The sequence below is a fragment of the Embleya sp. NPDC020630 genome (assembly GCF_044334985.1).
Lineage (GTDB): Bacteria > Actinomycetota > Actinomycetes > Streptomycetales > Streptomycetaceae > Embleya.
The window spans coordinates 228,903-285,446 of record NZ_JBIRUB010000011.1; the positions used below are offsets into that span (position 1 = coordinate 228,903).

General features: G+C 70.7%; 52 protein-coding genes, 1 tRNA gene and 1 pseudogene (1 of these 54 cut by a window edge). 25 read left to right on the forward strand and 29 right to left on the reverse strand.

The genetic code is table 11. The features are described 5' to 3' along the window. From cydD to hisC, 4 genes are all read right to left on the reverse strand, one after another. A protein-coding gene (gene cydD / locus ACH4XV_RS32175) for a thiol reductant ABC exporter subunit CydD (protein ID WP_395795836.1) crosses the window boundary here: on the reverse strand, positions 1–1,326 show its start. The gene continues 2,346 nt to the left of window position 1, outside the view; the window shows 1,326 of its 3,672 coding nt (coding positions 1–1,326); its start codon is at positions 1,324–1,326; its stop codon lies off the left edge, out of view. An 82-nt stretch (positions 1,327–1,408) separates the two neighbouring features. Beyond that, positions 1,409–2,446: a cytochrome d ubiquinol oxidase subunit II gene (cydB, locus tag ACH4XV_RS32180; protein ID WP_395795837.1), complete on the reverse strand. Its 1,038-nt coding sequence runs from the start codon at positions 2,444–2,446 to the stop codon at positions 1,409–1,411. 17 nt (positions 2,447–2,463) lie between these two features. Continuing rightward, positions 2,464–3,900, reverse strand: coding sequence for a cytochrome ubiquinol oxidase subunit I (locus tag ACH4XV_RS32185; protein ID WP_395795838.1), 1,437 nt, complete (start codon positions 3,898–3,900; stop codon positions 2,464–2,466). 274 nt (positions 3,901–4,174) lie between these two features. Beyond that, entirely contained in the window at positions 4,175–5,281 is a 1,107-nt protein-coding gene (hisC, locus tag ACH4XV_RS32190) for a histidinol-phosphate transaminase (RefSeq protein ID WP_395795839.1), read from the reverse strand. Between the two features lie 203 nt (positions 5,282–5,484). On the opposite strand from hisC, the gene ACH4XV_RS32195 reads away from it, so the two are divergent. The 5 genes from ACH4XV_RS32195 to ACH4XV_RS32215 all read left to right on the forward strand — a co-directional run bounded on the left by ACH4XV_RS32195 (position 5,485) and on the right by ACH4XV_RS32215 (position 10,346). Then, positions 5,485–6,504, forward strand: a complete 1,020-nt coding sequence (locus tag ACH4XV_RS32195) for a LacI family DNA-binding transcriptional regulator (protein WP_395795840.1) — start codon at positions 5,485–5,487, stop codon at positions 6,502–6,504. Positions 6,505–6,761: 257 nt separating this feature from the next. Further along, on the forward strand, positions 6,762–7,694 hold the full coding sequence (locus ACH4XV_RS32200) for a metallophosphoesterase family protein (protein WP_395795841.1): 933 nt from the start codon (positions 6,762–6,764) through the stop codon (positions 7,692–7,694). Between the two features lie 176 nt (positions 7,695–7,870). Continuing rightward, positions 7,871–8,494 carry a hypothetical protein gene (locus ACH4XV_RS32205; protein ID WP_126640304.1) on the forward strand — a complete coding sequence of 208 codons (624 nt, stop codon included), beginning with the start codon at positions 7,871–7,873 and terminating at the stop codon, positions 8,492–8,494. Between the two features lie 90 nt (positions 8,495–8,584). Beyond that, entirely contained in the window at positions 8,585–8,794 is a 210-nt protein-coding gene (locus ACH4XV_RS32210) for a hypothetical protein (protein ID WP_126640305.1), read from the forward strand. 181 nt (positions 8,795–8,975) lie between these two features. Continuing rightward, the gene (locus ACH4XV_RS32215) at positions 8,976–10,346 is read left to right on the forward strand and encodes a flotillin family protein (protein WP_395795886.1); all 1,371 of its coding nucleotides are present in this window, start codon (positions 8,976–8,978) and stop codon (positions 10,344–10,346) included. Between the two features lie 88 nt (positions 10,347–10,434). Here ACH4XV_RS32215 and ACH4XV_RS32220 read toward each other — a convergent pair whose 3' ends face one another. Continuing rightward, positions 10,435–11,091, reverse strand: coding sequence for a response regulator (locus ACH4XV_RS32220; protein WP_395795842.1), 657 nt, complete (start codon positions 11,089–11,091; stop codon positions 10,435–10,437). Positions 11,092–11,454: 363 nt separating this feature from the next. On the opposite strand from ACH4XV_RS32220, the gene pdhA reads away from it, so the two are divergent. The 4 genes from pdhA to ACH4XV_RS32240 all read left to right on the forward strand — a co-directional run bounded on the left by pdhA (position 11,455) and on the right by ACH4XV_RS32240 (position 16,414). Continuing rightward, the gene (gene pdhA / locus ACH4XV_RS32225) at positions 11,455–12,582 is read left to right on the forward strand and encodes a pyruvate dehydrogenase (acetyl-transferring) E1 component subunit alpha (protein WP_395795843.1); all 1,128 of its coding nucleotides are present in this window, start codon (positions 11,455–11,457) and stop codon (positions 12,580–12,582) included. Further along, a complete protein-coding gene (locus ACH4XV_RS32230) occupies positions 12,582–13,583 on the forward strand; it encodes an alpha-ketoacid dehydrogenase subunit beta (RefSeq protein ID WP_395795844.1) in 1,002 nt (333 codons plus the stop codon). Before pdhA ends, ACH4XV_RS32230 begins: the two co-directional genes overlap by 1 nt. Before the next feature lie 8 nt (positions 13,584–13,591). Continuing rightward, on the forward strand, positions 13,592–14,992 hold the full coding sequence (locus ACH4XV_RS32235) for a dihydrolipoamide acetyltransferase family protein (protein ID WP_395795845.1): 1,401 nt from the start codon (positions 13,592–13,594) through the stop codon (positions 14,990–14,992). Between the two features lie 87 nt (positions 14,993–15,079). Beyond that, a complete protein-coding gene (locus ACH4XV_RS32240) occupies positions 15,080–16,414 on the forward strand; it encodes an MFS transporter (protein ID WP_395795846.1) in 1,335 nt (444 codons plus the stop codon). Between the two features lie 54 nt (positions 16,415–16,468). Here the strand turns inward: ACH4XV_RS32240 and ACH4XV_RS32245 are convergent, their stop codons facing one another. Then, positions 16,469–17,281: a maleylpyruvate isomerase family mycothiol-dependent enzyme gene (locus ACH4XV_RS32245; protein ID WP_395795847.1), complete on the reverse strand. Its 813-nt coding sequence runs from the start codon at positions 17,279–17,281 to the stop codon at positions 16,469–16,471. A 149-nt stretch (positions 17,282–17,430) separates the two neighbouring features. On the opposite strand from ACH4XV_RS32245, the gene ACH4XV_RS32250 reads away from it, so the two are divergent. After that, a complete protein-coding gene (locus ACH4XV_RS32250) occupies positions 17,431–18,204 on the forward strand; it encodes a carbon-nitrogen family hydrolase (RefSeq protein ID WP_380030549.1) in 774 nt (257 codons plus the stop codon). 51 nt (positions 18,205–18,255) lie between these two features. On the opposite strand, the gene ACH4XV_RS32255 is transcribed toward ACH4XV_RS32250, so the two are convergent. From ACH4XV_RS32255 to ACH4XV_RS32265, 3 genes are all read right to left on the reverse strand, one after another. After that, positions 18,256–18,924 carry a hypothetical protein gene (locus ACH4XV_RS32255; RefSeq protein WP_395795848.1) on the reverse strand — a complete coding sequence of 223 codons (669 nt, stop codon included), beginning with the start codon at positions 18,922–18,924 and terminating at the stop codon, positions 18,256–18,258. Between the two features lie 11 nt (positions 18,925–18,935). Beyond that, positions 18,936–19,505 carry a SigE family RNA polymerase sigma factor gene (locus ACH4XV_RS32260; protein WP_395795849.1) on the reverse strand — a complete coding sequence of 190 codons (570 nt, stop codon included), beginning with the start codon at positions 19,503–19,505 and terminating at the stop codon, positions 18,936–18,938. Between the two features lie 101 nt (positions 19,506–19,606). After that, positions 19,607–20,158 (reverse strand): LURP-one-related/scramblase family protein, encoded by a 552-nt coding sequence (locus ACH4XV_RS32265; RefSeq protein ID WP_395795850.1) that lies wholly within the window; start codon positions 20,156–20,158, stop codon positions 19,607–19,609. Between the two features lie 160 nt (positions 20,159–20,318). Here ACH4XV_RS32265 and ACH4XV_RS32270 point away from each other — a divergent pair. Then, positions 20,319–21,767: pseudogene (locus tag ACH4XV_RS32270) on the forward strand (thioredoxin-like domain-containing protein); the annotation flags it as partial. A gap of 65 nt (positions 21,768–21,832) precedes the next feature. Here the strand turns inward: ACH4XV_RS32270 and ACH4XV_RS32275 are convergent. The 3 genes from ACH4XV_RS32275 to ACH4XV_RS32285 all read right to left on the reverse strand — a co-directional run bounded on the left by ACH4XV_RS32275 (position 21,833) and on the right by ACH4XV_RS32285 (position 25,981). Beyond that, the gene (locus tag ACH4XV_RS32275; protein ID WP_395795851.1) at positions 21,833–23,119 is read right to left on the reverse strand and encodes a M18 family aminopeptidase; all 1,287 of its coding nucleotides are present in this window, start codon (positions 23,117–23,119) and stop codon (positions 21,833–21,835) included. A 113-nt stretch (positions 23,120–23,232) separates the two neighbouring features. Further along, positions 23,233–24,015, reverse strand: a complete 783-nt coding sequence (locus tag ACH4XV_RS32280; protein ID WP_395795852.1) for a maleylpyruvate isomerase family mycothiol-dependent enzyme — start codon at positions 24,013–24,015, stop codon at positions 23,233–23,235. 139 nt (positions 24,016–24,154) lie between these two features. After that, a complete protein-coding gene (locus ACH4XV_RS32285) occupies positions 24,155–25,981 on the reverse strand; it encodes an acyl-CoA dehydrogenase (protein ID WP_395795853.1) in 1,827 nt (608 codons plus the stop codon). Positions 25,982–26,236: 255 nt separating this feature from the next. Here ACH4XV_RS32285 and ACH4XV_RS32290 point away from each other — a divergent pair, with 255 nt between their 5' ends. Then, positions 26,237–26,635, forward strand: a complete 399-nt coding sequence (locus tag ACH4XV_RS32290) for an SseB family protein (protein WP_078976240.1) — start codon at positions 26,237–26,239, stop codon at positions 26,633–26,635. A 238-nt stretch (positions 26,636–26,873) separates the two neighbouring features. Here the strand turns inward: ACH4XV_RS32290 and ACH4XV_RS32295 are convergent, their stop codons facing one another. Further along, positions 26,874–28,577 carry an amidohydrolase family protein gene (locus ACH4XV_RS32295; protein WP_395795854.1) on the reverse strand — a complete coding sequence of 568 codons (1,704 nt, stop codon included), beginning with the start codon at positions 28,575–28,577 and terminating at the stop codon, positions 26,874–26,876. 108 nt (positions 28,578–28,685) lie between these two features. Next, the gene (locus ACH4XV_RS32300; protein ID WP_395795855.1) at positions 28,686–29,312 is read right to left on the reverse strand and encodes a TetR/AcrR family transcriptional regulator; all 627 of its coding nucleotides are present in this window, start codon (positions 29,310–29,312) and stop codon (positions 28,686–28,688) included. A 238-nt stretch (positions 29,313–29,550) separates the two neighbouring features. On the opposite strand from ACH4XV_RS32300, the gene ACH4XV_RS32305 reads away from it, so the two are divergent. Next, positions 29,551–30,624, forward strand: a complete 1,074-nt coding sequence (locus tag ACH4XV_RS32305) for a PP2C family protein-serine/threonine phosphatase (RefSeq protein WP_395795856.1) — start codon at positions 29,551–29,553, stop codon at positions 30,622–30,624. 416 nt (positions 30,625–31,040) lie between these two features. On the opposite strand, the gene ACH4XV_RS32310 is transcribed toward ACH4XV_RS32305, so the two are convergent. The 5 genes from ACH4XV_RS32310 to edd form a co-directional block, all read right to left on the reverse strand. Next, positions 31,041–31,931 (reverse strand): DUF1932 domain-containing protein, encoded by an 891-nt coding sequence (locus ACH4XV_RS32310; protein WP_395795857.1) that lies wholly within the window; start codon positions 31,929–31,931, stop codon positions 31,041–31,043. Continuing rightward, the gene (locus ACH4XV_RS32315; RefSeq protein ID WP_395795858.1) at positions 31,928–32,524 is read right to left on the reverse strand and encodes a guanylate kinase; all 597 of its coding nucleotides are present in this window, start codon (positions 32,522–32,524) and stop codon (positions 31,928–31,930) included. The genes ACH4XV_RS32310 and ACH4XV_RS32315 overlap by 4 nt, the downstream gene beginning before the upstream one ends. Before the next feature lie 293 nt (positions 32,525–32,817). Then, a complete protein-coding gene (gene eda, locus ACH4XV_RS32320; RefSeq protein WP_380003382.1) occupies positions 32,818–33,438 on the reverse strand; it encodes a bifunctional 4-hydroxy-2-oxoglutarate aldolase/2-dehydro-3-deoxy-phosphogluconate aldolase in 621 nt (206 codons plus the stop codon). Further along, the gene (gene glk / locus ACH4XV_RS32325; protein WP_395795859.1) at positions 33,435–34,454 is read right to left on the reverse strand and encodes a glucokinase; all 1,020 of its coding nucleotides are present in this window, start codon (positions 34,452–34,454) and stop codon (positions 33,435–33,437) included. Before glk ends, eda begins: the two co-directional genes overlap by 4 nt. Beyond that, a complete protein-coding gene (gene edd / locus ACH4XV_RS32330; RefSeq protein ID WP_395795887.1) occupies positions 34,451–36,325 on the reverse strand; it encodes a phosphogluconate dehydratase in 1,875 nt (624 codons plus the stop codon). Before edd ends, glk begins: the two co-directional genes overlap by 4 nt. 231 nt (positions 36,326–36,556) lie before the next feature. Between edd and ACH4XV_RS32335 the strand changes: the two genes are divergently transcribed. After that, the gene (locus ACH4XV_RS32335; RefSeq protein WP_380003384.1) at positions 36,557–37,744 is read left to right on the forward strand and encodes an ROK family protein; all 1,188 of its coding nucleotides are present in this window, start codon (positions 36,557–36,559) and stop codon (positions 37,742–37,744) included. Between the two features lie 16 nt (positions 37,745–37,760). On the opposite strand, the gene ACH4XV_RS32340 is transcribed toward ACH4XV_RS32335, so the two are convergent. Continuing rightward, a complete protein-coding gene (locus ACH4XV_RS32340) occupies positions 37,761–37,955 on the reverse strand; it encodes a hypothetical protein (protein WP_395795860.1) in 195 nt (64 codons plus the stop codon). A gap of 217 nt (positions 37,956–38,172) precedes the next feature. Here ACH4XV_RS32340 and ACH4XV_RS32345 point away from each other — a divergent pair, with 217 nt between their 5' ends. The 4 genes from ACH4XV_RS32345 (at position 38,173) to ACH4XV_RS32360 (ending at position 41,261) form a co-directional block, all read left to right on the forward strand. Beyond that, positions 38,173–39,129: a pirin family protein gene (locus tag ACH4XV_RS32345; protein WP_395795861.1), complete on the forward strand. Its 957-nt coding sequence runs from the start codon at positions 38,173–38,175 to the stop codon at positions 39,127–39,129. 488 nt (positions 39,130–39,617) lie between these two features. Beyond that, positions 39,618–39,890, forward strand: a complete 273-nt coding sequence (locus tag ACH4XV_RS32350) for a hypothetical protein (protein WP_395795862.1) — start codon at positions 39,618–39,620, stop codon at positions 39,888–39,890. Between the two features lie 411 nt (positions 39,891–40,301). Beyond that, positions 40,302–40,868: a hypothetical protein gene (locus ACH4XV_RS32355; RefSeq protein ID WP_395795863.1), complete on the forward strand. Its 567-nt coding sequence runs from the start codon at positions 40,302–40,304 to the stop codon at positions 40,866–40,868. A 96-nt stretch (positions 40,869–40,964) separates the two neighbouring features. Continuing rightward, on the forward strand, positions 40,965–41,261 hold the full coding sequence (locus ACH4XV_RS32360) for a hypothetical protein (RefSeq protein WP_380003388.1): 297 nt from the start codon (positions 40,965–40,967) through the stop codon (positions 41,259–41,261). A 114-nt stretch (positions 41,262–41,375) separates the two neighbouring features. On the opposite strand, the gene ACH4XV_RS32365 is transcribed toward ACH4XV_RS32360, so the two are convergent. Then, positions 41,376–41,918, reverse strand: a complete 543-nt coding sequence (locus ACH4XV_RS32365; protein ID WP_395795864.1) for a hypothetical protein — start codon at positions 41,916–41,918, stop codon at positions 41,376–41,378. A 92-nt stretch (positions 41,919–42,010) separates the two neighbouring features. Here ACH4XV_RS32365 and ACH4XV_RS32370 point away from each other — a divergent pair, with 92 nt between their 5' ends. Together ACH4XV_RS32370 and ACH4XV_RS32375 are read left to right on the forward strand one after the other, a co-directional pair. Continuing rightward, a complete protein-coding gene (locus ACH4XV_RS32370) occupies positions 42,011–42,535 on the forward strand; it encodes a PadR family transcriptional regulator (protein ID WP_395795865.1) in 525 nt (174 codons plus the stop codon). Between the two features lie 166 nt (positions 42,536–42,701). Continuing rightward, the gene (locus ACH4XV_RS32375) at positions 42,702–43,688 is read left to right on the forward strand and encodes a zinc-binding dehydrogenase (RefSeq protein ID WP_395795888.1); all 987 of its coding nucleotides are present in this window, start codon (positions 42,702–42,704) and stop codon (positions 43,686–43,688) included. Positions 43,689–43,700: 12 nt separating this feature from the next. Here ACH4XV_RS32375 and ACH4XV_RS32380 read toward each other — a convergent pair whose 3' ends face one another. Further along, positions 43,701–44,699: a nitrilase family protein gene (locus tag ACH4XV_RS32380; RefSeq protein WP_395795866.1), complete on the reverse strand. Its 999-nt coding sequence runs from the start codon at positions 44,697–44,699 to the stop codon at positions 43,701–43,703. 145 nt (positions 44,700–44,844) lie between these two features. On the opposite strand from ACH4XV_RS32380, the gene ACH4XV_RS32385 reads away from it, so the two are divergent. Beyond that, a complete protein-coding gene (locus tag ACH4XV_RS32385; protein ID WP_395795867.1) occupies positions 44,845–45,837 on the forward strand; it encodes a LysR family transcriptional regulator in 993 nt (330 codons plus the stop codon). Here the strand turns inward: ACH4XV_RS32385 and ACH4XV_RS32390 are convergent. The 6 genes from ACH4XV_RS32390 to ACH4XV_RS32415 all read right to left on the reverse strand — a co-directional run bounded on the left by ACH4XV_RS32390 (position 45,767) and on the right by ACH4XV_RS32415 (position 52,300). Beyond that, positions 45,767–46,240 (reverse strand): RrF2 family transcriptional regulator, encoded by a 474-nt coding sequence (locus ACH4XV_RS32390; RefSeq protein WP_395795868.1) that lies wholly within the window; start codon positions 46,238–46,240, stop codon positions 45,767–45,769. The two genes, ACH4XV_RS32385 and ACH4XV_RS32390, sit on opposite strands and share 71 nt — an antisense overlap. Before the next feature lie 76 nt (positions 46,241–46,316). Next, positions 46,317–47,123 carry a hypothetical protein gene (locus ACH4XV_RS32395; RefSeq protein ID WP_395795869.1) on the reverse strand — a complete coding sequence of 269 codons (807 nt, stop codon included), beginning with the start codon at positions 47,121–47,123 and terminating at the stop codon, positions 46,317–46,319. Between the two features lie 443 nt (positions 47,124–47,566). Beyond that, the gene (locus tag ACH4XV_RS32400) at positions 47,567–48,883 is read right to left on the reverse strand and encodes a hypothetical protein (protein WP_395795870.1); all 1,317 of its coding nucleotides are present in this window, start codon (positions 48,881–48,883) and stop codon (positions 47,567–47,569) included. 158 nt (positions 48,884–49,041) lie between these two features. Next, positions 49,042–49,557, reverse strand: a complete 516-nt coding sequence (locus tag ACH4XV_RS32405) for a SigE family RNA polymerase sigma factor (RefSeq protein ID WP_395795871.1) — start codon at positions 49,555–49,557, stop codon at positions 49,042–49,044. Positions 49,558–49,737: 180 nt separating this feature from the next. Further along, entirely contained in the window at positions 49,738–50,028 is a 291-nt protein-coding gene (locus ACH4XV_RS32410; RefSeq protein ID WP_078976209.1) for an MTH1187 family thiamine-binding protein, read from the reverse strand. A 1,345-nt stretch (positions 50,029–51,373) separates the two neighbouring features. After that, positions 51,374–52,300, reverse strand: coding sequence for an alpha/beta hydrolase (locus tag ACH4XV_RS32415; protein WP_395795872.1), 927 nt, complete (start codon positions 52,298–52,300; stop codon positions 51,374–51,376). 173 nt (positions 52,301–52,473) lie between these two features. Between ACH4XV_RS32415 and ACH4XV_RS32420 the strand changes: the two genes are divergently transcribed. From ACH4XV_RS32420 to ACH4XV_RS32435, 4 genes are all read left to right on the forward strand, one after another. Continuing rightward, positions 52,474–52,824 (forward strand): hypothetical protein, encoded by a 351-nt coding sequence (locus ACH4XV_RS32420; protein WP_395795873.1) that lies wholly within the window; start codon positions 52,474–52,476, stop codon positions 52,822–52,824. 277 nt (positions 52,825–53,101) lie between these two features. Further along, the gene (locus ACH4XV_RS32425) at positions 53,102–53,653 is read left to right on the forward strand and encodes a YceI family protein (RefSeq protein ID WP_395795874.1); all 552 of its coding nucleotides are present in this window, start codon (positions 53,102–53,104) and stop codon (positions 53,651–53,653) included. 426 nt (positions 53,654–54,079) lie between these two features. Further along, on the forward strand, positions 54,080–54,442 hold the full coding sequence (locus tag ACH4XV_RS32430; RefSeq protein WP_395795875.1) for a type II toxin-antitoxin system RelE/ParE family toxin: 363 nt from the start codon (positions 54,080–54,082) through the stop codon (positions 54,440–54,442). Between the two features lie 207 nt (positions 54,443–54,649). Next, a complete protein-coding gene (locus tag ACH4XV_RS32435) occupies positions 54,650–55,024 on the forward strand; it encodes a helix-turn-helix domain-containing protein (protein WP_395795889.1) in 375 nt (124 codons plus the stop codon). Positions 55,025–55,222: 198 nt separating this feature from the next. On the opposite strand, the gene ACH4XV_RS32440 is transcribed toward ACH4XV_RS32435, so the two are convergent. Then, positions 55,223–55,288: transfer RNA gene (locus ACH4XV_RS32440), tRNA-Gly, on the reverse strand. Between the last annotated feature and the right edge of the window lie 1,256 nt (positions 55,289–56,544).

The window sequence follows — 56,544 nt, forward strand, 5'->3', positions numbered from 1 at the left end:
CTCGGCGTCGCTCGCGTCCGGCCGGGCCAGCCGTACATTCGCCCCGATCGTGCCCGCGAACAGGTAGGGCCGCTGCGGCACCCACGCGATGTGCGCCCGCCACGCCCGCGGATCGAGATCGGCCAGGTCCACTCCGCCCACCGTGACCCGCCCCGACGTCGGCCGCACGAAGCCGAGCAGCACCGCGAGCAGGGTCGACTTGCCGCATCCGCTCGGACCGGTCAGCGCCACCGTCTCGCCGGGCCGCACCGTCAGGTCCACGTCCGCCGGCGCGGCGTCCGCGCGTCCCTCGTACCGCACCGTCACCCCGTGCAGCACCACGTCGGCCGAGCGCGGATCCGGCACCGGCGCGGTCCCGGCCGGAGCGTCCGGCGCGGTCTCCAGCACCTCGAACACCCGTTCCGCGGCGCTGACCCCCTCGACGCTCGCGTGATACTCGGCGCCGACCTGGCGCAGCGGCAGATACGCCTCGGGCGCCAGGATCAGCACCACGAGCGCGGTCTCCAGACCCAGGTCCCCGTCGACGAGGCGCAGGCCCACGCCGACCGCGACGAGCGCGACCGAGATGGTGGCGAGCAGTTCCAGGGCGAACGAGGACAGGAACGCGATCCGCAGGGTCTTGAGGGTGGCCCGGCGGTAGTCGTCGGTGATCGCCCGGATCGACGCGGCCTGGGCCTTGGCCCGCCCGAACACCTTCAGCGTCGGCAGCCCGGCGACCACGTCCAGGAAGTGCCCGGCCAGCCGGTTCAGCACGCTCCACTGCCGGTCCATGTGCTTTTGCGTGGCCATCCCGATCAACGCCATGAACAGCGGGATCAGCGGGAGGGTGACCACGATCGTGGCGGCCGAGATCCAGTCGCCGAACACCACCCGCGCGAGCACCGCCACCGGCACCGTGACGGACAGCACCAACTGCGGCAGATAACGCGCGAAGTAGCCGTCCAGCGCGTCCACACCCCGGGTGGCGAGCGTGGTCAGCTCACCCGACCGCTCCCGGTTCAGCCAGGCCGGACCGAGCCGGACCACGTGCGCGAGCAGCCGCGAGCGCAACTGCGACTTCACCGCCGCCGAGGTCCGGTGCGCGACCACCTCGGTGAGCCAGGAGATCGCCGAGCGGGCCGCGACCACGCCGGCCAGCAGGCCCAGCTCCGGCCACAGGTCGCCGACCCCGGCGCCCTCCTCGAAGGCCGCCACGATCACCCGGGCGAGCAGTGCCGCCTGGACGAGCACGAGGCCCGCGCCCGCCGTGCCCAGCACCACCGTCAGGGCCAGAAAGCCCCGGGTGGCTCGGGCGTGGGTCAGCAGGCGCGGGTCAACAGGCTTCACGATCCGCTCTCTTCGCTACGTCGTTGCGTCTTCGGGTCGCCGCGTCGGGGCCGGCGGCCCCACCGGCCCCACCGCCGAACCCCTACTTCCCCACCAGATCGGCCGCAGCCGCTCCGAACGCCGGCTTGGTCGGGATGCTCTTCGTGCTGATCCGCTTGCGGAACACCCAGTACGTCCACGCCTGGTAGCAGAGCACGACCGGGGTCATGAAGGCGGCGACCCAGGTCATGATCTTCAGCGTGTAGGGCGTCGAGGACGCGTTGTGGATGGTCAGATCCCACGCCGAGTCCAGGCTGGAGGGCATCACGCTCGGGAACAGCGACAGGAACAACATCGCCACCGCCGCGATCACCGTCACGCCCGACATCGCGAACGCCCAGCCCTCGCGCCCGATCCGGTTCATCGCCAGCGCGCCGACCAGGGCCGCGACCGCGACGATCAGCGCGACCAGCGTACGGCCGTTGCCGTGCGCGGCCTGGGTCCAGATCAGGAACGCCGCCGCGAGCACCGCGGTGACCAGGCCGAGGCGCCCGGCCAGCGCGCGTGCCCGACCCCGGATGTCGCCGTCGGTCTTGAGCGCGACGAACACCGCGCCGTGGAAGGTGAACAGCACCGTGGTGACCACGCCGCCGAGCAGGGCGTACGGGTTGAGCAGGTCGAACAGGTCGCCGACGTACTCCTTGTTCCCGTCGATCTTCACCCCGCGCGTGATGTTCGCGAACGCCACACCCCACAGGAACGCCGGCACCAGCGAGCCCCAGAAGATCGCCTGCTCCCAGCCGCGCTTCCAGCGGTCCTCGTCGCGCTTGGCCCGGTACTCGAACGCCACCCCGCGCAGGATCAGCGCCACCAGGATCAGCAGCAGCGGCAGGTAGAAGCCGCTGAACAGGGTCGCGTACCACTCGGGGAACGCCGCGAAGGTCGCCCCGCCCGCGGTGATCAGCCACACCTCGTTGCCGTCCCAGACCGGACCGATGGTGTTGATCAGCACCCGGCGCTCGGTCTCGTTCCGGGCCAGCACCTTCGTCAGGATGCCGACGCCGAAGTCGAAGCCCTCGAGGAAGAAGTAGCCGATCCAGAGCACGGCGATCAGCAGGAACCAGAATTCGTTGAGTCCCATGACCCTCTCCCTCTCCCCTAGTACGCGAAGGCGAGCGGCCGGTCGGCGTCCTCGCCCCCGCCCGACGGATCGTCGGGGTGCTTGTCCGCGGCCGGCTTGATCGGTTCGGGTCCGGCCTTGACGTAGCGCCGGATCAGGCCGAGTTCGACCACCGCGAGCGCGCCGTAGAGCAGGGTGAACACGATCAGCGAGGTGAGCACCTCACCGGTGGACACGCTCGGCGACACTCCCGCCTCGGTCTTGAGCACCCCGAACACCAGCCACGGCTGGCGGCCCATCTCGGTGAAGATCCAGCCGAACGAGTTGGCCGCGAACGGGAACGCGATGGTCCACAGGCCGACCCGGTACACCCACGGGTTGCTCGGCAGCTCCCGCTTGCGCCGGGTCAGCCACAGCCCGACCAGGCCGATGCCCGCGGTGACCATGCCCACGCCGATCATCAGCCGGAACGACCAGTAGGTGACGAAGATGTTGGGCCGGTAGTCGCCGGGGCCGAACTTGACCACCGACTGCTCCTGGAGGTCGTTGATCCCCGGCAACTCGGCGTCGAAGTCGTTCTTGGCCAGGAAGGACAACGCGCCGGGGACCTCTATGGCGACCTTGTTGTGACCCTTTTGCACGTCGCCGTAGGAAAAGATCGAGAACGGCGCGGGCTTGGAGGTCTCCCACAGCGCCTCGGCCGAGGCCATCTTCATCGGCTGCTGGTCGTACATCAGCTTGCCCTGCATGTCGCCGGTGAGCGCGAGGCCGACGCCGGCGAGGACCGAGACCCACAGGCCGAGCCGGAGCGAGGGGCGAAAGACCGCGACCTCGTTGCGCTTGCGCAGGTGCCAGCAGCTGATCCCGATCAGGAAGCCGCCGGCGACCAGGAAAGCGGCCGGGAGGATGTGCAGGAACGCGGCGATCGCGGTGTTGTTGGTGAGCACCGCCACGAAGTCGGTCAGCTCGGCGCGGCCGGTCTCCGGGTTGATCTTGTACCCGACCGGGTGCTGCATCCACGAGTTGGCGGCCAGGATGAAGTAGGCCGACAGGATCGTGCCGATCGCGGCGGCCCAGATGGTGGCCAGGTGGATCTTCTTCGGCAGGCGGTCCCAGCCGAAGATCCACAACCCCAGGAAGGTCGACTCCAGGAAGAACGCGACCAGCGCCTCGATCGCCAGCGGGGCGCCGAAGATGTCGCCGACGAAGCGCGAGTAGTCGGACCAGTTCATCCCGAACTGGAACTCCTGCACGATGCCGGTCACCAGGCCGAGCGCGAAGTTGATCAGGAAGAGCTTGCCCCAGAACTTGGTGGCTCGGAGGTAGTGCTCCTTGCCGGTACGCACCCACGCGGTCTGCAGGCAGGCGACGAGGATGGACAAACCCATCGTCAATGGCACGAAGAGGAAGTGGTAGACGGTCGTGATGCCGAACTGCCACCGGGCTACGTCGAGTGTTTCGACGGCGAGGTCCATGGGCCCCTCATTCCTCCTGATCGCCGGTCGTGCCCCGCCCGCGAGCGCGCGAGGCACGTTTGGTTCACGATGCACACGCCGTCCCCGCGCCTCTCGCCCGACACTCCGCCGGACGAACCCGGATGAACCGGGATGGATGCGCGGGTTCCGACGCGCACGACTTTGTGAATGGGTTCACAAAGTCAAGCTTGTGCATCCGTTCACAAACACTAGCGAGCCCCTCCGGGCACCCTGGAGGGGGGTGCCCGAAGGGGCTCATTTCGGCTCTCGGGCGCTACTTCTCCATGAATCGCGCCGCCTGCTCCAGGAAGATCGTGTTGGCCTCGGTCTCACCGATCGTGATCCGGCAGCCCTCGCCCTCGAACGGGCGCACCGACACCCCGGCCGCCTCGCACATCGCGGCGAATTCGCCGGTGCGCTCGCCGAGCCGCAGCCAGACGAAGTTGGCCTGCGAGTCGAACACCGTCCAGCCCTGGCCGATCAGCGTCTCCAGCACCCGGGTCCGCTCCTGGACCAACGCCTCGACCCGCTCCAGGAGTTCGGCCTCGGCGCCGACCGAGGCGATCGCCGCCACCTGGGCGAGCCGGTTCACCGCGAACGGCATCCCGGTCTTGCGCAGCTCGTCGGCCGCCGCCTCGTGCGCGATGGCGAAGCCCACCCGCAGGCCGGCCAGCCCGTACGCCTTGGAGAACGTGCGCAGCACCACCACGTTCGGCCGCTCGCGGTACAGCTCGACCCCGTCCGGCACCCGCTCGTCCCGGATGAACTCGCGGTACGCCTCGTCCAGCACGACCACCACGTGGCGCGGCACCCGGTCCAGGAACCGCTCCAGCTCGGCGCGGTGGATCACCGTGCCGGTCGGGTTGTTCGGGTTGCACACGAAGACCAGTCGGGTCCGCTCGGTGATCGCGGCGGCCATCGCGTCCAGGTCGTGGCTCTCGTCGGCGAGCAGCGGGACCATCACCGGCGTCGCCCCGGCGAGCAGCACGAGCATCGGGTACGCCTCGAACGAGCGCCACGCGAAGACGACCTCGTCGCCCTCGCCGGCCGTCGCGTTGACCAACTGCTGGGCCACGGTCACCGAACCGTTGCCCACCACGATGTGCGACGCGGGCACCCCGAACCGCTCGGCCAGCGTCTCGGCCAGCTCCGCGTTCGCCGGGTCCGGGTAGCGATTTATCTCGCCGACCGCGTCCGCCACCACCTTGTGCACGCTGGGCAGCGGCGGGTACGGGTTCTCGTTGGACGAGAGCTTGTACGCCGGGAGACCCTCGGCCGGCGCGGGCGGTCGACCCGCCTTGTAGGCGGGCACCGCCGCCAGGGCGGCCCGGAACCGGGGGGTGGTGCCGTCGTCGGTGCCTGGGGCGTTGTGCTCGGTCACGCCCGTCCTCCTCGCATGCTGGTCGGGGTGCCTGGGCGCACGTCCCGGTCGTCTCACTCTATGATCCGCCGGCCCGGAGGGGGTTCCCGGACGGTGGGCGCCCTTCGCCGAACGTTCAGGGGCAGGTATGGGGCGATACGTTTCTTCGTAAAGCAATGACATGAACCCGGCCAGGGCGGCCCATTCGCCCTAGTGTCGTGACGATGACAGCGCCAGATGTACCGCGCGTGGGGCGGCGGATCCGGGTGGGCATCCGGGACGTCGCAGCGGCTGCCGGGGTGTCGATCACGACCGTCTCCGACGCGCTCAACGGCAAGGGCCGACTGCCCGACACGACCCGTGTGCACGTGCGCGAGGTCGCCGACCGGCTGGGCTACCGCCCGTCGGCCGCCGCGCGCACCCTGCGCACCGGCCGGTCGGGGTTGCTCGGGCTGACCACGACCATGCGCTCGACCGAGCCGTTCGCGCTCACCGAGTTCGCCTGGTTCGCCGAGCTGGTGCGCTCGGCCACCGCGACCGCGCTCGACCTGGGCTACGCGCTCGTCGTGCTGCCCGCGTCCTCGCCGCACGACGTCTGGGGCAACGTCGCGCTCGACGGCACCATCGTCGTCGACCCCGCCGACGACGATCCGCTCGTGCACGAGCTGCTGCGTCGGGGCGTGCCCGTGGTCAGCGGCGGCCACCCCGGTTCCACCCCGGTCTACGGCTGGGTGGACAACGACCACGTGGCGGCCGTGCGTTCGGTACTCGACCATCTCGCCGACGCGGGCGCCGAGCGGATCGGCCTGCTCGCCGCCGCCGACGGACCCGGGGCCGACAAGGGGGCCGCGGGCTATCGGGCGTGGTGCGCGGACCGGGGTGTGCCGGCGATCACCGAGGAGTACGAGGCCCGCACCCCCGGCGCGGGCCGGGCCGCCGCCGCCCGCCTGCTCGACCGGGGGCCCGACGCGGTGTTCGGCCTGCACGAGGGCTGTGCGGCCGAGTTGTTGGACGCGGCCCGCGAGCGTGCCCTGCGGGTGCCCGACGACCTGCTCCTGGCCTGCTGCGGCGAGGGGGCCGACCCGTCGGTGACCTCGCTGAGCCTGCAACCGGCCCTGGCCGGCGCCTGGGCGGTGGAACTGCTCGTCGGGGTGATCGAGGACGCCGGGGCGGGGCCGCTGCTGCCCGCCCAGCGCACCGTGCCCACCCGGCTCTTTGTCCGGGATTCCTCCACGCGCCGCTGACCGGTGTGTTCGACCCGATCCGCCGCCCGGTGCCCGGCCGCACCCGGGGGTGGGGGCGCCGGGGTACACGGTCGCGGGTCCACGCACAATTGAGCGTGGTCCGTTCCACCGTGCCCGCACGAGAGATACGGTCCAGGAATCATCCGAATCGGACCGGGTGAGCCGCAGCCGAACCCGGCTGTTGTGCGTCTTGGTTCACAACGGGTGTCGGAACCGCCGCCGTACGGTGGTGCCGATCTGAAGAAAGGACCCTTCTGGTGAGCAACGTCTCGGCTACACCGGCCCCCACGGGCGCCGCGGCGGAGCAGGACGCCCCGCTGTACGTGGTCGGCGACGTCCACGGTCATCTGGAGGAGCTCAAGGCCGCCCTGCGCGCCCGGGACCTGATCGACGAGGACGCGCACTGGAGCGGCGGACGCTCGCGCCTGTGGTTCCTCGGCGACTTCACCGACCGCGGCCCCGACGGCATCGGCGTGGTCGAACTGGCCATGTCGCTGGCCCGCGAGTCGGCCGAGGCCGGCGGCAGCACCCGGATGTTGCTCGGCAACCACGAGATCCTGCTCCTGGGCGTGTTCCGCTTCGGCGATCACCCGGTGCCGGTCGCGGGCGGCTCGACCACCTTCCGCGAGATCTGGCTGCGCAACGGCGGCATGCAGTCCGACCTGGAGCGCTTCACCGACGAACAGGCCGACTGGCTGGCCGGGCAGCCGGTGGCCGCGGTGGTCGACGGGCACCTGCTGATCCACTCCGACAGCAACGCCTACCTCGAATACGGCGACACCATCGAGGAGGTGGACGGTGCCGTCGCGGACATACTGCGCGAGCCGGACCCGCTCTCGTGGTGGGACCTGTTCCGCAACCTGACCCGGCGTGGCGCGTTCATGGGCGAGGTCGGCCCGTACGCGGCGGCCGATCTGCTCAGCGAACTGGGCGGGCGGCGGATCGTGCACGGCCACACCCCGATCCCGTACCAGACGGGCGAGGACCCCTCCACGATCGCCGGACCGCGCGTATACGCGGACGGTCAGGTGGTCAACCTCGACGGCGGGATCTACCTCGGCGGCCCGTGCCTGGTCGCGCGGTTGCCGCTGGCCGGCCCCGAACCGGGCGTGCTGCCCAGCGCGTTGGAGGAGACGCAGGGCCGGGTGTACGACCTGGGCGACCTGGCCGCCGATCCCGGGGACGAGTGACCGTCGTAGGGAACTCCCTGCCCAAAAGGCGGAGGTGCACCCTATCATCAATAGGTATCCGCCTCGACACCGTCAGGTGCTTTTGCGGGTCGTTGATCCACCGACAGCTTGCACGGGTCCCCTGACGGGCCCGGCGGACGCGGGAAACGCCCGCGCGGCCTCATTCGGGGGATCCGATGCAACACTGGTTTGGAAGTGACGAGCACCGCCGCCAGTACGAGCAGTTCGTCGACGACGCACTGCACCTGGAGGAAACCCTCTCCGGTCTCGCGGCGGTACCCAACCTGAACGTCGAGCAACTGCGGACGGCCACGTTGGACGCGACCCCGTCGATCGCCGAGACGGCGCGCGACGAATACGACCGGTACGAACGTACGGAGCAGCGTTTCGAGTCGGGCATCCGACCGGACTTCGGCGCCTCGATGATCGAGGCCGGCGAGAGCTTCGGCTGGTTCGCCCTGGCCACGGCGATGGCGGTGATCGTGGCCGGCATCTCGGCGGTCGTCTTCCTGATCGTGGGCTACGTGCTGTTGCCGCTCACGATGGACGACCCGGGCATGCAGCACACGATGCAACTCGCCTCGATCGCGGCGATCGGCATCTCGCTCGGGGCGGCGGCGATCGGGGGACTCGCCATGCTCGCGGTGGCCGCGCGCAACCGGGCGCGGCCGACCGGGGAGGTCGAGGTGTACCTGGCGCGCGAGGAATGGCGCCGGGCGATCCTGCACCGCGGCATCCTGCCGTTCATGCGCTCGCGCCTGCGCGAGGGCTCGGACGAGGGCACCACGCTCCTGGGCTGACACCGCCGGCACCGATCCGCCCGCCCACCCGCCCCGGGTGGGCGGCCCGGATCGCGCCGGCGGCACCGAGTCGGGCGACCGGGCCACACAATGGGCGACATGGTCGGCAAACGCGGCAAGGTCACCGGGGGAATCGGCCCCGGTCTGGTGGGCGAGGTCATGATCGAGGTACGCGGTGGGGTGGAGGCGTTCCTCGCGTACTCCGCGCTGCCCGGGGAGGAGCACGCCGTGGGGGAGCTGGTGGTGATCGTGGAGTATCTGCCGCCGCGCACGGTGTACGTGGCGTCGGCCTTCGGCTGAGCCGCGGATCGGCCCGGCCCGGCTTCGCGACGGGCGGCAACTGCCCCTGGGGAGCTCCCTCTTGGCGGCCTTCGGCCCGGCGAGGACACTCCGAGTCAGGCCGAAGGGGGAATGCTCCGTGCTCTACACCGTGCTCATCGTGCTCGGTCTGCTCATCGTCCTGGTCGTGGTCTTCAAGCTCATGTGGCGCGTCGCCGAGCCCAACGAGGCGCTGGTCATCTCCGGTTCCCGGCATCACACCGAGGGACTCGGCGAGGGCATGGGGTTTCGCATCGTCACCGGGCGCGGCACGCTCGTCCTGCCGTTCGTGCAGGCCGTACGCAAGCTCTCGCTCGACCTGAACGAGGCCGAGCTCAGCGTCGAATGTGTGACCACGCAGGGCATCCCGCTGCGGGTGCAGAGCGTGGTCATCTTCAAGATCGGCGACGACTACGTCTCGATCGCCAACGCGGCCAGGCGCTTTTTGGACCAGCAGAAGCAGATGGAGTCCCGGGTCCGCAAGGTGCTGGCCGGCCATCTGCGCTCGATCGTCGGCGGGCTGACCGTCGAGGACATGATCCGGGACCGGGAGAAGCTCACCGCGCATGTGCGCGCGGCGTCGGGGTCGGACATGGAAAAGCTCGGGCTGATCGTGGACAGCCTGCAGATCCAGGAGATCGAGGACCCGACGGGCTACATCAAGAACATGGCCGCGCCGCACACCGCTGCGGTGGTCCGCGACGCACGGATCGCCGAGGCGCTGGCCACCCGCAAGGCCACCGAGGCCGAGCAGGAGGCCAAGGCGCGGATGGCCCAGGCCACCCGGGACAGTGAGATCCAGCAGGCCGGCTACCAGGCCGAGCGGGACGAGGCCACCGCGCGCGCGGCGCAGGCGGGCCCGCTGGCCGACGCCGCCGCCAAGCAGGAGGTGGTGGTCCAGGAGACCCGGGTCGCCGAGCTGGAGGCCATGCGGCGCGAGCAACAGCTCCAGGCGGACGTACGCAAGCCGGCCGACGCGAAGGCGTACGAGATCCGCACCCGGGCCCAGGCCGAGCGCGACGCGCGGATCTCGGCGGCCGAGGCGAACGCCCGCGAGACCGAACTGGCCGCGATCGCCGACGCGGAGGCGACCAAGGTACGCGGTCTGGCCGCCGCCGAGGCCACGCTGGCCACCGGCAAGGCGCAGGCCGAGGCGGCCAAGGCCAAGGGTCTCGCCGAGGCGGCGGCCATCGCGGCCCGCGCGGCGGCGCTCGCGGAGAACCAGGAGGCCGTGGTCGCCCAGCAACTCGCCGAGAACTGGCCGGAGATCGTCCGCGCCGGCGCCGAGGCGTTCGGCAACGTCGACCACATGGTCCTGCTCAACGGCGGCGACGGCCTGGGCGACCTCTTCGCCAAGGCCCTCACCATGGGCGGCACCGGCCTCGGCATAGCCCGCCAACTCCTGTCCAACACCAACGGCACCAACGGCACCGCCCCCAAGCCCGACCCGTACCCGACCGACTCGGTCCGCGTCGAGGTCGAAATCGACGAGCCCCCCACCCCCGAACCCCTCACCGAGTCCGCGGAAAACTGACCCGCACGCCCACCCGGCCGGACCCCGCGATCGGGGCCCGGCCGTCGGCCCCGCGCCCTTGCTCCGGACCCGATGGCGGCGCCGTCGGCTACCGGCGCTTCTCGGCTTTTTGGCGGGCCACGTACGCGGCGGCCTGGGTGCGGCGTTCCATGCCGAGTTTGGCCAGGAGGCTGGAGACGTAGTTCTTGACCGTCTTCTCGGCCAGGTGCATCTCGGCGCCGATCTGGCGGTTGGTCATGCCCTCGCCGATCAGGTCCAGGATCCGACGCTCCTGCTCGCTGAGCGCGGCCAGGCGTTCGTCGCCGCGATCGCCGCCGCGCAGCCGTTCCAGCACGCGGGCGGTGGCCGCCGGGTCGAGCAGGGACCGGCCCGCGGCCACGTCGCGGACCGCGCCGACCAGGTCCGAGCCGCGGATGTCCTTGAGCACGTAGCCGGACGCGCCCGCCATGATCGCGTCGAACAGCGCCTCGTCGTCGGAGAACGAGGTGAGCATCAGACAGCGCACGTCGGGCAGTTGCGAGCGGATCTCGCGGCACACCTCGACCCCGTTGCCGTCCGGCAGCCGGACGTCGAGCACCGCGACCTGCGGCCGGGTCGCCGGGATGCGCACCAGCGCCTCGGCGGCGGTGCCGGCCTCGCCGACCACGTCGATGTCCGCCTCGATCGACAACAACTCGTGGACGCCCCGGCGTACCACTTCGTGATCATCGAGGAGGAATACCCGGATGCTTCCCTGATCAGTCACTTGTACAGGTTCCCACGCACTCTCGGCGGTCGCTCTGTGATGCCGCCGCACGGGCGGTTCGGGTCCGACACGCCGGCCATTTGTCGGAGAACCACAAAGGGGGCCGCCACGTTCGGGCCGGTCGCCACTACGTCCCGGCCGGACCGGTGGGTAACGTTGCGGTGTGCGGTTTCCGAACCGCATGCCTGTGCGCAGGCGCCTCCCGGATTCACCCGGGAATTCCTAGGAAATCCTAGGAAGTACAGCCACCAATCGCCGTGTCTGCACATCAAGGTAGCCGCGCACACCCCGCGCGGAACCGGGCCCGGCGATCCGGACCCGGTCCACGGCGACCCCGCGGACCGGACAGACGGAGGAGAGAACGTGGCAGTGGACAGTACGGACGGGACATTGTTTCCGCCCGATTCCGGAGCCGGTCCCGAGCTGATCCAGTTGCTCACCCCGGAGGGCGAGCGGGTCGAGCATCCGGATTACGCGGTCGACCTCTCGGACGACGAATACCTGGCGCTGTACCGCGACCTGGTGCTGGTGCGCCGCTTCGACGCCGAAGCCACCGCCCTCCAGCGGCAGGGCGAGTTGGGCCTGTGGGCCTCCCTGCTCGGCCAGGAGGCCGCGCAGATCGGTTCGGGGCGCGCGCTGCGTTCGACCGACTATGTGTTTCCCACGTACCGTGAACACGGCGTCGCATGGTGTCGCGGTGTCGATCCGCTGAATCTGCTCGGGATGTTCCGCGGCGTCAACAACGGCGGTTGGGATCCGCGCGAGAACAATTTCCATCTCTACACGATCGTCATCGGCGCACAGAGCCTGCACGGCGTCGGATACGCGATGGGTATGCAGCGTGACGGAACCGATGGAGCGGTCGTCACCTATTTCGGCGACGGCGCCTCCAGCCAGGGCGACGTCAACGAGGCATTCACCTTCGCGGCCGTGTTCAACGCCCCCGTGGTGTTCTTCTGCCAGAACAATCAGTGGGCGATCTCCGAACCCACCGAACGCCAGATGAAGGTGCCGCTGTATCGGCGCGCCGCCGGATTCGGCTTTCCCGGAGTTCGGGTCGACGGTAACGACGTGCTCGCGTGCCTGGCGGTGACCAGGGCGGCCCTGGACCGGGCCCGGCGCGGCGAGGGCCCGATGCTGATCGAGGCGTTCACCTATCGCATGGGCGCGCACACCACCTCCGACGACCCGACCCGCTATCGGTTGAGCGCGGAACTCGAGGAGTGGAAGCTCAAGGACCCGATCGAACGCCTCAAGGCCTTCCTGCACAAGCAGGGCATCGGCGACCCCGGGTTCTTCGCCGATCTGGAGGCGGAGAGCGAGGAATTGGGCAAGCGCGTGCGCAATGGCGTGCGCACCATGCCGGACCCGGATCCGGCCTCCATGTTCGCGAATGTCTATGCCGAGCCGCACCCGCTCGTGGAACGGGAACGGGCCGAGTTCGAGGCTTACCACGCGTCCTTCGTCGACGCCGGGGAGGACGGGCACTGATGGCTCCCGCACAGTCGACGGGCACGACCCGTCAGATGTCGATGGTGCAGGCGCTCAACACGGGACTGCGCAGGTCCCTGGAGAGCGACCCCAAGGTTTTGATCATGGGCGAGGACATCGGCAAGCTCGGCGGTGTCTTCCGGGTCACCGACGGCCTGCAGAAGGACTTCGGCGAGGACCGGGTGGTGGACACCCCGCTGGCCGAGTCCGGCATCGTGGGCACCGCGATCGGCCTCGCCCTCGCGGGCTACCGGCCGGTCGTGGAGATCCAGTTCGACGGTTTCGTCTTCCCCGCCTTCGACCAGATCGTCACCCAGCTCGCCAAGATGCACGCCCGCTCGCTGGGCTACGTGCGGCTGCCGATCGTGATCCGCATCCCCTTCGGCGGCGGCATCGGCGCGGTCGAGCACCACAGCGAGTCGCCGGAGGCGTACTTCGCGCACACCGCGGGCCTGCGCGTGGTGGCGTGCTCGAACCCGGTGGACGCCTACTGGATGATCCAGCAGGCGATCGCCTCCGACGACCCGGTGATCTTCCTGGAGCCCAAGCGGCGCTACTGGACCAAGGCCGAGGTGGACACCGCCGCCACCCCGGGACCGCTGTACGACTCCCGCGTGGTGCGCTCCGGCGACGCGTGCACCGTGCTCGCCTACGGCCCGATGGTGGCCACCTGCCTGGAGGCCGCCGCCGCGGCCGCCGAGGAGGGGCGCGAGCTGGAGGTGATCGACCTGCGCTCGGTGTCCCCGCTGGACTTCGACGCGATCGAGGAGTCGGTCAAGCGCACCGGACACCTGGTGGTCGTCCACGAGGCCCCGTCGTTCCTGGGCATCGGCGCGGAGGTGGCCGCGACCATCACCGAGCGCTGCTTCTACCACCTTCAGGCACCGGTGTTGCGGGTCGGCGGCTATCACACGCCGTACCCGCCGTCCCGGGTCGAGGAGGAGTACCTCCCCGACCTCGACCGTGTGCTCGATGCCGTCGACCGCTCCCTGGCCTGGTGAGGAACCCCATGTCCGAGGTGAAGAAGTTCCTGATGCCCGACGTCGGCGAGGGCCTGGAGGAGGCCGACATCGTCGTGTGGCACGTCAAGGTCGGCGACGCGGTGCACGACGGCCAGGTCATGGTCGAGGTGGAGACGGCGAAGGCGCTGGTCGAGCTGCCGTGTCCGTACGACGGCGTGGTGACCGAACTGCTGGCCGCCGAGGGCGACACGGTCGCGGTCGGCGCGCCGATCATCGCGGTCGCGCCCGCGGGCACCGCCGTGGCCGCGGCCGAGCCGGAGCGGGAGCAGGCCCTCGCGGCCGACCTCGTCCCGGAGCCGGTCGCCGAGCCGGTCGCCGATGCGCCGGCCCCCAGCGCCGCGCCGGCCCCGACCGAGGAGGCGGCCAAGGAGAAGGGCAAGGAGACCCGCACGGCGGTGCTCGTCGGCTACGGCGTACGCACCAGCAGCGGCAAACGGCGACCCCGCAGGACCGACGCTGCGGCGCCGACGAACGGAGCGGCCCGCCCCGCCCCCGCCGGCGGCTCCCTCGCCCTCGCCAAGCCGCCGGTCCGCAAGCTGGCCCGGGACCTGGGCGTGGACCTCGCGTCGGTACAGCCCTCCGGCCCCGGCGGCACCGTCACCCGCGAGGACGTGCACGCCGCCGCCCGCCCGACGCCCGCGCCCGCGGCGCAGCCGTTCCAGGCGACCGGACCGGGCGAGACGATCGCCGGCGAGCGGCGCATCCCGGTCAAGGGCGTGCGCAAGGCCACCGCGCAGGCGATGGTGGCCAGCGCGTTCTCCGCGCCGCACGTCACCGAGTGGGTGACGGTGGACGTGACCCGCACCGTCAAACTCGTGCGCAAGCTGCGCGAGCTGCCCGACTTCGAGGGCACCAAGGTGAGCCCGCTGCTCCTGGTCGCCCGGGCGCTGCTGGTGGCGATCGCCCGGCATCCGGAGATCAACGCCTCCTGGGACGAGGCTAACCAGGAGATCGTCGTCCGGGACCGGATCAACCTGGGCATCGCCGCGGCCACCCCGCGCGGTCTGATCGTGCCGAACATCAAGGACGCGGGCGGCAAGAGCCTGACCGCGCTCGCCGGCGCGCTCACCGAGCTGGTGGCCACCGCGCGGGAGGGCCGCACCTCGCCCGCCGACCTGGCCCGCGGCACGGTCACCATCACCAACGTGGGTGTGTTCGGGGTGGACGGCGGCACACCGATCCTCAACCCGGGCGAGGCCGCGATCCTGGCGGTGGGCGCGATCCGCGAGCAGCCGTGGGTGCACAAGGGCAAGGTCAAGCCCCGGCAGGTGACCACGCTGTCGTTGTCGTTCGACCACCGCATGGTGGACGGCGAGTTGGGCTCGCGCGTGCTGGCCGACGTGGCGCAGATGCTGGAGCGGCCGAAGTTGCTGTTCGTACGCGGCTGATCCGCGGTTGCGGACTTCGTCCGGCCGGGCCCTGTTCGGGGCCCGGCCGGACGTATGTCCGACGGCGTCCGATAATGTATGTGTACTGTGAAGCCAACCGCGGACCCAGCGCCCACCCGGCTCGGCGGCCGAATCGCCTGGATCATGTGGGCGGTGGCGGCCTCGGTGTACGTCGTCGCGGTGTTCCATCGCAGCAGCCTCGGGGTCGCCGGGATCGAGGCCCAGGAGCGCTTCCACGTCTCCGCGTCGCAGCTCTCCCTCTTCCCGATGTTGCAACTGCTCGTCTACGCGGGCCTGCAGATACCCGTCGGCGCGCTCACCGACCGGTTCGGCGCCAAGCGGGTGCTCGGGTGCGGTCTGGTGCTGATGACGGCGGGACAGTTCACCTTCGCCTTCGCGCACGGTTTCCCGGGCGCGGTGCTCGCCCGGGTCCTGGTCGGCATGGGCGACGCGATGACCTTCGTGAGCGTGCTGCGCGTGGTGGCGGTGTGGTTCCCGCCGAACCGGGTCGCGGTGCTGACCCAGTTGACCGCGCTGCTCGGGATGGCCGGCAACCTGGCCGGCGCCACCCCGCTCGCCGGGGCGCTGCACGCGTTCGGCTGGAGCCGCACCTTCGCCGTCTCGGCCGGGGTCGGCGTGCTGGTCCTGGTGGTGCTCCTGCTCGTACTGCGCGACAATCCCGGCGCCGCGGTGCGCACCCGGCCGGCGGGCGGTCCCGGCATGTGGTCCCAGGTCCGCGCCGCGTGGGCGGAGCCCGGCACCCGGCTCGGCCTGTGGGCGCACTGGGCGTGCGGCTGCCTGCCGCAGGTGTTCCTGATGCTCTGGGGCTTCCCGTTCCTGGTCGAGGGCCAGGGCCTGTCCAAGGGGGCCGCGAGCGCGCTGCTCACCGTCGCGATCGTGATCAACATGCTCGCGTGCCTGGTGGTCGGCCCGCTGGTGACCCGCCGGCCGGGCAGCCGGCTCGTGCTGTGCGTGGGACAGCCCGTGCTCGCCGTCGCGGCCTGGGCGGCGGTACTGATCCCGAGCGAACCCTCGCCGCTGTGGCTCCTGGTCCTGCTGGCCCTGGTGATCGGGCCCGGCGGCGCGTTGTCCCTGGTCGGCATGGAGTTCGCCCGGGCGGGCAATCCGCCGCAGCGCCTGGGCACCGTGTCCGGCATCGTCAACGTCGGCGGATTCGCCGCCGCCACCCTGTGCCTGTTCGCCATCGGCCTGGTCCTGGACCTGGTCGAGCCCGGCGGCGGCGAGCACGGCCTGAACGCGTACCGCGTGGCGATGGCGGTGCAGGCCGTGCCGCTGCTCCTGGGTGTCGTACAGGTGCTGCGCTACGCCCGCAAGGCCGCGGGCCGCGAACGGCGGCCCGAACCGGTGTGCGTGGTGGCCCGGCGCGTGCCCGAGCGCGAGAGCGTGTCCGACGCGGGCTGAGGCCGCGCCGATCGCCCCACCGCACTCCGGACACCCTCGCGGGCGGGCGACGGCTCAGGGCGTGACGGCCATGCTGCCCAGGATGCGCTGCGCGAGGTCGGGGTCGCCCTCGATCCGCACCTCGGCCCGGTTCGGCGCGACCCGACCGCACATCAACCGCACGAACGTCTCCCAGTCGGTGGCGATCGACACCAGCGGCCCCAGCGGGACCCGGCCGTCGAGCCGGCCCCGGCCGTTCTCGTCCACCGTGACCGTGCGCATGAACTCCACCGGCCCGGTCACGTCGAACACCACGGACGCGCCCGCCGGCGCCTTGGCGTCCTTGGCCACCACCCGGGCCAGCCCGGCGAGCAGGAAGTCGCGGGTGATCAGCGCGGCCGGCGAGTCCAGATTGCCGGGCTCCCCGATCGCGCGCCGCACGTCCTGCTCGTGCACCCACACGTCGAACACCCGCTGGGTGAGCAGGAAGCGGTACGGGACGCTGCGGCCCATGATCCCGCGCACCTCGTCGTCCGGCGCCCGGTCGCACTCGTCGAGCATCCGGCGCCGGCGCAGGATCACGTACTCCAGTTCGCCGGTCATCTCCGGCGAGGTGTGGCAGCGCCGCACGTCCACCGGTATCTCGGTGTAGCGGCTGAACTCGTCGTGCACATGTCGGAGATCGCGCGGCAGCGTGTGGATCGGCCGCGGATCGCCGAGCAGTTCCGACTCGATGCCGATCACGTGGGACACCACGTCCCGGACCGACCAGCCCGGGCACTCGGTCGGGCTGCTCCACCGGCCCTCGGTCAGGGTGGAGACCAGATCTTTGAGGGAGCGCACCGAGTGCTCCCAGGCGTCGACGTGCGTTTTCAGGTCGATGGTCACGTACTACCTCTCGTCGCTGCGTCACCGGTCGAATGGAGGGGAGCGACCGTTGCTTTGACGTGGTCCGGGATCCTGGCAGGCACGTTACGCTGCCAAAGATCCTGCGGTCAGCCCGTTCGCGGGAAGCAAGCGGTGTAGGTGAGGGGAAAGTGCGCGTTTCGCTCGTACAACTCGACGTCGACCCGGCGGTGCCCGCCCGCGAGCGCCTGGCCGAGGTGACCGCGCTGGTCCGAGGCCGACGCGGCGACCACCTCGTGGTGCTGCCGGAACTGTGGCTGCACACGGGTTGGGTCTACGACGACTGGGAGACGGACGCCGAGGGCGTACGCGGTCCGGCGGCCCAGGCGATGGGCCGCGCGGCGCGCGACGCCGGCGTCTGGCTGCACGCCGGCAGCATCATCGAACGCGGCCCGGACGACAACCTCTACAACACGTCGCTGGTCTTCGACCCCGACGGCGCGTTGCGCGGCACCTACCGCAAGATCCACCGCTTCGGCTTCACCGGGGGAGAGGCCGCGCTGATCTCGCGCGGCACCGAGACCGCGCAGGTCCGCATGCCGTGGGCCGAGGTGGGCCTGGCGACGTGCTACGACCTGCGCTTCCCGGAGTTGTTCCGGCGCATCCTGGACGCGGGTGCGGAGGTGCTGGTGCTGCCCGCCGCGTGGCCGGCGCGGCGGGTCGAGCACTGGCGCGTGTTGTCCCGCGCCCGCGCGATCGAGAACCAGATGTTCGTGCTCGCCTGCAACGTCACCGGCGAGCAGGGCGGTCAGGCGATGGGCGGGCACAGCATGGTGATCGACCCGTGGGGCGAGATCGTCGCCGAGGCGGGGACCGAACAGACCGTGCTGACCGCCGAGATCGACCCGGCGCTGGTCGCCAAGACCCGCGAGGACTTCCCGGTGCTGCAAAACCGGGTGTTCTGAGCCGCGGAATTCGTCGGGAGCCGGCCCGCGGCGCGATGCCGTGGGCCGGCTTCACAGGTAGATGTTCTCGATCTCCTTGCCCGCCGCGTCGTACGCCTTGAGTTCGTACGCGGGCGCCGCCTTGCGTGCGGTCACGACCAGGACGTAGACGCGCGTCTCGGGGTCGATCTGCACGGGGTGGATCACCACCGGGTCCTTGTGCCCCCGCCAGGTGACCTCCAGATAGGCGACGTCGGGGGAGACCTCGGCCTGGAACGCCGCCGCGTACAGGTCCTTCTCGCCCTCGACGGGGCCGAGGGAGCCGCCGCCGCCGAACCGGTTGTGGTCGTTCGCCTTGTCCTTCGCGGTCCGCCCCGGGCGGACGTTGCACGCCGCCCCGAAGTCTCCGACGAAATGCTTCTCGACTTCCTCGAAGCAGGTGCGCTCGGGACCCTCCGTCCAGGCCCGGTACGTCCACGACCTCCCCGCCACCACGCCCGTGCCCACGATGTCGGGCGAAGCACCGGGAGGGCGGGTGCCGGCATCGACGGAGACGATGTCGTTGGAATTGCCGTCCTCGTCCAGCACACCCCCCGCGATGACCGCGCCGCCGCCGCCCAACACCAGCGCGGTCACCGTCGCCACGCCGAACGTGAACCCGCGCCAACGGCGCTTGCGCGAGTCGCGGATCGCCGCGTCGGCCGTCGGCGGGGTCAACCGCGCCGCCTCGATCTCTGCCATGAACGCCTCCCTCAGTGCGGTGCCGTCGTCGGCCATGGCCGCACCTCCGTATCCGAAGTCGAGGGGGATTCCGTCTGTTCCGGGAACAGATCGGTCAGTTGGGGATCCCTGCGAAGTTGGGCGAGTCCCTTGAACGTCTGGCTGCGCACCGTACCGACCGCACAACGGAGGATCTGCGCGACCTCGGACTCCGGACGGTCCTCCCAGTAGCGCAGCACCACCGCCGCCCGTCGACCCGCCGGCAACCGGCCCAACGCGGCCATCAGCACGCTGCGTTCGGCCACCGCGCCGGTCGAGTCGGGTCCGGCCCGATCCGGCAGCCGGTCGGTGAGGAAGTGCGTCACCCGGCGGACCCGGACCCGGGACAGATGGGTGTTCACCATGATCCGCCGCACGTAGGCGTCGGGGCTCTGCGCCGCGGACACGCGGGTCCAGGACGTATACGCCTTGGTCAGCGTGGCCTGGGCCAGGTCCTCGGCTTCGTCGCGATCGCCGCACAGCAGGTACGCGGTGCGCACCAGAGCCGTCCGCCGGGCCTCGACGAAGACGCGGAACTCGTCTTCTTCCCGTTGGGATCTCAACCGTGCCCCCTTTCACCCGAACAGACGTGTGGGGGCAGGCGGTTCTATGCCGAACCCGCCGAACCGTCGGCGGTCGGCGGGTCGGCGGGCTCCGCGCGGGCTCAGTCCTCGTCGTCGCTCAACCGGTCCACGCACACCGCGATCGCGATGATCAACGCATGATCCCAGCCGGGCGCGATGTCGATGCCGTAGGTGTCCCGCACCCGCAGCCACTTGCGGGTGATCTGGGCGACCGGCCCGTTCGGTCCGGAGATCCCGTACTCGTGGTGGAACATGTCGCCGCGCACCGTGAGTTCGGCCCCGACCGCGAGCTCCACCGTGAACGCCTCGTGCAGCGGGGTGAACATCTTCTTGCGCACCGTGGCGACCGTCTCGCCGGTCGCGTCCTGCACCTTCATCGAATGATGGATGCTGACGATCTTCTTCTTCACGGTCGCCAACACCGTGCCGGCGGAATCCTTGAGCTCCAGCCGGTCGTGCAGGGTCAGTGCCTTGCCGTCGACCAGATAGACCTTCTCCCCGTCCTCGGTGGTGACCCAGAAGTCGTCGCCGATCGCGAACATCTTCTCCCGCACGAGATAGCGGCCGGGCGGAATCCCCGGGTAGAGCTGGGTGCTGCCGTCGTACTCGTCCCCGAACACTGGTGCCTCCACGGTCGCCTCACCTTGTCGGCAGACTGCCCGATATGGCGGCGTTCAGTCGTCTTCGGCACGCCGGCGTGCGGCGGTACGGATACACCCGGTTGGGTGGGGTGCGGCCCGTACCCGCGCGGGCCGGCGGCTCGCGACCGAGGTGGATGGTTCACTTCGAATCATGAGCAGCACCGCGCGTCGAGCCAGGGTCCGGGCCCCCGAGCTGTCCGGTTCCGGAGGCTGGATCAACACCGCCGGCCCGGGCCCGACGCTGGCCGCGCTGCGCGGGCGGATCGTGCTGCTGGACTTCTGGACCTCCGCCTGCGTGAACTGCCACCACGTGCTGGCCGAGTTGCGCGGCCTGGAGGAGCGCCACCGCGACGTGCTGACCGTGATCGGCGTGCACTCGCCCAAGTTCGAACACGAGGCGGAACACGGCACGGTGGTGTGCGCGGTACAGCGGCACGAGGTATGCCACCCGGTCCTGGACGACCCGGAGCTGAGCACCTGGAAGCAGTACGCGGTGCACGCCTGGCCGACCCTGGTGGTCGTCGATCCCGAGGGCTACGTGGTCGCGCAACTGTCCGGCGAGGGCCACGCGGGCGAGATCGAGACGCTGATCGCCGACCTGGTCGCCGAGCACGACGGCAAGGGCACGCTGCGCCGGTCCGCCGAGGAGGTCGACCGGCCCGAGACCCCGCGCACCGACCTGCGCTTCCCGGGCCAGGTGCTCCGGCTGCCGTCGGGGGCGCTCCTGGTCGCCGACACCGGCCACCACTCGCTCGCCGAACTCTCCGACGACGGGCGCACGGTGCTGCGCCGGATCGGGACCGGGCGGCGCGGGCTGCTCGACGGCGGACCCCGGCACGCGATGCTGGCCGAGCCGCACGGCATGGCGCTGCTGCCGCCCGAGGTGGCCGCACACGTGCGCTACGACGTGGTGGTCGCCGACACCGCCAACCACGCGCTGCGCGGCGTCTCGCTGGCCACCGGGTCGATCCGGACCGTCGCGGGCACGGGCCGGCAGCGCCGACGCGGCGCGGAGGACCACGGCGCGGCCCGCACGATCGACCTCTCCAGCCCGTGGGACGTGGCGTGGTTCGGCGGCCGGATCATCGTGGCGATGGCCGGGGTCCACCAGCTCTGGGAGTTCGACCCGGTGGGCGAGGGGGTCGGGGTGCTGGCCGGCACCACCGACGAGGGCATGGAGGACGGCCCGGTGGACACCGCATGCCTCGCTCAGCCCTCGGGCCTGGCGGTCTCCCCCGACGGCCATACGTTGTGGCTGGTGGACGCGGAGAGTTCGGCGCTGCGCCGGCTCGTGGACGGCGGCATCGAGACGGTGGTCGGGCGCGGCCTGTTCGACTTCGGCCTGCGCGACGGCCCGGCCGAGCACGCGCTGTTCCAACACCCGCTGGGCGTGGATACGTTGCCGGACGGCTCGGTGGTGGTCGCGGACACCTACAACGGCGCCGTGCGGCGCTACGACCCCTCGGACGGGTTCGTGTCGACCCTGCTCACCGGTCTGGAGGAGCCGGCCGCGGTGGCGGTGGTGGCCGACATGGACGAGGACCTGTACCTGACCGTGGTCGAGTCCTCGGCCCACCGGGTCCGCAAATTCCGCCTCCCGCACACGTAGCCGCGGGTCCGGGGAGCGGCCGCGCGCATCGCGGGCCGCTCCCCGGGCGCTCGTGCTCAGCCCTCCAGGAACGCCGCGGCGGCCGAGGCGAGCAGGAACGGGTCGTCGGCGCCGCAGAGTTCGCGCGAGGAGTGCATCGACAGGCATGCCGCGCCGACGTCCACGGTCTCGATGCCGAGGCGAGTGGCGGTGATCGGGCCGATCGTGGTGCCGCAGGGAAGGGAGTTGATCCCCACGAAGACCTGCGCCGGCACCCCCGCACGCTCGCACGCGGCGGTCCACACGGCCCGACCGCGCGCGTCGGTGGCGTAGCGCTGATTGGCGTTGACCTTGAGGATCGGGCCGCCGTTGGGTACGGGGTGGTGGCCCGGCTCGTGTCGACCGACGTAGTTCGGGTGTACCGCGTGCCCGACGTCGCTGGAGAGGTGGAACGAGTCGGCGAACGCCCGCGCGCGGTCGTCGAGCGAGCCACCGCGCCCGCTGACGATCCGGGTCAGCACCGTCTCCAGGAGCGGCCCGCCCGCGCCGGTGGTGGAGTCGCTGCCGGTCTCCTCGTGGTCGAACGCGCCGAGTACCGGGATGTGCACCGCCCCCTCGTGCGCGGCGGCGAGCAGCGCGGCCAGCCCCGCGTGCACCGACAGCAGGTTGTCCAGGCGCGGCGCGGCGAGCAGTTCGCGATCGCGGCCGAGGTAACTCGGCTTCTGCACGTCGTGGACCATCAGGTCCCACCCGGTGACGTCGCCGGCGGGCACCCCGGCCTCCTCGGCCACGAATCGGATCAGCGCGCCCTCGTCGACCGGGCCGAGGCCCCAGATCGGGGTCATGTGCTGCTGCTTGTCCAGTTGCAGCCCGGCCTCGTTGACCGCGCGGTCCAGGTGGATCGCCAACTGCGGCACCCGCAGCAGCGGCCGGTCGACGAAGACCAGGCGCTCGCGGCCGTCGCGCAGCACGATCCGGCCGGACAGGCCGAGGTCGCGGTCCAGCCAGGAGTTCAGCAGCGGGCCGCCGTACACCTCGACGGCGATCTGCCGCCAGCCGGCCGCGCCGGTGTCGGGCAGCGGCTTGACCCGCAGCGTCGGCGAGTCGGTGTGCGCGCCGACGATCCGGAAGCCGCGGGTGCTCTCCGCGCCCTCCGGCACGTACCAGGCCACGATCGCGCCGCCGCGCAGCACGTAGCGCCCGCCCGCCTCGCCGTCCCACGCGGCCGTCTCCTCGAGCCGCCGAAAGCCCGCCGCCTCCAGCCGCTCGGCCACGTTCGCGGCCGCGTGGTAGGGGGACGGGCTGGCGCCGATGAACGCGATCAGATCATCGGTGTGACTCCGGTCGAAGCGCGGCGAGGGCATGCATACTCCAAGGTGCGCGGCCCGCTCGGCCGCGAGGATCGTGGCGGTTGTCCGCCGACGAGCCTACGCCCCGCCCCCGGCGCGGCCCGGAGCGGCGACCCGGTGGGCGCGGTTCAGCCGAAGCTCACCCGGTCGAGCCAGAACGCGAGCAGGTCGGCGTCGCCGAGGATCTCGACGTCCGCCTCGGCGGGGGTGCGCCGCTTGTAGGTGACCAGCAACAACTCGACCAGCGGCCCGCGCAGCGCCACCGCGGCCTTCTCGTGCGTCCGCCGCCAGGTGATCGTGTCGCCGGTGAGGTCGAGCACCCACTCCGCGTCCGCGACGTCGGTGGCGTGCAGGTGCACGGTGCGGCCGGGGCCGAGCAGTTCGCGCATCCGCGGGTGGACCTCGAAGTGCATGGGCAGCGCGCCGAGTTCCATCCATTCGTCGAGCGCGTCCGCGGCGACCTCGTGGTCCAGGACGTAGTCCGCGCCGAGCGCGAGCGTCGCGTCGGCCCGGTGCAGCGCGGTCTCGTGGGTGAAGCGCCGGGCGTAGAACGTCGCGGTGCCGCCGGTGACCGGCGTCCACAGCGCCGCGTCGGGCCCGGCCTCGCGCAACGCCTCCGCCAACGCCGCGGCCCCCTCGGCCAGCCACGGCCCGAGTACGGCGGGATCCTCGTGGGTGTACGCGGCCAGGTCGCGGAAGTCCTGATCGGCGACCGGCTCGGCGGCCCGGCTCCGGACCGTCTTCGCCGCCCAGCGCTGGCCGCCGCCCAGATGCCGCAACAACTGCCCGACGTTCCACCCGGGACAGGACGGCACGGGCACGGTCAGGTCGGCCCCCTCGATCGTGGCCCGAAGCAGATCGGTCTGCGCGACGATCTCGGCGCAGTGGCGGTCGTGGCTCAGCGAAGTCATGGCCTCACGGTAGAGGCCCGAGGCACTCGCCGGGACCGACGGCAACCCCCTCGGGGCAGGACGACGCCACGACGCGGCGAGGCGCCGCCTCTCGCCCGGGAGCGGGAGACGGCGCCTCGTGCAGTCCGAGCGGCCCGAACTAGAAGGCCGCCTCCGGGAGGTCCATCAGGGCGTTGTCGATCTGCTCGACCATCAGCCGCTGCGGGGTGAGCAGCGGCAGGATCTCCCGCGCGAAGTGCTTCGCGGCGGCGACCTTGCCCTGGTAGAACGCCTCGTCGCGACCGGGCGTGCCGGCCAGCTTGGCCAGCGCCACCGACGCCTGGCGCAGCAGCAGCCACGAGACCACCAGGTCGCCGGCGGCGAGCAGCAGGCGGGTGGTGTTCTGGCCGACCTTGTAGATCGAGTCGATCTCCTGCTCGGACGCCATCAGCTGGTTGATCATCGCGGCGACCATGCCCTGGACGTCCTCGGCGGCGGTCGCGAGCAGCTTGACCTCGGCGGCCAGCTCGCCCTCGGCGTGCGCGGCGATGAACTCCTGGATCTCGCCGGCCACCACGGTCAGCGCCTTGCCCTGGTCGCGGACGATCTTCCGGAAGAAGAAGTCCTGACCCTGGATCGCGGTGGTGCCCTCGTAGAGGGTGTCGATCTTGGCGTCGCGGATGTACTGCTCGATCGGGTATTCCTGCAGGAAGCCCGACCCGCCGAAGGTCTGCAGCGACTGGGCGAGCTGCTCGTAGGACTTCTCCGAGCCGTAACCCTTGACGATCGGCAGCAGCAGGTCGTTGACCCGGTCCGCGGTCTCGTCCGTGTCGCCGGTCAGCGCGGCGCCCTCGATCCGGTCCTGCCACGAGGAGGTGTACATCACCAGTGCGCGCATGCCCTCGACGTACGCCTTCTGGGTGAGCAGCGAGCGGCGCACGTCCGGGTGGTGCGTGATGGACACGCGCGGCGCGGCCTTGTTCGTCATCTGCGCGAGGTCGGCGCCCTGGAAGCGCTCCTTCGCGTACTCGAGCGCGTTGAGGTAGCCGGTGGACAGCGTGGCGATGGCCTTCGTGCCGACCATCATCCGGGCGTACTCGATGATCTTGAACATCTGCGCGATGCCGCTGTGCACCTCGCCGACCAGGGTGCCGACGGCCGGGACGCCGTGCTCGCCGAAGGTGAGCTCGCAGGTCGTGGAGACCTTGAGGCCCATCTTGTGCTCGACGTTGGTGACGAAGGCGCCGTTGCGCTCGCCGAGCTCGCCGGTCTCCGGGTCGAAGTGAAACTTCGGCACCACGAACAGCGACAGGCCCTTGGTACCGGGGCCCGCACCCTCCGGGCGCGCCAGCACCAGGTGGATGATGTTCTCGGTCATGTCCTGGTCACCGGAGGTGATGAAGCGCTTGACGCCCTGGATGTGCCAGGTGCCGTCCTCCTGCCGCACCGCCTTGGTCCGACCCGCGCCGACGTCGGAACCGGCGTCGGGCTCGGTGAGCACCATCGTGGAGCCCCACTGGCGGTCGACCATGAAGCCGGCGACCTTGCGCTGCTCCTCGGTGCCGAGCGTGTGCAGCACCTGGGCGAAGTCGGGGCCGGCCGCGTACATCCACAGCGCCGGGTTGGCGCCGAGCACCAGCTCGGCCACCGACCAGCGCAGCGAACGCGGGCAGTTGGTGCCGCCCATGCTCTCCGGGAGCGCGAGGCGCCACCACTCGGAGTCCATGTAGGCCTTGTACGACTTCTTGAACGCCTCGGGCAGCGTGGCCGAGTGCGTCGCCGGATCGAACACGGGTGGGTTGCGGTCGCCCTCCGCGAAGGAATCGGCGAGGTCGTTCACGGCGAGGCGCTCGACCTCGGACAGGATCGACCTGGCCGTCTCGACGTCCATGTCCGCGAACGGACCCGTGCCATAGACCTGCTCGCGCCCGAAGACCTCGAACAGGTTGAACTCCAGGTCGCGGAGATTCGACTTGTAGTGACCCATGACAGGCTCCGCCCGTGGTTGCGTCCGGTGTACTGCGCTGACTGAAACTGCCCGACGGATCGGCGGCTCGACCCGAAGAATCGAGCGACCGACCGAAGCGATCCGAAACCCAGTGTACTGGTCGGTAACATAATGATCGTACCCATGGGTAACTTTTTCAATCCCCGAGAGGTTCCCATCGCGTTGCCATCAGGTATCCATGACCGTCCGGGCGGAGGGCTCAAACCCGGGCCGCGGACCCGCTAGCCTCGTGGTGTGTACGGCTACGCAACCGAGGAACCCCAGGCCCGGGCGGAGGCGCCGGCGCTCACCGACGCCGTGCGCGCGTTCGCCACGGGCGTCATGAACGGCGAGGACTTCCAGTCCATCTTCATCGCGTCGAAGGTCTTCTGCCCGAGGGGGGATCGCCCGGGCTTTTTGGCCCTGCACAACACCCCCGAGCCGGTGATCCCGATGTTCAGCTCCCTCGCCGAACTCAAGAAGTACGCCGGCGAGGAGTCCAGACACTTCACCGTCACCGGTGCCGAGGTGCTCGACCTGCTCCCCAACGGCTACGGCTTCGTGCTCGACCTCGACGGCGAGCACCGGGTGATGTTCGACGCCAAGGCCATAGAGCAGATGATCGCCTTCGCGATGCGGCGGATGTACGGCTGACGGCGGCACTGCAACGGCCGGACGCGCCGGCGGTCATCCTCGATGACGGCCGGCGCGTCCGGGTCGGTGGTGCGATCAGGCCGGGCGGTGTCCGTGGTTGGCCCGGTGCTTGCGACGGGACTTGCGCTTGCGGGTCTTCTTCGACATCGCGCCCCCTTGCTCGTCCGTGTTCGCGGTGTCGCATGCCTACCCGGGCGCGGACCGGATCCATGCGTACGAGTCGGCGGGGGCGTTCGGGTCAGCGGGGGTTCGCCTTTCCGTGGCGCAGCAGTCGACCGCTGTGCACGCCGGTGGGCTCGTCGTTCTCGACCGTCACCCGGCCGTTGACCAGGATGTGCCGGTAGCCCTTCGCGTCGATCACCGTGCGCAGTTGGCCGCCGGGCAGGTCGTGGACGAACTTCGGCTCACCGTAGGCAAGTTCGTCGTAGTCGTAGACGATGATGTCGGCCGCGGCGCCGACGCTCAGCACGCCGCGGTCGGTGAAGCCCGCACACCGGGCGGGCAGTCCGGACAACCGCCAGTGGGCCTGTTCCAGTGAGGTCCAGGCGTGCTTGCGGACGTACTCGACGATGTACTCGGTGCCGTACATGCCCGCGCTCAGCGTCTTGAGGTGCGCGCCGCCGTCGGACAGGCCGGGCAACAGGTATTCGTAGCCCACGAGTTCCTTCAGGCCCTCCAGCGTGGCGTTGAACTGGCCGGTGTGCACCTCGGTGGTCAGGCCGTCGGCGATGGTGACGTCGCACAGCACGTCCACCGGGTGCCGGTCGAGCCGCGCGCCGATCTCCTTGAACGACAGGCCCTCGTACTGCTTGTACTCCTCGGTGAAGGTGCGGTGCAGCTTCATGTCCGGGTACAGGTGGTAGAACAGCGGGTCGAACTCCCGCAGTTCGGCGCGGATCGCCGGGTCGTTCAGCAGCGCGATCTTGGCCTCCACGGTCTCGGCCGCGAAGATCGTGGCCACCGGCGGGCGGGTGGACACGCCGCCGTACAGGAAGCTGAACGGCACCGGGACGTCGGTGGTCATCGCCTGGCCGTAGATCGGGATGCCGCGCTCCTGGCAGCTGCGCAGCCACTCGATCTTGCGCCGGTACAGGCCGCCGCTGCGCGAGTTGGCGATCACCGCGTTCCAGATCAGGGGTCGGCCGGCGACCTCGACGAGGTGTTCGTACTCCTCCTCGGTGATCTGCGTGCCGGACACCTGCATGAAGCCGCGGCCCTGTTTGGCCAGAGCCTCGGCCAGGGCCAGCCGGGTCTGCGGCCACATGATGTCGGTGGGCATCGGCGTACCGTCGAAGTCGCCCTGCATCAGCCGGCCGTTCGGGTTGCCCGGCTCGCCCAGGCACTGCGCCGACCAGCCGCCCGCGCCGGCGTCCATCGCCTCGGTCAACAGGCGGGCCAGTTCGGCGTGTTCGGCGTCGGTGGGCAGCGCGCCCGCCTTCGCCCGCTCCAGGCCGAGCACCCAGATCAGCAGCGGGTTGACCGGAACGTAGGGCAGTACGTTGACCGCCTTGGGGGTGCGCTCGACGCTGTCCAGGTATTCGGGGAAGGTGACCCAGTCCCAGGGCATGCCCTCGCGCAGGGTCTCGGTGGGGATGTCCTCGACGGCGGTCATCGACAACATCGCGCGATCGCGCATGTCCTCGCGCACCGGGGCGAAGCCGAAGCCGCAGTTGCCGGTGACCACGGAGGTCACCCCGTGCGGGCCGGACGTGGTCAGGTACGGGTCCCAGAAGACCTGGCCGTCGTAGTGCGTGTGCAGGTCGATGAAGCCGGGCGCGACGATCAGTCCGGTCGCGTCGATCACCCGATCCGCGTCCTCGGCGGGGACGCGCCCGATCGCGGTGATCACGCCGTCGGTGATCGCGACGTCCGCGCGAACGCGCGGGTTGCCGGAACCGTCGACGACGATGCCGCCCTTGATGACCAGGTCGTGGTTCGCCATGGCGTTCGTACCTTCCCTCGGCACAGCCTTTGATCCGGTTAATTAAAAGGTGTGTTTAATACGAGGGGTCGAAGGAGTCAAGGGATTCCGCGGGGGAGTCGGCGCGGCTCAGTCGCCGGCGAGGGCGCCGGCGACGATCGCCGTGAGGTGGTCGTCGAACGCCTCCGGGCCGAGCAGGCCGGTCGGCGCGATGCCGTCCGGGCGCGGCGGACTGTCGTGCCGGGCGGCGCGCGCCGCGCACAACATGCCGACCATCTGGGTGACCAGGAAGGCGCGGGCCTGGAGCGCGGTCGCCGGCAGGTCGGGACGGGCCGCGGCCACCGCGTCCACCACGTCCTGCACGTCCTCGCCGCCGAGCAGCGGGGTCACCGGCGAGGTGGTGTCGCGCAGCAGTTCCACCGAGATCTGGAGGTAGGCCCGGTCGGCCGGCGAGCCGTTGAGCAGTTCGGTGATCGGCAGCACGATCGCGCGGGCGAACCCGGACAGCCGCTCCGGCCGCTCGCGGGCCGCGGCCAGCAGCGCCTGGCGGCGGGCGTACACGACGGGCACGTGCTGCTCGACGATCGCCCGCAACAAACCCTCGCGCCCGCCGAAGTGGTAGTGGATCGCGCCGGCGTTGCGCTGACCCGCCGCGCGGGTGATGTCCTGCAACGGCACGTCGAGACCGTGCCGCGCGAACAGGATCTCGGCGGCCTCGACGATGCGGCGCCTGGTGGGGCCGGAGTCACGGGGCATGGGCGCAGCATAGGGCCTGGTCGGGGCCCGGCCTCCGACCCGAATGGCGGCACTGTCAAGTGCCTGTTTGGCAAGGTTTCGATACGTTTTGAACCTAATGGGACCTTCGCCCCTGTCCGCGTACCTCGGTACGGGTGACCATGGATCGCGTTGGTCGTCGGCCCGTCCCCTCCTGCGCGACAACGAAAGGTCCTGATACATGCCTGCCCTGGCGCTTCCCGCTCGTCGAGCAGTTCCGGTGGCAGTGGGCCTGTACGTGGCGGTCCTGGTGAGCCGGGCGTTCGCCCCGGACTACCTGGACATGCACGCGGTGCTGATCGCGGTCCCGGCGGTGGTGGCGATGGCCTATCGGCCCTGGTTGACCGCGACGGCCGGGGTGGTGGCGCTGGCGACCCGTCTCCTGCTGAACCCACACGTGTACGGCGGCGGCGGGGACAAGTCCACCACCGGCGTCTCGGCGGCCATCCTGATCGTGACGCTGTTCGGGTGCTGGGTCGGCTGGGAGCGGCGGCGCCAGGACGCCCGGCTACATCGTGTGCAGTCGGTGGCGGAGGTGGCCCAGCGGGCGCTGCTGCGGCCGGTGCCCCGGGCGATCGGCCGGTTCGGCTTCGCGGTGCGCTATCGGGCGGCGGCCGAGGAGGCGTCGATCGGCGGCGATCTGTACGAGGTGCTGGAAACCCCGTACGGGGTGCGGGTGCTGCTCGGCGACGTGCGCGGCAAGGGGCTCGAGGCGGTGGACATGGCGGCCCGTACGCTCGGCGCGTTCCGCGAGGCGGCCTACGACGCGCCGACGCTGGCGGAGGTCGGTGCCCGGGTGGATCGCAGCCTGAACCGGCAACTGGGCACCGAGGACTTCGTGACCGCCGTGATGGTCGAGCTGTGTCCCGGCGAGGGCACGATGCAGGTGCTGGCGTGCGGCCATCCGTCGCCGCTGCTGGTGCGCGGCGGCACGGTGGGCGAGGTGATCGGCGAGGCGGGTCTGCCGCTGGGCATGGGCCTGCTGCCGGCGGCCACGGCGCGGGCGGTGGAGGCGGTCCCGTTCCGGCCGGGCGACGTGCTGCTGATGCACACGGACGGGGTGACCGAGGCCCGGGACACGGCCGGTGTGTTCTACCCGCTGGGCCGACATCTGGCGACCTACGCGCACAACGACGCCGCCGGGATGCTGGACGCGGTCGAGCAGGCCCTGATCGCCCATGTGGGCGGCAAGCTGGAGGACGACGCGGCGATGCTGGCGGTGACCCTGACCGGCCCGCTGCTGAAGGTGGTCAAGCCCGCCCACGCCCTGGAGCCGACCCACCAGTCGGCGTAGCCCCCACACCGCCTTGTGGCCCTCGCCCACGCGGCACGCGCCGTAGGCGAGGATGACGGCCGCTCTGGATGCCGCTGCCGGCGATGGTCCGGGCGATCGTCTCGGTGCGTACCGCGCGCACGCCGTGCCGGGCCGATTCGCGCGCCTCGGCCGCCACCCGGTCGCCCTCGCGTCGCTCCGCACCGGCGGCCTTGACCGTACGGATCGCCCGCAGGCCGCCCTCGAGGTCCCGCCGAGCCGGCCCAGTGCCGGCGGTGACCCGGGTGACCGGTTCGCCGGGCGGCCGGAGCTGCGGATCGGGCAGGGCACCCCAAAAGAAGCGCCGGACCACCGTCTCCCGGGCCCGGAGGATTGCGGAAGCATCCCGGTGTTCCAGCAATCCCCCGACCTGGGGCTCCGGGACGGGGCGGACAACGCTACTCGATGCTGTCCGGTACGTTTGCGCTGGTCACAGCCGTATCCGGACAGTCGGACGGCCCAGAACGCAGCTGCTTGATCGCCTCGATCGGGTCGAGCTCGGCGTCCCTCACGGACGCCCATCGGGAAAGGACGTCAGCCGCGCCGATGGCCATCCCGGCGGGCAGATCGACTGCGGTCAGAGCCGCGGCCACCTCTCTCATCTCCGTTTCCCACCGCCATGCTTTGGCGGCCACGTCGGTGATGTAGTCCGGGTCTGCGAGGTGCCGCCCGGAGTGATGCTCGGCGATGTCCAGAAGTTCGGCGCCGACCCCATATTCGTCTGCCATGGCATGAGCCAAGGCGGCCAGAGCCCTGCTTGCCTTCTGGTAGCTCGCGAACGACAGCTTCAGGCCGGATGCCTGCCCGATTCCGCCCGGAAGGCATTTCACCTGTACCCGGGTGTCGGCGAACAGAGCGGCGACCCGAGTCACGTCCTCCCCCCTGCCGGACAGGTAGAGCCGGGGTGAGCGGGTTTTTGAAGGCGGGGACCCGACTACGCCACCATCGACCACGGTGGCGCCTCCTGCGGCGAGGAATGAGGCCATGCGTTCCATGCGCTCCGGGCTGACCGCGTTGGCTTCGACGTAGAGCCCGGAGTAGTGCCGTTCGGCCACCGAACGAGCCACCGATTCCGCCGCTCCGGGTGGGCAGACCGAGATCACACACGCGCTGCGATCGAGCAGTTCGCCAAGCTCCTCGACAGGCTCGAGGTTGAACCTGATCGCCCGTGCTCTCGTCGCTGCGCTGCGGCCCGCGGGACACCACAGGGTCGTGATCCCGCGAGCGGTCAGCTCGCCGGCCACCGCCGCGCCCATGCTGCCCGGGTGAAGGATGCCGACCGTGGTCATCCGACTCCCTCGAGCAGGTGGACAGCGGTGAACCGATCCGGCGCCCTGTCCCGCACGGCCCGCCTGATCAGTTCGGCGGAGGCTTCCACCGACGTGTGATCGGTCCGCACGATCAGGGACCACAGCGTGTCGGGATGGGCTTCGAGGTCTGCGTAGGTGTCCGCCCACGCCCTCAGTCGGGCGTCGCCGTCGGAGTCCCCTCGGGTTGCCGAGCGCTTCGCGGTGACGTCCCGAGGACACCAGAGCAGGACCCGAGTCCACGTCGCCGGATAGGCCGCGAGCGCGGAGAGCGCTTCGACCTGTCCGACGTGGACCACGGGGATGCTTGCCTGCGCCGTGAGGCGGTCGAGCTCGGGAGCATCGGTCGCATACTCGGCCTGGTACCGCCGATTGCCATGGACGACGAGTCCGCGGTGCCGTAGGTCTGCCAACGTCTCGGCATCCGTCATGCGGTACCCGGTGGTCCGGCCCGACCCGGCTTTCAACCGCCGGAAGTGCACGAACGCGTCATCCGCTCGGGCCAAGGCGCCCGTGATCGTGTCCTTGCCGGATGCGGGCGGTCCGTAGAGAACCACGGCGGATGACGGGTTCACCACCGACCACCGCCCATGAGCTCCGAGTCGTCCCATGCGGTTCCCACGAGGCAACGGTACTCGCGCGGCTCGACACGCTCGACGTACTGTTCCGGAGCGCCGTCGGCGACCCCGACATGGACAAAGGAAGAGACCCGCTCTCCTCGCCGAAGAGCGGGTCCCTATTCGCGGTCTCCGCAGGTCGAACCCTCATACGACCTGCTCGTTCGTGGGTCGAACCCTCATACGACCCACCATCCGCGGTCCGTGCCCCTGGCGCACCTCAGGGCAGAGCGCGCCAGGGGACGTTTTTGCTACCCGCGCAGCCCCGAGGCTTCGCGGGCGAGCTGTTCCACCCGGGACCAGTCGCGCGAGGCGACCGCGTCCGCGGGAAGCATCCAGGACCCGCCGACGCAGGCCACGTTGGGCAGCGCCAGGTAGGTCGGGGCCGAGGCCGGGGTGATTCCGCCCGTCGGGCAAAAGCGCACGTCCGGCACCGGCGAGGCCAGCGACTTCAGGAACGGCGCGCCGCCCGCGGCCTCGGCCGGGAAGAACTTCATCTCCCGGACGCCGCGTTCGCGCAGCGCCAGCACCTCGGACACGGTCGACGTGCCCGGCAGGAAGGCAAGGCCGGTGTCGACCAGGGCCCCGTACAGGGTCTCGGTGCAGCCCGGCGTCACCAGGAAGCGTGCGCCGGCGTCGGCCGCCGCCTTCGCCTGGTCCGGCGTCAGCACCGTACCGGCGCCCACGAACGCACCCTCGACCTCGGCCGCGATCCGCTCGATCGCGCCGAGGGCGGCCGGCGTGCGCAGGGTGACCTCGACGGCCGGCAGCCCGCCCGCCACCAGCGCGCGCGCCAGCGGTACGGCCGACTCCACGTCGTCCACGATCACCACCGGGATCACCGGTGCCAGGTCAAGAGCGGACGTGCTCACGCCGCCACCTCCAAGGGTCGAGTGCTGCGCGCCTCCAGCCACGCGGACGCGCCGCGCAGAGCCGGATGCGGGGCCACCACGAGCGCGGTGGAGATGCGGTGCAGGTACGGCGCCATCGTCGGGTTGGTCTCGAAGCCCATCCGGAACTCGCTCTCCAGCAGCATCTCGGTGATCCGGGGCAGGATGCCCCCGGCCAGGAAGACACCGCCGCGAGCGCCCATCGTCAGGGCCACCCCACCGGCGAACGTGCCGAGCAGTCGGCAGAAGGTCTCGACCGTCGCGACGCACACCTTGTCGGAGCCGTCGAGCGCGCGGGCCGAGATGTCGGCCGGGCTCAGCGCCTCGGCCACCACCCCGTGTACCGCCGCCGTGCAGCGGTGCAGTCGGCACAGTCCCGGGCCGGACAGCACGTGTTCGGCGGTCACCGTGCCCAGGCCGCCGCGCTCGTCGCGCAGCACCTCCAGGGCCGCGGCGTCGGGGCCGTGCGCCGGGCGCAGCAGGACGTGCCCGCCCTCGCCCGGCAGCGGCACCCAGCCGCCGCCCGGGATCGGCACCAGGCCGGCCACGCCGAGTCCGGTGCCGGGGCCGAGTACGGCCATCGGCAGCGTCGGGTCGGGGAGTCGGTCGCCGACCACGATGAGGTCCTCGCCCGCCAAGTGCGGCAGCGACAGGGCCAGCGCCTCGAAGTCGTTGATCAGGTACAGGTCCGGCACGCCGAGCTTGACCCGGGTCTCCGCGATGGACAACACCCACGCGCCGTTGGTCAGCCGGAACCGGTCGCCGTGCACGGGGCCCGCGACCGCCGCGCAGATCGCGCTCGGCCGGGCCGCGCCGGAGCGGTCCAGGTAGTCCTCGATCGCCGCGGCCAGGTCCACGTGGTCCTCGCTGCGCAGCCCGAGCACGTGCTCGGGTCGGCCGCCGGGCTCGGTGAGCACGGCGAAGCGGGCGTTGGTGCCGCCGATGTCGGCGACCAGCCACGGGCGCTCGGGGGTCGGTGGGGCCACGGTCGGGTTCACGCGCTCGCTCCGTCGAAAGCCGCGGTCGCGACCGCGCCGAACACACCCGCGCCCAGGTCGGCGGGGCCCACCCCGGCGCGCAGCGCGGTGAACAACTCGCGCCCGGTGCCGACCCATTCCGCGTCGTTCGGGGCCGCGCCCTCAGGCCGCCGTCCGCTCAGGTCGGCCTCGGTGGTCAGCGTCCCCGCCACCGCGTCCACGGTCACGATGTCGCCGTTGCGGATCAGCGCGATCGGGCCGCCGACCGCCGCCTCGGGCGTGCAGTGGATCGCCGCCGGGATCTTGCCGGACGCGCCGGAGAGCCGGCCGTCGGTGACCAGCGCCACGTGGTGGCCCCGGTCCTGGAGCACGCCGAGCGCGGGGATCAGCTTGTGCAGCTCCGGCATGCCGTTGGCGCGCGGACCCTGGTAGCGCAGCACCGCGATCAGGTCGTGGTTCAACTCGTCGCGCTCGAACGCGGCCAGGAAGTCGGCCTGTCCGTCGAACACCCGCGCGGGCGCGCTCACCACGTGGTGCGACGGGTCGACCGCGGACACCTTGATCACCGCGCGACCGAGGTCGCCGTGCAACATCCGCAGTCCGCCGTCGGGCGCGAACGGCTTGTCGTAGGGCCGCAGTACGTCCAGGTCCAGGCTCTCCGTCGGGCCGTCCACCCACACGATCGAGCCGTCCTCGGTGAGCTGCGGCTCGCGGCGGTAGCGGGCGAGCCCGTCGCCGGCCACGGTGCGCACGTCCTCGTTGAGCAGCCCGCCGTCGAGCAGCGTGCCGATCAGGAACGCGGTGCCGCCCGCGGCGTGGAAGTGGTTGATGTCCGCCGGACCGTTCGGGTACATCCGGGTCAGCAGCGGCACCGCCGTGGACAACTCGGCGAAGTCGTCCCAGGTGAGCGTGATCCCGGCGGCGGCGGCCATCGCGACCAGGTGCAGCGTGTGGTTGGTGGAGCCGCCGGTGGCGAGCAGCGCGACGACCGCGTTGACCCAGGCCTTCTCGTCCAGCACCTCGCCGATCGGCGTGTAGTCGCGGACCAGAGAGGTCGGGTCGCCGAGCGAGGTGGTGGCCGCGACCCGGCGGCCCGCCTCGTCGGTCAGCGCCTTGCGCAGCGGCTGGTCGGGGTGCACGAAGCTGGCGCCCGGCAGGTGCAGCCCGAGCACCTCCATCACCAGCTGGTTCGTGTTCGCGGTGCCGTAGAAAGTGCAGGTGCCGATGCCGTGGTAGGCGCCGGCCTCGGCGTCGAGCAGTTCCTCGCGGGAGACCTTGCCCTCGGCGAAGCGCTGCCGGACCCGGGCCTTCTCCTTGTTCGGCAGGCCCGAGGACATCGGACCGGCGGGCACGAAGATGGTCGGCAGGTGTCCGAACGACAGCGCCCCGATCACCAGGCCGGGGACGATCTTGTCGCACACGCCGAGCATCAGCGCGCCGTCGAACATGTCGTGCGCGAGCGCCACCGCGGCGGCCATCGCGACCACGTCGCGGCTGAACAGGGACAGCTCCATGCCCGCGCGGCCCTGGGTGATCCCGTCGCACATGGCGGGTACGCCGCCGGCGAACTGGGCCACGCCGCCGGCCGCGGCGACCGCGGCCTTGAGCTGTTCGGGGTAGGTCCGCAGCGGCTGGTGCGCGGAGAGCATGTCGTTGTAGGAGGAGACGATCGCGACGTTCGGCTTGACCGGGCCCTGCGGGCCGGTGCCGCGCAGGCTCAGCTTCTCGCTCGGCGAGCACGCGGCGAAGCCGTGGGCGAAGTTGGCGCAGCCGAGCTGACCGCGAGCGGGCTTCTCGGAGGCCGCCGCTCGGATCCGCTCCAGGTAGGCGGAACGCGTGGCGGCACTGCGGCGCGCGATGCGCTCCGTCACTGCGGCCACCGTCGGGTGGATCCTCTGCTCGCTCACGATCTTCGTGCCCCTGCTGTCTTCGGCTGGCTCTGCCGGTTCGGGTACCAAACTAGGGGTACTTTTGCTTCTTGGCAAGCAAAAGAGTGACGCTCGGGTGTCGAAGTAGTGAACTTAGGGCTTTGACCGAGGGAAAGCCGCCCTGGTTCACTGGACGACATGGCCCGACGCGCGAATCCCATCCCGCACAGCAGTGCAGGCGAGGTACTTCGCCTGGTGCGTGAAGGTGATGCCGAGACCCGGGCGGACGTCGCCCGGCTCACCGGGCTGTCCAGATCCGCCGTGGCGGCCCGGATCGACGAACTGGTGGACGCCGGACTGCTCGCCGAACGCGCCGACGGCGTGTCCACCGGCGGCCGGCCTCCGATCCGCCTCGAACTCAACCCCGAGGGCGGCCTGGTACTGGCAGCCTCGCTCGGCAGCAGCCGAGGCCAACTCGCGGTCTGCGATCTGACCGGCCGGGTGCTGGCCAGCCGGGAGACCCGGATGGCCGCGCAGGGCGGCCCCGACGCGGTGCTCACCGGACTGCCGGACTGGATCGACACGATGCTCGCCGAGGAGGGCTTCGACCCGGCGCGCGTGCGCGGGGTCGGGGTCGCCGTGCCCGGGCCGGTCGAGCTGGACACCGGGCGCGCCGCGGGTGCGCCGACGCTGCCGGGGTGGGACGGGGTGGCGATAGCGCCGACCCTGCAACGCCGGTTGCCGGTACCGGTGTACGTGGACAACGACGTGAACGTGATGGCGCTGGGCGAGTATCGGGCCCGGGCCGACGCGGGCGATCTGGTCTTCGTCAAGGCGTCCACGGGGATCGGCGCCGGGATAGTTGCCGACGGCAAGGTCTATCGGGGCGCGCTCGGCGCGGCCGGCGAGATCGGCCACATCCCGGTCGCCGGCGGTACCGGGGTGCGCTGCTGGTGCGGCAACGTGGACTGCCTCGAAGTCCTGGCCAGCGGGCGGCACTTGATCGAGACGCTGGCCGCCCACGGGGCACGCTTCCCGGACGGCCGCGAGGTCTCCAGCGTGCGCGACGTTGTGGCCTTGGCGGCGGCCGGCCAGCCCGAGGCGGTGCGGCTGGTGCGCGAGTCGGGGCGGATGCTCGGCGAGGTGCTGGCGAGCGTGGTCAACGTGCTGAATCCGGCGGTGGTCGTGCTGGGCGGAGACCTCGCCGACGCGGGTGATCCGCTGCTGGCCGGGGTGCGCGAGGTGGTCTATCGGCGGTCCACGGCCGTGGCCACGCGCGAACTGCGCATCGTGCCGAGCGTGTTGGGCGAGGCGGCGGGCCTCACGGGCTGCGCGTTCATGGCCCTGGACCAGATCCTGTCCCCGGACTCGGTGGACACCACCCTCGCCCGCCTCGCCGGCGGCCGAGCCCTCCCCAGCGTGAACCGAGCCCTCCCGGCCTGAACCCGAGCCGGACCGCTCACCGGGTCTCGCCCGGCCCCGCAGCGGTGGTGAACCGTAGCTCGGCGCGGCGACTGTGCCGCGTCCCGCGGGCCGCCACACCCCGGCACACGGACCCGCTCGCAGCGACCCAGACCCGCTCCTCGGCCGCGGAGCGCACGCGCACCGCCCCGCTCGCGGCGACCTCGACCCGCTCCTCATCCGCGTAGCGCACGCGCACCACGGCGCAGCGCGGCGACCGATCCCGGCCGCGGAGCGACCGTGTACCCCCATGCGCCCCCGCTCGCCGCCACGACGGCGCCACCCCCTCGCTCCGCCCGGAACCACCCCCCAAACCATACCCTCCGCGCGGGGAATGTTGAGCGAGCAACTACTGTTGAGGCGTGCAAGGACCGGGAAAGCCGGACCGTACTCGTCCCGAGGAGCAGGCCATGCCCGCCGTCACCGTTGCCAACCCGCTGGCTCTGCCGCGTCTGCCGGAGCCCGCGCTCGACGCCCGCCCGCGTCCCGTACTTGCCGTCACCACCGCCCCGAGCGGCGTCGAGGGTGAGGGCTTTCCCGTGCGGCGCGCCTTCGCGGGCGTCAACCAGACCTACCTCGACCCGTTCATCATGATGGATCAGATGGGCGAGGTGGAGTACGCGCCGGGCGAGCCCAAGGGCACCCCGTGGCACCCGCACCGGGGCTTCGAGACGGTCACCTATCTCCTCGACGGCGAGTTCGTCCACCAGGACTCGGCCGGCGGCGGCGGCGTGATCACCGACGGCGACACCCAGTGGATGACGGCCGGCTCCGGCCTGCTGCACATCGAGGCGCCGCCGGAGGCGCTGGTGACCAGTGGCGGGCTCTTCCACGGCATCCAGTTGTGGGTCAACCTGCCGTCCGTGCAGAAGATGAGCGACCCGCGCTACCAGGACATCCGCGCGGGCGACGTCAAGCTGCTCGCCTCGGACGACGGCGGCGCCCTGGTCCGGCTGATCGCCGGCTCCGTCGGCGGCTTCGACGGTCCGGGTATCACGCACACCCCGATCACCCTGCTGCACGCCTCGATCAACCCGGGCGCGCGACTTTCGCTGCCTTGGCGCAAGGACTACAACGCGCTGGTGTACGTCCTCTCCGGTTCCGGGACCGTCGGAACCGATCGGCGACCGATCGAAACCGGCCGGCTCGCGGTCCTGGGCGCCGGCGACACGATCGACCTCCAGGCGGACACGCGCCAGGATTCGAACAAGTCCAACCTCGAGGTGATCGTTCTCGGCGGGCAACCGATCGGGGAGGAAGTGGCCTGGTATGGCCCGTTCGTGATGAACACGCACGCGGAACTGGCGCAGGCGTTCGACGACTTCAAGGCCGGTCGCATGGGCCGGATCCCGGCGGACCGGATCTGACGACGTCTCAACAGTGGCCGAAGATCATCGGCAGGGGATCTGACACACCGTCAGAGCCCTTAGAGTGCAAGGGAATGCCTCAAAGGGGCGGGCGCGTGGGCTACGCAATGCAGCCGACCGGTCGCCCCTTGACGCTGTCCCGCCCACTGGCCACACTGAACAAGGTCAAATGGAACGTAACGGTTTGCCGCGCCATGGGCGCGGCCTGCGGAAACAGGAGTGGAGCCGTCACCTCACCACCGTGAGCTCCGCCGCCGGGTCGCTGTGGCTCCGGTCGACGGGCGCGATGTGACACCGGACGAGAGGAGTCCGCGTATGTTCCGGCCCTCCCGGGTGGCACACGGCATCGGCGACGGTGACCGACGGCCGCCCCACGCCTCGTGTTTCGCCGATCGACCGATCGGAACCGGTCCGTTCCCGCTCGGGTCGTCCACCGGCGCTTTCGCGATTCTTTCGCGGACCGCCGGCGCCGGGTCCCGGAGGCCCTGATGGCCGACGACTGGCGCAAGAAGTTCATGGAACGCACGGTCAAGACCCGGACCTCGTCCGCGAACTGGCTGGCACTGCGCATCGTGCACTCCAACGCGCTGACCATGCTCATCCTCGGAACCGCCGCGGTGTTCGCGGTCGTTCTGCATATCCGCGGCCGGGCACGAGACGGCGAGTTCTTCGCCATCGCGATCGCGGTGCCGTGGATACTGGCGGCATACCGGCACAGCCGGTCCTGCAAGCCGTGCCCACGTCAGTCGGGAGGTGGATAGGCGATGAGCGGCTACGAACCGCCACCGCCCCCCGAAGCACGCGGACTTCGGCTCGGCGACCTGCGGCGATGGCGCCACCTTTCGGATCCCGAGGACGAGGAACCGGCATTCCCCGCGCCCCGGGAGGAACCCGCGCGCGGATCCGCCCGCGCGTCGCGCAGCCCGCGACACGAGGACGAAGAGCCCTCCTGGCGGCGCGACTTGCGGGAGCGTCGGAAGCGTGAGCGGAGCGCGGCGGCCGCGACCGAGTCCCGGCGTACGACGGAGCGCAAGAGCGGTCCCGACGCGCGCCCCGGGCGGGGCGGCGCCGGCGAACGCCCCGACTCGGCCCGGCACTCGGAGAGCACGCGGGCTCCAAGCGAGCGTGGCACCGACCCCGCGGGCGGTTCCCCGCGTCCCACGGTGCGGCACGTGATGAAACCCCGCGACCCGGGGCGCAACAACGCTCCTGCGGCACCGACGACTTCGACCCCGCCCGCGCGCAAGCCGCCGTGGCGCCGCTCCGCCAAGGCGGCCGGAACGGGCGCGGCGGGCGCGCTCGGCACCGGTGACGCGGCACCCGCCGCCACGAGTGGTCCGGCGTCCGGCCTGGCCCGCTTCGTCCGCCGCGGTTCGGCGGCCGGGGACGAAGCCGGTGGATCGGTTGATTCCGGCACACAGGGCGGGGCTTCGGATAAACCAGGAGTGTCGCCGCCGTTCACGGGCGGTCCGGGCGGCCTGATCGGACCCTCCCGGCCGTTCAGCGGTACCGACCTGGTCATGCTGGTTCCCGCCGGCCTGGCCGCCTACTACGGCGCCGGTCTCCTGGTGAACTGCTCCCATGAGGCGGGTTTCATGGCGGCCTTCTGCCTGTGGCTGATGGCCGGCTTCTGGATCGTGATCATCAGCGCCAAATGGCCCCTGGTGCGACTCATGCGCTGGGCCTGGGTGTTGGCCGGCCTGATGGCCGGGGCGACCATCCCCATCGGTGGCGGATGACGGTGCGCGCGACGTGAGTAGCTTACGAACCGTCATATCACGGGTACGCCAAGGCAAACAGGGACCGGCGGACGACCGCAGGACCGGAGGGGAATCATGCACATGTCGCTGAGCGCCGTGGCCGCTGCCGCGCCCGAACACATCGCCAACTTCCAGGCGGTGACGACCGAGACGAGCAGTGTCGGTCGTGGGGTGACCGTCGGGGTCCCGATCCTGATCATCTTCATCCTCTTCTACATGGTCACGCACAAGGGCTACAAACTCCTGGGCCTGATCCTGGCGTTCGTGGCCGGAGTGATGTTGTCCGGTACGCAGGTCGCGTCCTCGCTCTCCGAGCTGGTCGACCACTTCGTGACGGCCGGCGTCAACGCGGTCAGCGACACGTTCAGCTGAGTCGGATCCGGGCGACCCGCACCGGAATCGGGTCGCCCGGCCCGTCGCGTTACTCCCCCCGCACCGTGCCCGCGGTCGGCGGCTTGTCCCGCGCCGTTCGCGGGGCGGCCGATGTCATCCGGCGTACCGGGCCTGGACGAGCGCGGGGTAGCGTGCGGTGAACATCGCCGGGAGCACGAATCCGGCCGCCTGGGCGGCGATGGCCACCCCGCCGGCCAGATCGTTCGCTTTGATCAGGTAGAGCGCGACCGCCGTGATGGTGAAGCTCGCGGCCCACACGCCGGCGATCACCACGTTGACCCGGCGGAACATCGGCAGGCCCCAGATCTCACGCGGGGTGGAGCGCCGGGCGATCACGAGGGTGAACGGGTTGCCGACGGCGATCGAGCCCCAGGCGGTGAGCGCCAGCCAGGCGAACGAGGCCGCCCCGACATAGCGGTGGAAGCCGGAGTCGGGCACGGCGAACGCGACCGGGGTCAGGACCAGGAAGAAGACCGCCGTGCTGTAGGCGAGCAGGTCGACCCCGCGCCCCGCCCGGTGGTCCTGGGCGGCGATCAGCACGGTGGCGGCCAGAGCTGCGAGCGCGCCCCACTGCCAGTGCGTCGAGGGGATGACGGCGAAGACGATCCACGGAGCGAAGTTGCGGACGTAGTTCATGGGATTCCTCTGCTCGACACTCCGCTGCTGACAGGTCAATCTTTGACGTTCCAACTTCGACATGTCAATCCTGAGTGGTAAAGTCTCGCGTCATGAGCCTCCGTCACGCACTCCTCGGACTCCTCGCGAATCGCTCGGCCAGCGGCTACGACCTGCTGAAGTCCTTCGAAACGTCGCTGGCCAACGCGTGGCCCGCCACCCAGAGCCAGGTCTACGGCGAGCTGGGCAAACTCTCCGCCGAGGGCCTGCTCGACGTGACCGCGGAGGGTCCGCGCGGCCGCAAGGAATACTCGATCACCGAGAGCGGCCGGGCCGAACTGCGCCACTGGCTGGTCGAGGTCGAACCCGAGCGGGTCAGGCGCAGCAGCATGCTCCTGCGCGTCTTCTTCCTCGACACCCTCGCCCCGGCGGAGGCCCGGGCGTACCTGGCCGCCCAGGCCGAGGACGCGGCCGAGCGGAACGCGGGGCTGCGCGAGGTGGAGGCGAACGTGCCCTGGGACGACAGCCCGCTGTCGATGTACGGCCGCGTCGCGCTGGAGTACGGCCTGCGCCTGTCGCAGATGCAGCGCGACTGGGCGGAGTGGGCGGCGGAACAGGTGGCGCCGCCGACGACGTGAGGGGGCACGGTGGGTGCCTGCCGACGGACGGGGCGCCTGCCGATGGACGGCGGCGCAGTGGCACACGGCTGACATGCGTACTCGCGGAATGCCGCGATTCCCCACCCCGTTACGCCTGCGACGGGTGCCCTGATCCTTTGCCATGGAGGTGGACGTGGCCGCGACGATGCGGGCCGTGGTGCTGACCGGACCCGGACCGGTGGAGAACCTGGTGCTGCGGGACCCGGCCGTGCCCGAGGTGCGGCCGGGGTGGGTGCGGATCGCGGTGAAGGCGTTCGGGCTGAACCGTTCGGAGTTGCACACCCGGCTCGGACTGGCCGAAGGCGTGACGTTTCCCCGGGTGCCGGGGATCGAGGCGGTCGGGGTCGTGGACGCGCTGGATCCGGCCGACGCCGGCGGCGGCCTCGTGGTCGGGCAGCAGGTGGCCACCATGATGGGCGACATGGGGCGGACCTACGACGGGGGCTATGCGCAGTACACGCTCGTACCCGTGGACCAGGTGATCGGGTTCGTGTCGGACCTGCCCTGGCACGTGATCGGCGCGGTTCCGGAGACGTTGCAGACGGCGTACGGCTCGTTGACCACCGGGCTGGACCTGCGCGCCGGGCAGAGCCTGCTGATCCGCGGCGGGACCTCCTCCGTGGGTTTGGCCGCGGCGGCGCTGGCCAAGGGGATCGGCGCCACGGTGCTCGCGACCACGCGCCGCGCCGCGAACGTCGAGGTGCTGCGGGCCCAGGGGGTGGACCACGTCCTGGTCGACGACGGTGCCGTCGCCGCCGCCGTACGCGCGCTGCATCCCGAAGGGGTCGACGCGGCACTGGAGTTGGTCGGGACACCGACCCTGCCGGACACCCTCGCCGCCACCCGGGTGCACGGGACGGTGTGCTTCACCGGGATGTTGTCCAACGAGTGGATCGTGCCCGACTTCTATCCGATCGGCTACCTCCCGAAGGGGGTGCGGCTGACCGCCTACGGCGGCGAGAGCGGCGATCTGCCCGCCGACGTGTTGCAGCGCTACCTCGACGAGATCGCAGCCGGGCGGATCAGCCTCGGGCCGATCCACACGTACGCTCTCGACGACATCCGCCGCGCGCACACGGACATGGAACTCGGCCGTACGGTGGGCAAACTCGTCGGGTTGACGGAGGGCTGAGCGGGCCCGGGGTCAGTCCGGGAGCACCGTCGGGGCCACCGCCGCCGGGTCCGGCGAGAAGCGGGCGGTCCTGGCGTCGCGTTCGTCGCCGAAGTGGTGGGTGAGGACGCCGTACAGGTCGGGGCGGCGGCCCTTGAGCCAGCGGCGGCCGGTGGACAGCGGGATCAGGGTCAGGTCGACGTCCGCGGTGACCATCGTGTCCGCCGCGGCCCAGGTCTCGGCGAGGATGCGGCCGTAGGGGTCGAGGATCATCGCGTTGCCGGTGCGGACCTCGTCGTCGTCGCGCCCCACCCCGTTGCTGAAGATCAGGGCCAAGCCGTTGTCGTGGGCCCGCGAGGGCAGCCAGCGCAGCAACCACCCCCGGCCGCTGTCGCCGCGAAACGCGGCCTCGACGGCCGCCGGGTCCCGGTGCCGGTTCTCCCACACGGCCGGTGGGATCGGCCGCATGCCGTGCGGACTGCGCGAGTCGGTACCGCCGGTCTGGTGCGGTGCCACCAGGATCGAGGCGCCGAGCAGGGCGGTGGCCCGCACGTTCTCGACGAGGTTGTTGTCCCAGCAGACGAGGATGCCGACCCGCACGCCCCACGGGGTGTCGAAGACGGTGTACCGGTCGCCGCTGGAGACGGCCTCGTGCTCGAACGCGTGCAGCTTGCGGTGGCAGTGCACCCGGCCGTCGGGCAGGCAGACCGCGTACGAGTTGAACAGCCGCCCGTCGACCTCGTCGCGCTCCAGGAAGCCCAGGCCGCCGGCCACGCCCAGTTCGACGGCCAGCTCGCGCACGCGGGTGACGGAGGGTCCGGTGACCGGCTCGGCGAGTTCGCGCAGCCGCTCGGCGGGGTGCCGGCGCAGGTGCCAGTAGCCCAGGAGGGACATCTCGGGGACCACGACGAGCTGTACCCCGTCGGCGGCGGCGCGGCGGGTGAAGTCTTCGACGCGGGCCAGGTTGTACGCCTTGTCGTCCGGGCGCGGCTCGAACTGTACCGACGCGCAGCGCAGGTGCTCCGTCGACATCGACGACTCCTGTCCGTGGGGTGGCTGATGGGTGGCTGATGGTCGTCCCGACCTCCATCACAGCCGTACCTCGGCATTCCGGTCCAATGAAACTTCGGGGGTCTTCGATAACCGGACGGAATGGATCGCGGCCTAGACTCCCGACATGGACATCCGGCTGCTGCGCGCGTTGGTCGCGGTGGCCGACTGCGGTGCCTTCGGGGTCGCGGCGCGGGGGTTGTCGATCACCCAACCCGCGTTGAGCAAGCAGATCCGGGCGCTGGAGGCGGAGGTCGGCGGCGCCCTGTTCATCCGGGGGCGGCACGGTGCCGAGCCGACCCGGCTGGGCGCCACGCTGCTACCGGAGGCGCGCGAACTGGTGCGTCGGGCCGACCAGTTGACCCGTCGGGCCGGGCAGTTCCGGCGCGGGGAGGCGGGCAGTCTGGCGGTCGGGTTCGGGCTGTCCGGGATCGATCTCGCGCCGCAGGCCGTGGCGGCCTTCCGCCGGCGCTTTCCGGGGGTGGAGATCTCGTTGGAGGACATGTCCTCCGCGAGTCAGATCGAGGCGGTCCGCGGGGGCGACCTCGACGTGGGCTTCGTACGGCTGCCGGCGCCGGACGACCTGGCCCGGTTGGTGGTGCTGACCGACACGCTCGCGGTGGCGGCGCCGCGAGACACGGATCCGCCGCCGACGGATCCGGTGGGGGTCGCCGTGTGGTTGCGGGGGCGTGCGGTGGTGCGGCTCACCCGGGCGAAGGGGCCGGGGCTGGTGCGGCAGATCGAGTTGTTCGAGCGGGAGTTCGATGCTCGGTCGGAGCCGGTTCAGGAGGCGTCCGACCTCCAGACCGTGTTGGCGCTGGTCGCGGCGGGGGTGGGGGTGGCGCTGGTGCCGGCGGGGGCGGCCGATATCGCGTCTTCGACGGTTGTGGTGACGGCGATCGAGGGCGGTGGTGCTTCGAGCGCGGCCTCGGATGTCGTTTCGGCCGCCGTCTCCTGGCGGATCGGCGCGGTCTGGGATCCGGCGCGGGGCACGCGGGTGCGGGACAACTTCCTCGCCGTCGTGCGTGATCTCGTCCGGCGGCGCGGGGCTACTTCGCGGCCAGCCGGTTCCGGGTCAGCTCCGGGGTGTCGGGGGAGCGGGACTCCACCGTCGCCCTGATGTCGGCGAGCGTCTGCGCGGCGAGTTCGCGGCGCCAGGCCAGGTCGGCGCGGGACATCGCCTGCGCGATGACGCACGCGGTGCGGTAGTCGGCCGTCGGGTCGGCGTCGGGGCCGCTGCGCAGGATCTGTTGGCAGCGGAAGGCCGCGTCGGGGCCCTCGATGGCGACGACCACGTCCATCAGGGTGATGTCCTTCAGGGCCTTGGCCAGCCGGAATCCGCCGCGTGGGCCGGAGGTCGAGGTGACGATGCCGGCGCGGGCGAGGGCCTGGAGCTGCTTGTTGAGGTAGGCGGCGGGCAGGCCGTAGAAGGCGGCCAGTTTGGTCGCCGTCACCGCGGTGCCCGATTCGGCCCACGCCAGGTTCAGGCAGCTGTGCAGCGCCCACTCCACGCCTTCGCTCATCTGCATATGCTGGACGCTACCCATCCAGAATACCCCGGACAACCCCCGCTCCCTCGGATGGCTCCATCCTCGACGGTCACAGCGGCAGGCCGGCGAGTTGCATCAGCCGTTTCGCGCGGGCGAAGCCGTCGAGCGGGACGGGCGTGGTGCCGGTGCGGCAGTGGTGGCACAAGGCGCCGGGGACGAGGTCGGGTCCGGGGCGCCCGCAGTCGGCGCACTCGACCAGGCGCGGGCGGCGCGACTGGGCTGGGATCACCGGAGCCGTCGGTGGTGGCGGGGTACGGGTGAGGCGGAAGTGCAGCAGGCCGGTCTTGAGCTCGCGACTCGGTGGCGGTAGGTCGTCGGTCAACTCCCGGAAGACCTCGTCGTCGGTGGCGCCGGCCGTGAAGCGGGCCTGGACGAACGGCACGAGGGTACGCAACTCCCGGTCCTTGAAGGCCAATCGTTCGTCCACGTCGGCCAGCGAGCGGAGCAGTTCGAGGGCGCGTACGGCGGGATCCGGCTCGGGACCGGCCGTCGGCGCGGTGTTGGGCGCGGCCTTCGGGGCGGAGGGTGAACCTGCCTCGGGAGCGCCCCGGACCGCACGCGGCCCGGACCACTCCGTGAGACGACCGAGCAGGCGCCCGGTCGCCGAATCCCTTAAGCGCTTGGCCACCGCGATACCGGCGTCGGTGAGTTCCTGGAGCACGCGGCGGGCGATGTGGGTGCCCACGCCCAGGAGTTCGCGGATGCTCTCGATGGAGATCGGGGTGCCGGGAGGCGCGGCCTCGTAGCGGATGGCGGCTTCGAACGCCCATCCGGAGAGACCGCCGAACCGGGCCAACACGGCGGCGGCGGGGTTCTCGACAGGAGCGGGGACATCAGTACGCTGGGAATTAGCCATGACGATGAGGGTGTTGCCTCTCGTTGAGTGGTCAGGCCCTCGCACCGGTGTTGGTTGCACCAGCGGGGGCCGAAATACGTTTTGGATGACTCACGCTTTGGACACGGAACAGCACACAGTGCTGCGGCAGTTGCCGTCAATCACCCACCCGAGTGACGTTCTCCCGGGTGGTTTTCCACCTAGGGCCGGCCGCCGCCCCTTCGGGGCGGCCGGCCTAGTGGGTCCTAGAGGGCGCGGTGTCCGCACAACGAAAAACCGCATCGACGGTCTCACCGGCACAAACGCGCGCGCGACGAAGTCCGTGCCGTACAGCGGGTTTCACGCACTTCGGAGGGCCCACTCGGCGGGGGCGGGTACGTGGTCCGTCCGCCCCGGCCCGGACCCGACGCGGCGCGTACAACCGGCCCACCGGCCGTACGCGCCGCGCGCTGTCCGCGTGGATCTCAACGCATCCAGCGCGGATCGGCGGCGATTGTCTCCAACTGGTCCAGGGTCAGAGCCGGTTCGACGCGAGACGGTTTGTCCCTGCTGAAGGACCCCTGAAACACGAGCCCCGGGTAGTCGTCACTGTTGATCAGAACCAACCCCGGACCGGCGGTGTTTCCCGCGTCGACCTGGACCGTACGCCCGTCCGGGTGGCGTATCGCCACCCGCCACTGGACGTACTCCGGCGGCCCATTACCCACCGGCTGTCGCGCGGCGAAGGTCGTGGAGCCATCGGGGAGGGTCCGGGTGCGGCAATCCGCGATCCCCGCACAGGATTCCAGCGGGTCGGCGGTCATCCGGACGCTCGCCGAGACATCGGTCAGCCCCTGTCCGTCCCGCAGCACGACTGTCGCGCCGTATGACACTTCCCCCTTGGCCGCGATGTCGAGCCCGGCGGGAAGCACGCTTTCGAGGACGCCGAGCACCCGCCGATCCGGCGTCGGCAGCGCGGCGGCGCCTCGGGCCCAGCGTGTGTCAGTCACGATTTTGGTCAACTGGTCGACCGTCAAGCGTGGGTCTTGGCCCTTGCCCACGGCGCCCGCGCTCGAATCGATCCCCTGGACCCGCGCGCCGCCGGCGAAGGCGTCGAGCCAGACCCGGCCGCCGTCGGGTCGGTCCAGGATCACGCGCCAGTGCCGCTGTCGGGGCTCGCCCGACCCGTCGCTGTCGGTCTTGGCCACGGTCAGTTTCGACCCGTCGGGCTGCCGGCGCCCGGTGCACTGGTCGTAGGGCTGACGTCCGTCGGCGGCAGCGCAGTTCGCCATCCGGCTCTCGGGGCTGTCGGGCACCGGACGCGTGAGCATCACCCGGACCCCGGTCGAGCCGCCCGAGTCGGTGTAGACGAGCTGTGCGAATGGATTCCGACTGATCAACGGCGGGTCCTGGGGCGTCAGTTGCGATCCGCTACCGGATACCTCGCTGATCTTCCCCTCGGCGGGCAGCAGGCTCTCCAGGACGGCGATCATCTGATTGCCCGTCACCGGCCCGGCCGAGGGCATCTCGCCGTCCGGCAGCGTGCGCCGAGAGGCCGCCGACGCATCGGTCTCCAGTGCCCGATCGAGGACGACCCCGACGCCCACCACGGTGACGGCCATCGCACACGCGGCGGCCCCGATCCGGATGCGCCGCACGCGCCGAATCCGCTTGCCGCGTGCGACACCGCGCGCGATCACCTCGGGGTCGTACGCCGGGAAGGTATCGACCACGGCATTCAGCGCCCCCGGCAGCGCCTGCTCGAAGTCGGGGTCGTGGTACTCAAAACCGGCAGGAGGCACGGTGAGATCACCGGTCCTTTCACTAGGAATGCGGAAGCATGCAAGGGGGGTCGAACGGAGCGCCGGTGCCGCAGAGCCGCGCCGATGCGCGCTCAAGTGCGCCCTCGGCGTCGCGGGTGTCACCGGTGCCATCGGCGCTCACCGATATCAATCGAGACTCAACGGCGATCGAGGGCGAGATCCGGCAACTGATCGCCCAGCACCGCCCGCAGCCGATCAAGCGCCCGATGGGAGCGAACCCGTACCGCTCCCGCCGACAGATGCAACATCTCGGCGACCTGCTCCACCGAGCGGTCCTCCCAATAGCGCAGCACCAACACCGCCCGATCCCCCGGAGCCAACTCGGCCAGGCCGTCGAGCAGAGTGAGCCGCAACTCGGGATCGCCCGTCGGGCGGGCCGCACGCTCCGGCACGTTGTCGGTGGCGCGCTCGGTGGAACTCTTGCGGCGCTGTTGTTCGAGGTAGGTGCGGACCAACGTGGTGTGCGCGTAGGCGAACGGCCACTCCATCCGGCCGATCCTGCGCCACTTCGGATAGAGCTTGCCGAGTGTCTCCTGAAGCAGGTCCTCGGCACCGTGCCAGTCACCAGAGGTGAGCAGACACGCGGTACGGAACAACCTGCGGCTGTGCGTGGCGGCGAACTCTCGAAAGTCCGCATCGCTTCCGCCGGCCATCGATGTCCCCCGTTCGTCGACGTCACCAGGGGAAATGGACCGGCCGGCAAAAACGTTACATCGCGTCCCGTGCGGCCCTGCGGGGTTCGGGGAGCCGGCCGGATGCCCGGATCCGGACAGCACACAGCGCCCCGACGGACCGAAAGCCATGTCTCATCGGCGGCACGTCGATCGGGCCGGCTAGGCCAGGTAGCGCTCGATCGTCTCGACCTTGGCCGTCAGCCCATCGACGACCCCTTCGCGGATGTCCGCCTTGAGCACCAGACTCACCCGATTCGAGTGCGCCTTGACCGCCTCGACAGCCTCCTTGACCACGGCCATCACCTCGTCCCACTCGCCCTCGATCGAGGTGAACATGGCATCGGTGCGATTCGGCAACCCACTGGCCCGCACCACCCGCACCGCAGCCGCCACCGCCTCCCCCACATCCTCACCAACACCCAACGGCGAAACCGAAAACGCAACGATCACAACAAAACCCTCCACATCCCAACCCCGAACACCCCCAGCGTAGAACGCCCCACACGCGGCTCCCCAAACCCCAACCACCCCCAAACCACCCACCCCAACCCTCAACCCCCACCCGAAACCAACCCGGCCCCGCCCCGCCCCGGGAACCGGACACCACGAGATCCGCCGACCGCGCCTCGCCCTCCGACAACCGGCAGCGGCGCACCGGCCTCCGATCGGCGTCCGTGCCTCGACCTCCCACGGCCGGCGGCCGTGCTTCACTGTCGACGGTTGGCGGCTGAGCCCTGAGCCCTGAGCCCCGAGCCCCGAGCCCTGGGCTCAGGCAACCGGCAACCGGCAACCGGCGGCCAAGCCCCGGCCTGCGGGGATCGGCGGTCATGCCTGGTTTCGGCGACCGCGTTTCCATCTTCGGCAACTGGCGTTCATGCCTTCGGCTTCGGCGACCGGTGGCTGTGCTTTCGGCGTCCGATGGATAGCGTCCGGCCCCGTTTTCGGCAACTGCCGGTCATGCCTCCGGCTTCGGCGGCAGGCGGCCGAGCCCTCGCCTCCGCAACCGCCGACCATGCCACGGCTTTCGACGTCCGCCCGCAGAGCCCCGCCCCCGACGTCCGGCCACCGCGCTCTGACCTGCGGCGGTCGACGGTCATGATTTCGGCTTCGGCGGCCGGCGACGGACCTTCCGCCTTCGCCGACTGGCGATCGTGCCTCTGGTTTCGGCGGTCGTCGGCCGAGCCCTGACCGGCCGCTGTGTCCTGGCCGGCGGCGGTCGGCAGCCGTGACTTCCGCTTTGGCGGCCGAGCTTCCGCCTTCGGCAACTGGCGGTCATGCCTTCGTCTTCTGCGGTCGGCGGCTGTGCTTGGCGCTCGACGGCCGGTGCCCATGTCTCCGCCGGCGACTGGCGGTTATGCCTTTGGTTTTGACGATCGGCGGCCGAGCCCCTCGCTTTCGCAACCGGCGACCATGCCGCAGCCTTCGATGTCCGACCGCGAAGCCCCGGCCCCCGATCACCGGCCGCGGAGCCCCAGCCCCCGATGACCGGCCACCGTGCCCTGGCCCGCGGCCACCGGTGGCTGCGGTTCGGCTTCCGGCACACGAAGGCCAGGCTCTGACTTCCAACGACGCCGGCGGCTACGCCCCGGCAGCCGTGCCCGGCCTCCTGCCTCCGGCCTCCTGCCTCCGGCCGCAGAGACCGGCGCCCGTGCCTTGGCCTCGGGAGTCAGGCAACCCGAATCCCGAAGCTGCCCAGCTCCCGCGATCCCACGGCCGAGATCGATACCGCAGCCCCGCCCCAGTACCGACGCCGTCGCCGGAGACCCGGCACTGCGCATCCGGCCCCACCGTGCGCCTACTCGACCCGAAAAGCCGCCCGCAGGGCGCGGCGGATGTCCTCCAAGGCCCGCCGCGAGACCTCCGCCGACGGGATCGCGTTGGAGCCATGGAACGTACCCGGCCGGTGATGCAACTCGACCGGAACACCCGCCCGAATCAACCTCACCGCATACTCGATCGCCTCATCACGCAGCGGATCGAACTCGTTGGCCGTGATGTACGCCGGCGCCAAGCCCGCCACATCCTCGGCCCGCGCGGGTGCCGCGTAGGCGCTCGCCTCCGCACCCGCCAGGTAGTACCGCCAACTCAACTCCGCCTGCGGACGACTCCACAACGGCGTCGCATCGAACTCCCGCATCGAGGGAGTGTCCAGCCGATCATCCAAAACCGCCGTGTCCAACACCTGGTACACCAGCGCCGGCCCACCCTCGTCCCGAGCCCGCAGCGCCAACGCCGCGGCCAACCCGCCACCCGCGCTCACCCCGCCGACCGCGATCCGCCCCGGATCCGCCCCGATCGACGCCGCATGCTCCGCCACCCACCGAAGCACCGCCCACGCATCCTCGAAGCCCGCCGGAAAGGGATCCTCGGGCGCGAGCCGATACTCCACATTCACCACCACGCAGCCCACCTCAAGGGCGGTCGCCACGCAGCTGCCATCCGTACTGTCCATGTCCCCGAACACGAACCCACCACCGTGGAACCACACCAGCACCCCGGGCGCCCCACCCGCCCCGGCCGCCCCCACCGCAGCCGTCGGCGTATAGATCCGCACCGGCACACCCCCGGCCACCACCCGATCCTCGACCAAAAGCCCGTCCGGACGCTGCAAAGGCTGGGCCCGAGCCCGCTGCGCCGCCCGAAACGCCGCCGGCTCGGCGATGTCCACGGTCGGCAGGTACGGGAGGACCGCGAGCAATTCGGGGTCTATGCGGTGATCCATGCCGCGGAAGCTAGCAGCGCCCGCCGCCAACTTCCATGACGCCCCGTCAGATCCCACCCGATCGAGGCGCAAGTCACTCGCCCGCCGGCCCACCCGGGTCCCACGCCGCCCCGCCCCATCCCACCTGCGAAATCCGTTTCCACCCCACCCACCCGCGGCCGCACCATAACCCCATGAACGCCATCCCCACGACGACCCTCTGGCGGCCGACCGGACCGGCCGAGCTGGAGCTCGTACGCGAGTCCGGTTGGACCGCGTGGCCGGCCCGGCTGCCCGACCAGCCGATCTTCTACCCGGTCCTCAACGAGGACTACGCGATCAAAATCGCCCGAGACTGGAACGTCCCCGCCTCCGGCTCCGGCTACGTGACCCGCTTCCACATCGAAACCGAATACGTAATCCGCTACCCGGTCCGCCAAGCAGGCGGCAAATCCATCCTCGAACTCTGGGTCCCAGCCGAAGACCTCCCAGAATTCAACAACCACATAGTCGGCCACATAGAACTGATCCACGAGTTCCACTAGCCCAAGCCCCACCCACCCGACCACCCCAGCCGGCGTCGGCCCACGCCCGGGCGTCCACCCTCGGCCCACCTTCAACGGAAGCGGCCCACCACCCCTGCGAGCTCTTCGCATCGGTGCCGACCACGAGCCGCAGTGGCGGCGGCCCGTGGTCATCATTCGGAGTGCACTCCCCGCGCGTCCGGGCGGCCCGGACGCCCATCACGCCTAGCGTGGGTCAGGAGACAATCCCGGCGAACCGCCGCCGGGATCCCGACCGACCCAGGGAGATCAGCTCACCATGACCGCCCCCCTCCCCGAACTCACCGGGGACTACGTCCTCGACCCCGCCCACACCCGGATCGGCTTCGTCGCCCGCCATGCCATGGTGACCAAGGTCCGCGGTTCGTTCAGCGATTTCGAGGGCACCGCCCACCTGGACGGCAGCGACCCGACCAAGTCCAGTGCCCAGTTGGTGATCAAGACCGAGAGCATCCACACCGGCGTCGAACAGCGCGACCAGCACCTGCGCACCAACGACTTTCTCGACGTCCCCAACTTCCCCGACATCACCTTCCGGACCACCTCCATCGAGGCGAAGTCCGACTCCGAATACCGCGTCACCGGCGACCTCACCGTCAAGGACGTCACCCGCCCGGTCACCATCGACTTCGAGTACACGGGCAACGCGGTCGACCCGTACGGCAACCTCCGAGTCGGCCTGGAGGGATCCGTGACCATCTCCCGCAAGGAATTCGGCGTGACGTGGAACGCGGCCCTGGAAGGCGGCGGCGTCCTCGTAGGCGACAAGGTCGTCCTGGAGTTCGACATCTCCGCCATCAAGCAGCCCTGACCCGCCCTCCCGACGCACCAACCGGGCGGGCGCAACATCCACCACCGAAGGCCGCAGCCCGATGTAGCGAATCCGAAAACGACGAAGGCCCAGGCTCGGACTTTGTCCGTGACCTGGGCCTTCGCTACACGAGCGGGCGACGAGAATCGAACTCGCGTTCTAAGCCTGGGAAGCGCCGTTCCCGCGATGCCGGCTAACGCGCCTTGACCAGCCCCGCATCCTCGCCCGCGCCATCGACTCGACAGCCTGCCAGTACCCCCTGCTGACCGCGAATCCCCACCCGTTCTGGCACACATCTGGCACGGAGCCCTCCAGGCTGAAGCACGGATCCCGTGCTCTACGACGAGACGAGGCCGATGGATTCCTCTCCCTTTTGGTTGGCCAATGGCGACCGTGAATTCGTGGCCTGCGCTGCACACAAGGTCGATGCGCTTCGAGGTGCGGGCATGGCTTGAAGGGCTGTCCGCAGCCCAGCGGGGCACGGTTAAGCGTTTTGTCGAACGGCTGGCCAACGAGGGCGAACGGATGGGTATGCCCCGGTCCAAGCCGCTCGGCCAAGGGCTGTTCGAGCTGCGGTTCGACTTGGCAAACCGGGCGGTGCGGATCACCTACTGGATCCGCACCGACGCGACCGCGGTGCTCTTGACGGTGTTTCGCAAGCAGAGGATGAACGAGCACGTGCACGTCGAGCGCGCCAGACAGGTGATGAAGACATGCCAGAACGACCACACCGCTGCGCCGGTCGCGATCATCTTTGCCGGGGAGCCGCTGGAACTGGGCGGCCGGTGACGAGCGACTGGTGGCAATCCGGGAAGACCGCCGGCGACGGACGAGATGATGACGGAGGCCACGATGAATGCGCGTGAGGCAATGCGTCGCAGGGCCGCGAAGGCCGCTGCCGAGCCTGTCCCTGAGACGTCCCACGCGGATGCGATGACCACGGGCGAGGTCGAGGAGTTCGACCAGGCGTATGCGGAGGCCGCGCTCGGTGACGCGATGGCCCAAGCCGTTTACGACCGCCGCATTGCACTCGGCTGGACGAAGGCGGAACTCGCCCGCCGCGTAGGGATGAACGAGCGGGTCATCCGCCGCCTTGAGGACGGCGGCCGACCGGTGACCACACCGACACTGCTCCGCCTGGGACGGGCCTTGGGAGGGCACTTCACAGTCGCATTGCTCACTGACAACCCGGTGGTGACCTTCAAGCCAACCACCCGACGGGCAACCCGTTCGACGACTCGGTCGGCTTGTCGCGCCCCCGCGACTTCAACGACGCGCGGAGGCCAATCCCTGCTGACTGGTCTCCCCCGCAGGCCTCGCAGCGCCACCACGGCCGGAAACACGGTGCATCGGCTCAGGGTAAATGCGTAACGGGTAAGGCCGGACGTTGCGTTCGAAGGCGGCAGTTGCGCTGCCAAGCCGTTCCCGACGTCATCGCGAAGCGGCTCAAAAAGCTTCAGGGCCGACATCGCCGCGCATCCGCCACGGACCCCACACGCGAGGCGTAGCGAGTTGGGAACGACGAAGGCCCAGGCTGCGGATCATGTCCGTGACCTGGGCCTTAACGTTTGGAGCGGGCGACGAGAATCGAACTCGCGTTCTAAGCTTGGGAAGCGCCGTTCCAGCGATGCCCGCATAGCCGCCCCTACCGGCCCCGCATCCTCGCCAGCGCTACCGGCTCAATAGCCCGTGACTACCCTCCGCTGACCGCGAGTCCCCACCCGTTCTGGCACGCATCTGGCACGGCTGGGCGCCTGGATTCTCTTATCGAAGCGCCCACAGGACTGACAGCGTGCTTTCGTGAGTGACTGGGCAGATTTCGCGGTCCAAACCGCTGGACCCCTACTGGGCGTCCTGGTCGGCGGCGCAATCGCCGCCATGGTTGCGCGTTGGCAGACCACCAAGACTCTCACCACACAGGCCTGGTTGGCATCGACCCAGCAGCTCGCAGACGCCCGTTTGGCACGAGTGGAACGCGATCATGAGCGAGCCGTCAACGCATCACGCCAACTACTGGAACGGTTGGCGGACCTGTACGCGTGGCTACCTTCCCTGCCAGATGTCTCGGAGGACGTCCCAAGGCTGAGCGCTCACGCCCGTGATCACTGCATCACGGCCATGGAGAGTCTACGGCGGGGAATGCACACAGAGATCTTTTCGATCTCGGATCCAGTTCTGCGTGACCGCTATCGCACATTGGTGCAACTTGCGTACGACATTGGATGGCGTGGAGTAGGTAGAGGCAACCACGAGCGACAGATAAATGACGCCAAGAACTACTTGCGCTACGTTCAGTACTCCTTGGAGGCCGTCATCGAGGGAAAATCCCTACCTGATCCGGTGCCTCCGCCTGTACTCGATCGGACTGACCCAGCACCCTGGCAACCGCCGTACCTTCCTCCGCACTGGGGCGACCCGGCAGATGGCAGCTAGGCACACGGTTCCGGAGCGGGTGTGAGCGCATTCCCGAAATCGGGCTATGACCAGCACATGAACCGCGTCAGGGCCCACCCAATTCCAAGATCACAACCAGCCGGCTGCCCCCAAAACCCGACCCACGCACCCGTCCACGGCATGCCGGGGACCGGGTGGCCTGCCGTGGTTCATGCGCGCGGGTCACGCAACCTGACCAACAACCCGGGTGCTCGGCAACCGCGGCCCGACCCCCAAAGCCCAGCACCAACGGTGGTCCTACGCAACGAGCGCGCTCCGGTCGCGGCCAAAGGTCGCGTCGCCGGCCCCCAGCCGGCTCGCAGCGCAGCTGCGAACTTCACGGCTCCGGAGTGGATCGCGAGCGAGAGGCTTCCTGAAGTCAGTGTCTCGAACTATTGTTCGAGAATGCAAGGAAAGCTGCCTCTATGCCAACCCTTTAGTCATGACTTAGCCTTTGC

Coding starts and splice junctions, on each gene's coding strand:
- cydB (WP_395795837.1), bottom strand. CDS start 2,446: ATGGGACTCAACGAATTCTGGTTCCTGCTGATCGCCGTGCTCTGGATC.
- ACH4XV_RS32185 (WP_395795838.1), bottom strand. CDS start 3,900: ATGGACCTCGCCGTCGAAACACTCGACGTAGCCCGGTGGCAGTTCGGC.
- ACH4XV_RS32195 (WP_395795840.1), top strand. CDS start 5,485: ATGACAGCGCCAGATGTACCGCGCGTGGGGCGGCGGATCCGGGTGGGC.
- ACH4XV_RS32205 (WP_126640304.1), top strand. CDS start 7,871: ATGCAACACTGGTTTGGAAGTGACGAGCACCGCCGCCAGTACGAGCAG.
- ACH4XV_RS32210 (WP_126640305.1), top strand. CDS start 8,585: ATGGGCGACATGGTCGGCAAACGCGGCAAGGTCACCGGGGGAATCGGC.
- ACH4XV_RS32215 (WP_395795886.1), top strand. CDS start 8,976: ATGTGGCGCGTCGCCGAGCCCAACGAGGCGCTGGTCATCTCCGGTTCC.
- ACH4XV_RS32230 (WP_395795844.1), top strand. CDS start 12,582: ATGGCTCCCGCACAGTCGACGGGCACGACCCGTCAGATGTCGATGGTG.
- ACH4XV_RS32235 (WP_395795845.1), top strand. CDS start 13,592: ATGTCCGAGGTGAAGAAGTTCCTGATGCCCGACGTCGGCGAGGGCCTG.
- ACH4XV_RS32255 (WP_395795848.1), bottom strand. CDS start 18,924: ATGGCAGAGATCGAGGCGGCGCGGTTGACCCCGCCGACGGCCGACGCG.
- ACH4XV_RS32275 (WP_395795851.1), bottom strand. CDS start 23,119: ATGCCCTCGCCGCGCTTCGACCGGAGTCACACCGATGATCTGATCGCG.
- ACH4XV_RS32280 (WP_395795852.1), bottom strand. CDS start 24,015: ATGACTTCGCTGAGCCACGACCGCCACTGCGCCGAGATCGTCGCGCAG.
- ACH4XV_RS32285 (WP_395795853.1), bottom strand. CDS start 25,981: ATGGGTCACTACAAGTCGAATCTCCGCGACCTGGAGTTCAACCTGTTC.
- ACH4XV_RS32295 (WP_395795854.1), bottom strand. CDS start 28,577: ATGGCGAACCACGACCTGGTCATCAAGGGCGGCATCGTCGTCGACGGT.
- ACH4XV_RS32300 (WP_395795855.1), bottom strand. CDS start 29,312: ATGCCCCGTGACTCCGGCCCCACCAGGCGCCGCATCGTCGAGGCCGCC.
- ACH4XV_RS32310 (WP_395795857.1), bottom strand. CDS start 31,931: ATGACCACGGTCGGCATCCTTCACCCGGGCAGCATGGGCGCGGCGGTG.
- ACH4XV_RS32345 (WP_395795861.1), top strand. CDS start 38,173: ATGCCCGCCGTCACCGTTGCCAACCCGCTGGCTCTGCCGCGTCTGCCG.
- ACH4XV_RS32350 (WP_395795862.1), top strand. CDS start 39,618: ATGGCCGACGACTGGCGCAAGAAGTTCATGGAACGCACGGTCAAGACC.
- ACH4XV_RS32360 (WP_380003388.1), top strand. CDS start 40,965: ATGCACATGTCGCTGAGCGCCGTGGCCGCTGCCGCGCCCGAACACATC.
- ACH4XV_RS32365 (WP_395795864.1), bottom strand. CDS start 41,918: ATGAACTACGTCCGCAACTTCGCTCCGTGGATCGTCTTCGCCGTCATC.
- ACH4XV_RS32370 (WP_395795865.1), top strand. CDS start 42,011: ATGAGCCTCCGTCACGCACTCCTCGGACTCCTCGCGAATCGCTCGGCC.
- ACH4XV_RS32375 (WP_395795888.1), top strand. CDS start 42,702: ATGCGGGCCGTGGTGCTGACCGGACCCGGACCGGTGGAGAACCTGGTG.
- ACH4XV_RS32380 (WP_395795866.1), bottom strand. CDS start 44,699: ATGTCGACGGAGCACCTGCGCTGCGCGTCGGTACAGTTCGAGCCGCGC.
- ACH4XV_RS32385 (WP_395795867.1), top strand. CDS start 44,845: ATGGACATCCGGCTGCTGCGCGCGTTGGTCGCGGTGGCCGACTGCGGT.
- ACH4XV_RS32390 (WP_395795868.1), bottom strand. CDS start 46,240: ATGAGCGAAGGCGTGGAGTGGGCGCTGCACAGCTGCCTGAACCTGGCG.
- ACH4XV_RS32395 (WP_395795869.1), bottom strand. CDS start 47,123: ATGGCTAATTCCCAGCGTACTGATGTCCCCGCTCCTGTCGAGAACCCC.
- ACH4XV_RS32405 (WP_395795871.1), bottom strand. CDS start 49,557: ATGGCCGGCGGAAGCGATGCGGACTTTCGAGAGTTCGCCGCCACGCAC.
- ACH4XV_RS32415 (WP_395795872.1), bottom strand. CDS start 52,300: ATGGATCACCGCATAGACCCCGAATTGCTCGCGGTCCTCCCGTACCTG.
- ACH4XV_RS32420 (WP_395795873.1), top strand. CDS start 52,474: ATGAACGCCATCCCCACGACGACCCTCTGGCGGCCGACCGGACCGGCC.
- ACH4XV_RS32425 (WP_395795874.1), top strand. CDS start 53,102: ATGACCGCCCCCCTCCCCGAACTCACCGGGGACTACGTCCTCGACCCC.
- ACH4XV_RS32430 (WP_395795875.1), top strand. CDS start 54,080: ATGCGCTTCGAGGTGCGGGCATGGCTTGAAGGGCTGTCCGCAGCCCAG.
- ACH4XV_RS32435 (WP_395795889.1), top strand. CDS start 54,650: ATGGCCCAAGCCGTTTACGACCGCCGCATTGCACTCGGCTGGACGAAG.